The sequence below is a fragment of the Myxococcus llanfairpwllgwyngyllgogerychwyrndrobwllllantysiliogogogochensis genome, assembly GCF_006636215.1.
Classification (GTDB): Bacteria; Myxococcota; Myxococcia; order Myxococcales; family Myxococcaceae; genus Myxococcus; species Myxococcus llanfairpwllgwyngyllgogerychwyrndrobwllllantysiliogogogochensis.
In genome coordinates this window covers 1-56626 of sequence record NZ_VIFM01000023.1, presented here as the reverse complement: position 1 = coordinate 56626, position 56626 = coordinate 1, and the positions used below count along the sequence as shown (strand labels likewise).

Annotated in this window: 48 protein-coding genes; 20 read left to right on the top strand and 28 right to left on the bottom strand. The window is 69.5% G+C overall.

Going from position 1 to position 56626, the window contains the following annotated elements; genetic code table 11:
* Window positions 1-401 precede the first annotated feature (401 nt).
* The 3 genes from FJV41_RS08310 to FJV41_RS08300 all read left to right on the top strand — a co-directional run bounded on the left by FJV41_RS08310 (window position 402) and on the right by FJV41_RS08300 (window position 3405).
* Entirely contained in the window at window positions 402-1754 is a 1353-nt protein-coding gene (locus FJV41_RS08310) for an RtcB family protein (RefSeq protein ID WP_141641885.1), read from the top strand.
* 69 nt (window positions 1755-1823) lie between these two features.
* Window positions 1824-2765 carry a TIGR02266 family protein gene (locus FJV41_RS08305; RefSeq protein ID WP_141641884.1) on the top strand — a complete coding sequence of 314 codons (942 nt, stop codon included), beginning with the start codon at window positions 1824-1826 and terminating at the stop codon, window positions 2763-2765.
* Between the two features lie 265 nt (window positions 2766-3030).
* The gene (locus FJV41_RS08300) at window positions 3031-3405 is read left to right on the top strand and encodes a cupin domain-containing protein (protein WP_246137086.1); all 375 of its coding nucleotides are present in this window, start codon (window positions 3031-3033) and stop codon (window positions 3403-3405) included.
* A gap of 1 nt (window position 3406) precedes the next feature.
* On the opposite strand, the gene FJV41_RS08295 is transcribed toward FJV41_RS08300, so the two are convergent.
* Window positions 3407-5695 (bottom strand): sensor histidine kinase, encoded by a 2289-nt coding sequence (locus FJV41_RS08295; RefSeq protein ID WP_141641882.1) that lies wholly within the window; start codon window positions 5693-5695, stop codon window positions 3407-3409.
* Window positions 5696-5856: 161 nt separating this feature from the next.
* Window positions 5857-6402, bottom strand: a complete 546-nt coding sequence (locus FJV41_RS08290; RefSeq protein ID WP_246137085.1) for a hypothetical protein — start codon at window positions 6400-6402, stop codon at window positions 5857-5859.
* Window positions 6403-6583: 181 nt separating this feature from the next.
* Here FJV41_RS08290 and ppk1 point away from each other — a divergent pair, with 181 nt between their 5' ends.
* The gene (gene ppk1, locus FJV41_RS08285; RefSeq protein WP_141641881.1) at window positions 6584-8746 is read left to right on the top strand and encodes a polyphosphate kinase 1; all 2163 of its coding nucleotides are present in this window, start codon (window positions 6584-6586) and stop codon (window positions 8744-8746) included.
* 365 nt (window positions 8747-9111) lie between these two features.
* On the opposite strand, the gene FJV41_RS08280 is transcribed toward ppk1, so the two are convergent.
* Window positions 9112-10245, bottom strand: a complete 1134-nt coding sequence (locus FJV41_RS08280; RefSeq protein WP_141641880.1) for an App1 family protein phosphatidate phosphatase — start codon at window positions 10243-10245, stop codon at window positions 9112-9114.
* A gap of 148 nt (window positions 10246-10393) precedes the next feature.
* On the opposite strand from FJV41_RS08280, the gene FJV41_RS08275 reads away from it, so the two are divergent.
* The gene (locus FJV41_RS08275; protein ID WP_141641879.1) at window positions 10394-10828 is read left to right on the top strand and encodes a DUF6209 family protein; all 435 of its coding nucleotides are present in this window, start codon (window positions 10394-10396) and stop codon (window positions 10826-10828) included.
* Between the two features lie 46 nt (window positions 10829-10874).
* Here the strand turns inward: FJV41_RS08275 and FJV41_RS08270 are convergent, their stop codons facing one another.
* The 4 genes from FJV41_RS08270 to FJV41_RS08255 all read right to left on the bottom strand — a co-directional run bounded on the left by FJV41_RS08270 (window position 10875) and on the right by FJV41_RS08255 (window position 15711).
* A complete protein-coding gene (locus FJV41_RS08270) occupies window positions 10875-11393 on the bottom strand; it encodes a hypothetical protein (protein ID WP_141641878.1) in 519 nt (172 codons plus the stop codon).
* An 81-nt stretch (window positions 11394-11474) separates the two neighbouring features.
* On the bottom strand, window positions 11475-12662 hold the full coding sequence (locus FJV41_RS08265) for an L-dopachrome tautomerase-related protein (RefSeq protein WP_141641877.1): 1188 nt from the start codon (window positions 12660-12662) through the stop codon (window positions 11475-11477).
* 90 nt (window positions 12663-12752) lie between these two features.
* Window positions 12753-14609, bottom strand: coding sequence for a glycoside hydrolase family 15 protein (locus FJV41_RS08260; RefSeq protein WP_141641876.1), 1857 nt, complete (start codon window positions 14607-14609; stop codon window positions 12753-12755).
* Window positions 14610-14622: 13 nt separating this feature from the next.
* Window positions 14623-15711: a glucose 1-dehydrogenase gene (locus FJV41_RS08255; RefSeq protein WP_141641875.1), complete on the bottom strand. Its 1089-nt coding sequence runs from the start codon at window positions 15709-15711 to the stop codon at window positions 14623-14625.
* A 179-nt stretch (window positions 15712-15890) separates the two neighbouring features.
* Here FJV41_RS08255 and FJV41_RS08250 point away from each other — a divergent pair, with 179 nt between their 5' ends.
* On the top strand, window positions 15891-16466 hold the full coding sequence (locus tag FJV41_RS08250) for a hypothetical protein (protein ID WP_141641874.1): 576 nt from the start codon (window positions 15891-15893) through the stop codon (window positions 16464-16466).
* A gap of 110 nt (window positions 16467-16576) precedes the next feature.
* Window positions 16577-17281 carry a tetratricopeptide repeat protein gene (locus FJV41_RS08245; protein ID WP_141641873.1) on the top strand — a complete coding sequence of 235 codons (705 nt, stop codon included), beginning with the start codon at window positions 16577-16579 and terminating at the stop codon, window positions 17279-17281.
* A gap of 41 nt (window positions 17282-17322) precedes the next feature.
* On the opposite strand, the gene FJV41_RS08240 is transcribed toward FJV41_RS08245, so the two are convergent.
* Entirely contained in the window at window positions 17323-19011 is a 1689-nt protein-coding gene (locus tag FJV41_RS08240; protein WP_141641872.1) for a serine/threonine protein kinase, read from the bottom strand.
* Window positions 19012-19266: 255 nt separating this feature from the next.
* On the opposite strand from FJV41_RS08240, the gene FJV41_RS08235 reads away from it, so the two are divergent.
* From FJV41_RS08235 to FJV41_RS08225, 3 genes are all read left to right on the top strand, one after another.
* Window positions 19267-20178 (top strand): ABC transporter ATP-binding protein, encoded by a 912-nt coding sequence (locus FJV41_RS08235; protein WP_246137084.1) that lies wholly within the window; start codon window positions 19267-19269, stop codon window positions 20176-20178.
* Between the two features lie 3 nt (window positions 20179-20181).
* Window positions 20182-20961 (top strand): ABC transporter permease, encoded by a 780-nt coding sequence (locus FJV41_RS08230; protein ID WP_438616733.1) that lies wholly within the window; start codon window positions 20182-20184, stop codon window positions 20959-20961.
* A gap of 80 nt (window positions 20962-21041) precedes the next feature.
* Window positions 21042-22058: an ABC transporter substrate-binding protein gene (locus FJV41_RS08225; protein WP_141641871.1), complete on the top strand. Its 1017-nt coding sequence runs from the start codon at window positions 21042-21044 to the stop codon at window positions 22056-22058.
* Between the two features lie 40 nt (window positions 22059-22098).
* Here FJV41_RS08225 and FJV41_RS08220 read toward each other — a convergent pair whose 3' ends face one another.
* Complete coding sequence (locus FJV41_RS08220; protein ID WP_141641870.1) at window positions 22099-22566, bottom strand: macro domain-containing protein; 468 nt, start codon at window positions 22564-22566, stop codon at window positions 22099-22101.
* Entirely contained in the window at window positions 22559-23689 is a 1131-nt protein-coding gene (locus tag FJV41_RS08215; protein ID WP_141641869.1) for a hypothetical protein, read from the bottom strand. Before FJV41_RS08215 ends, FJV41_RS08220 begins: the two co-directional genes overlap by 8 nt.
* A gap of 418 nt (window positions 23690-24107) precedes the next feature.
* Between FJV41_RS08215 and FJV41_RS08210 the strand changes: the two genes are divergently transcribed.
* Window positions 24108-24539, top strand: coding sequence for a hypothetical protein (locus FJV41_RS08210; protein ID WP_141641868.1), 432 nt, complete (start codon window positions 24108-24110; stop codon window positions 24537-24539).
* A gap of 6 nt (window positions 24540-24545) precedes the next feature.
* Here FJV41_RS08210 and FJV41_RS08205 read toward each other — a convergent pair whose 3' ends face one another.
* The 6 genes from FJV41_RS08205 to FJV41_RS52125 all read right to left on the bottom strand — a co-directional run bounded on the left by FJV41_RS08205 (window position 24546) and on the right by FJV41_RS52125 (window position 31546).
* Complete coding sequence (locus FJV41_RS08205) at window positions 24546-25790, bottom strand: beta-barrel domain-containing protein (RefSeq protein ID WP_181790480.1); 1245 nt, start codon at window positions 25788-25790, stop codon at window positions 24546-24548.
* Window positions 25791-25946: 156 nt separating this feature from the next.
* The gene (locus FJV41_RS54555; protein WP_141641866.1) at window positions 25947-29051 is read right to left on the bottom strand and encodes an ABC transporter transmembrane domain-containing protein; all 3105 of its coding nucleotides are present in this window, start codon (window positions 29049-29051) and stop codon (window positions 25947-25949) included.
* An 11-nt stretch (window positions 29052-29062) separates the two neighbouring features.
* The gene (locus FJV41_RS08195) at window positions 29063-30124 is read right to left on the bottom strand and encodes a hypothetical protein (RefSeq protein WP_141641865.1); all 1062 of its coding nucleotides are present in this window, start codon (window positions 30122-30124) and stop codon (window positions 29063-29065) included.
* Window positions 30117-30434: a hypothetical protein gene (locus FJV41_RS08190; protein WP_141641864.1), complete on the bottom strand. Its 318-nt coding sequence runs from the start codon at window positions 30432-30434 to the stop codon at window positions 30117-30119. The genes FJV41_RS08195 and FJV41_RS08190 overlap by 8 nt, the downstream gene beginning before the upstream one ends.
* Before the next feature lie 5 nt (window positions 30435-30439).
* Window positions 30440-31261: a hypothetical protein gene (locus FJV41_RS08185; RefSeq protein ID WP_141641863.1), complete on the bottom strand. Its 822-nt coding sequence runs from the start codon at window positions 31259-31261 to the stop codon at window positions 30440-30442.
* Window positions 31262-31375: 114 nt separating this feature from the next.
* Window positions 31376-31546, bottom strand: a complete 171-nt coding sequence (locus FJV41_RS52125; protein WP_174456057.1) for a hypothetical protein — start codon at window positions 31544-31546, stop codon at window positions 31376-31378.
* 153 nt (window positions 31547-31699) lie between these two features.
* Here FJV41_RS52125 and FJV41_RS08180 point away from each other — a divergent pair, with 153 nt between their 5' ends.
* The gene (locus tag FJV41_RS08180; RefSeq protein WP_141641862.1) at window positions 31700-32452 is read left to right on the top strand and encodes a pyridoxine 5'-phosphate synthase; all 753 of its coding nucleotides are present in this window, start codon (window positions 31700-31702) and stop codon (window positions 32450-32452) included.
* A 20-nt stretch (window positions 32453-32472) separates the two neighbouring features.
* Here the strand turns inward: FJV41_RS08180 and FJV41_RS08175 are convergent, their stop codons facing one another.
* From FJV41_RS08175 to FJV41_RS08150, 6 genes are read right to left on the bottom strand one after another with little or no spacing between them, the layout of a single operon-like run.
* Window positions 32473-33525, bottom strand: a complete 1053-nt coding sequence (locus tag FJV41_RS08175) for a phosphotransferase (RefSeq protein ID WP_141641861.1) — start codon at window positions 33523-33525, stop codon at window positions 32473-32475.
* Window positions 33522-34397 (bottom strand): SDR family oxidoreductase, encoded by an 876-nt coding sequence (locus FJV41_RS08170; protein WP_141641860.1) that lies wholly within the window; start codon window positions 34395-34397, stop codon window positions 33522-33524. Before FJV41_RS08170 ends, FJV41_RS08175 begins: the two co-directional genes overlap by 4 nt.
* A gap of 27 nt (window positions 34398-34424) precedes the next feature.
* The gene (locus FJV41_RS08165; protein ID WP_141641859.1) at window positions 34425-35363 is read right to left on the bottom strand and encodes a carbohydrate kinase family protein; all 939 of its coding nucleotides are present in this window, start codon (window positions 35361-35363) and stop codon (window positions 34425-34427) included.
* Between the two features lie 45 nt (window positions 35364-35408).
* Window positions 35409-36053 (bottom strand): hypothetical protein, encoded by a 645-nt coding sequence (locus FJV41_RS08160; protein ID WP_141641858.1) that lies wholly within the window; start codon window positions 36051-36053, stop codon window positions 35409-35411.
* An 18-nt stretch (window positions 36054-36071) separates the two neighbouring features.
* Complete coding sequence (locus FJV41_RS08155; protein ID WP_141641857.1) at window positions 36072-37109, bottom strand: zinc-dependent alcohol dehydrogenase; 1038 nt, start codon at window positions 37107-37109, stop codon at window positions 36072-36074.
* A 22-nt stretch (window positions 37110-37131) separates the two neighbouring features.
* Window positions 37132-38445: an aspartate aminotransferase family protein gene (locus FJV41_RS08150; protein ID WP_220137840.1), complete on the bottom strand. Its 1314-nt coding sequence runs from the start codon at window positions 38443-38445 to the stop codon at window positions 37132-37134.
* A 144-nt stretch (window positions 38446-38589) separates the two neighbouring features.
* Here FJV41_RS08150 and FJV41_RS08145 point away from each other — a divergent pair, with 144 nt between their 5' ends.
* Both FJV41_RS08145 and fba read left to right on the top strand, forming a co-directional pair.
* Window positions 38590-39366 carry an HAD family hydrolase gene (locus tag FJV41_RS08145; protein ID WP_141641856.1) on the top strand — a complete coding sequence of 259 codons (777 nt, stop codon included), beginning with the start codon at window positions 38590-38592 and terminating at the stop codon, window positions 39364-39366.
* Between the two features lie 114 nt (window positions 39367-39480).
* Entirely contained in the window at window positions 39481-40575 is a 1095-nt protein-coding gene (fba, locus tag FJV41_RS08140; RefSeq protein ID WP_141641855.1) for a class II fructose-bisphosphate aldolase, read from the top strand.
* Window positions 40576-40653: 78 nt separating this feature from the next.
* On the opposite strand, the gene FJV41_RS08135 is transcribed toward fba, so the two are convergent.
* Window positions 40654-41139, bottom strand: coding sequence for a hypothetical protein (locus tag FJV41_RS08135; protein WP_141641854.1), 486 nt, complete (start codon window positions 41137-41139; stop codon window positions 40654-40656).
* Between the two features lie 289 nt (window positions 41140-41428).
* Between FJV41_RS08135 and FJV41_RS08130 the strand changes: the two genes are divergently transcribed.
* The 3 genes from FJV41_RS08130 to FJV41_RS08120 all read left to right on the top strand — a co-directional run bounded on the left by FJV41_RS08130 (window position 41429) and on the right by FJV41_RS08120 (window position 46071).
* Window positions 41429-42412, top strand: a complete 984-nt coding sequence (locus FJV41_RS08130; protein ID WP_141641853.1) for an NYN domain-containing protein — start codon at window positions 41429-41431, stop codon at window positions 42410-42412.
* A 118-nt stretch (window positions 42413-42530) separates the two neighbouring features.
* A complete protein-coding gene (locus tag FJV41_RS08125; RefSeq protein WP_141641852.1) occupies window positions 42531-42941 on the top strand; it encodes a hypothetical protein in 411 nt (136 codons plus the stop codon).
* A gap of 166 nt (window positions 42942-43107) precedes the next feature.
* The gene (locus FJV41_RS08120; RefSeq protein WP_246137083.1) at window positions 43108-46071 is read left to right on the top strand and encodes a M36 family metallopeptidase; all 2964 of its coding nucleotides are present in this window, start codon (window positions 43108-43110) and stop codon (window positions 46069-46071) included.
* Window positions 46072-46182: 111 nt separating this feature from the next.
* Here the strand turns inward: FJV41_RS08120 and FJV41_RS08115 are convergent, their stop codons facing one another.
* Window positions 46183-48225 (bottom strand): PilZ domain-containing protein, encoded by a 2043-nt coding sequence (locus tag FJV41_RS08115; protein WP_141641851.1) that lies wholly within the window; start codon window positions 48223-48225, stop codon window positions 46183-46185.
* A gap of 183 nt (window positions 48226-48408) precedes the next feature.
* The gene (locus tag FJV41_RS08110) at window positions 48409-49974 is read right to left on the bottom strand and encodes a Kelch repeat-containing protein (RefSeq protein ID WP_141641850.1); all 1566 of its coding nucleotides are present in this window, start codon (window positions 49972-49974) and stop codon (window positions 48409-48411) included.
* 355 nt (window positions 49975-50329) lie between these two features.
* Between FJV41_RS08110 and FJV41_RS08105 the strand changes: the two genes are divergently transcribed.
* Together FJV41_RS08105 and FJV41_RS08100 are read left to right on the top strand one after the other, a co-directional pair.
* Complete coding sequence (locus FJV41_RS08105) at window positions 50330-50824, top strand: YkgJ family cysteine cluster protein (protein ID WP_141641849.1); 495 nt, start codon at window positions 50330-50332, stop codon at window positions 50822-50824.
* A gap of 115 nt (window positions 50825-50939) precedes the next feature.
* Window positions 50940-51674 carry a hypothetical protein gene (locus tag FJV41_RS08100; protein WP_141641848.1) on the top strand — a complete coding sequence of 245 codons (735 nt, stop codon included), beginning with the start codon at window positions 50940-50942 and terminating at the stop codon, window positions 51672-51674.
* A 6-nt stretch (window positions 51675-51680) separates the two neighbouring features.
* Here the strand turns inward: FJV41_RS08100 and FJV41_RS54550 are convergent, their stop codons facing one another.
* The 3 genes from FJV41_RS54550 to FJV41_RS08085 form a co-directional block, all read right to left on the bottom strand.
* Window positions 51681-53609: a tetratricopeptide repeat protein gene (locus FJV41_RS54550; RefSeq protein WP_141641847.1), complete on the bottom strand. Its 1929-nt coding sequence runs from the start codon at window positions 53607-53609 to the stop codon at window positions 51681-51683.
* 85 nt (window positions 53610-53694) lie between these two features.
* Window positions 53695-55593, bottom strand: a complete 1899-nt coding sequence (locus FJV41_RS08090; RefSeq protein ID WP_141641846.1) for a ribonuclease R family protein — start codon at window positions 55591-55593, stop codon at window positions 53695-53697.
* 184 nt (window positions 55594-55777) lie between these two features.
* On the bottom strand, window positions 55778-56188 hold the full coding sequence (locus FJV41_RS08085) for a hypothetical protein (protein ID WP_141641845.1): 411 nt from the start codon (window positions 56186-56188) through the stop codon (window positions 55778-55780).
* Between the two features lie 195 nt (window positions 56189-56383).
* Between FJV41_RS08085 and FJV41_RS08080 the strand changes: the two genes are divergently transcribed.
* On the top strand, window positions 56384-56626 hold a 243-nt coding region (locus FJV41_RS08080), incomplete at its 3' end, for a helix-turn-helix transcriptional regulator (protein ID WP_141641844.1).

The window sequence follows — 56626 nt, the reverse complement described above, 5'->3', positions numbered from 1 at the left end:
ATGGATGATGGATGGGCCTGGGGCCGGAATGCGGCAAGTCCTCCGCCGATCCAATTCCCGCGCTTCGCACGCGAGCCGACTTTCGGTCGACTGTCCGCGTGTGCGATGCGGGCCTCGGGGCCACCACGAGGATGCGTTGCCGACGTCGAGACGGCAACAGCACCCGCCCTTCTTCATCGTCCCAAGGTCCGGGGCAGCCGCCACCCACGCACCGCGTCGAGCCCTGGCGCCCTCCCCCGTTCTCCGAGGGAAAACCCCGGAAATTCGCTCGCTTTCCCGCCCGCTCTCCCAGCATCCTCGGAGGCTCGGACAAACCCGGGCGCCCGGGTCAGCTTCTTTCGGACGCTCCCGTCCCTCGCGCGTGTTCACCCCTGTCCAGGGGCGTCAGGGGAGTCAAAGCCATGAGTTGGAAGCAGCGTTTGGAAAAGGCCGCCGAAGGCCATTACGTCCTGCCGAAGACCAAGACCATGAAGGTCGACGCGGACCTGTTCCTCTCCGACAAGCTCCTGTGGGGAGAAGGCCCCGACTTTCCCGGCATGGAGGACGCCGTCTTCGACCAGGTGGTCAACGCCGCGTCCTTCCCCGGCGTCACCCGCGTCGCCGTCACCCCTGACTGTCACGTGGGCTACGGCGTCCCCATCGGCACCGTGGTGGAGACCGACGGCATCCTCCTGCCCACCGCCGCCGGCTACGACATCGGCTGCGGCATGGTGCAGCTCCAGACCTCCCTCAACGCGGAGGACGTCGCGGACCCGGCGAAGCGCCGCCAGTGGATTGAGCAGGTCACCCGCCGCATCGCCGTGGGCGTGGGCGCCAGTCGCGTGCAAGCGCAGCGCAAGGTGTCCGACCGAGCCTTCGCGGAAGTCGTCCGCCACGGCGCCAAGGCCCTGGGCCGAGGCTCCGCCATCACCGAGCGCGACTTCATCCCCGTGGAAGACGACCGGGTGGACATCCCCGACCGGGCCTACGAGAAGCGCGGCCAGTTGGGCAGCCTGGGCGGTGGCAACCACTTCACCGAGATGCAGGTGGATGAAGAGGGCCGCGTCTGGGTGATGCTCCATACCGGCAGCCGGGGCTTCGGGTGGAACATCGCCAAGACGTTCTTCGTCAAGGGCGCCGCCCAGTTGGGCCTGAAGAGCCGCAGCGAGGACTTCGTCTGGCTCGACGCCGACAGCCCGATGGGCCGCGAGTATTGGAACCTGCACAACATGGCGGCCAACTTCGCCGTGGCCAACCGGCTCATCATCGGCGAGGCCGTGTGCGCCGCGCTGGAGGATGTCTTCGGCGGCACCGCGAGCGTCTATTACGAAATCTCCCACAACCTCATCCAGAAGGAGGCCGGGAAGTTCGTCGCCCGCAAGGGCGCCACGCGCGCGTTCCCCGCGGGCCACCCCGCGCTCAAGCGCACCACGTGGGAGGACACCGGCCACCCCATCCTGATTCCAGGCTCCATGGAGACCGGCAGCGCCATCCTCTTCGCCGAAGAGGGCGCGTCCAAGTCCATCTACTCGGTGAACCACGGCTCCGGCCGGCGCCTGTCCCGAGGCGAGGCCCGGCGCGTGCTGGACCAGGGCGCCACCGACGCGCGCATGGCGGAGTCCGGCATCATCCTCAACACCCGCCAGACGCCGCTCGACGAGTCCGGCCCCTGCTACAAGAACCTGGACGACGTGCTGGAGACGGTGGAGATGGCGGGGCTCGCCCGAGTCGCCCGGCGCCTCAAGCCCGTCGCCTGCATCAAGGGCGCGGATTGACCCACACGCGAGGGGCGCGTGGACTTCCCAGGGAGCCTGCTACAGTGCCGGCCCTCTGGAGTCCCAAGAATGACCTCGCCGTCCCCTGCCGCCCGCGTCCCCCCGTCGGGCCCCCGTGAGGCCGAGCTGGCTCGCGCCGAGAGCGAGCTGTCCGCCCAGGAGTCCCGCCTCGCGGAGCAGGTGACGCGCGCCCTCGCCGACGCCGCCGCCCTCACCTCCCGACTCGACGGCGTGCGCGCCGCGCTGGCCCGTGCCCACCAGGAACCCGACGCCGACCCGCAGGTGGGCGAGCAGGCGGCCAGGCTCCAGGCCGCTCGCGTGCCGTCCCTGGACGTGGAGGCCGCGCGCGCGAAGGCGCTGGAGGCGCGCGCGAAGGCGCTGGAGGCGCGCAAGCGGATGGGGACGGAGGTGCAGGCCGCGCTGCGCATCCAGCAGGAGCAGACCGCGCAGGTGTCACGCGCCGTGGCGGACGCGGAGGCCGCGCTGAAGCAGCAGGTGGAGGCCAGCGCCGCGCGGACCCGGGCCCGACAGGAGGCCGCCACGCGCGCGCAGCAGGAGGCCGCTCGCGTGCGTCAGGCGGAGCTGGCGCAGGCCGCCGCCACGGTGAAGTCCCAGGGACTGGCGCTGCCCTCCCCTCCGGCGCGGGGAGCGGCGAGCGCGGACGGACAGGAGGCCCGACGCAACGGGCGCGTGCGGATGCACACGTCCATCGACATGCGCAGCGACTCCAACTTCTTCACCGGCTTCTCGATGGACATCAGCGAGGGCGGCGTCTTCATCGCCACGGTGGACGCGGTGCCTCGCGGCACGCAGGTGGAGCTGGACTTCACGCTGCCGGGTGGCCGGCCCATGAAGGTGACGGGCGTGGTGCGCTGGGTGCGCGAGTCCAATCCCCGCATGCCGGAGCTGATGCCCGGGGTGGGCGTGCAGTTCACCGGACTGCCGCACGAGGTGGCCTCCGTCATCTCCTCGTTCGTCATCACGCGGGACCCGATGTTCTATCCAGACTGAGTCAGGCCTCACCCTTCGTCGGGTAGTCGACCCAACCTCGCGCGAGGTGTCCATGAGCGGCGGTGTCTGGATGGAAAGACAGACATCCGTCGCGGGCCTCGTGCATGGTGGCTTCAAGACTCCGCGTCCTGATAGGAGAGACCCCGGAATGAGCGCACCCCCCCGAAGCCCCAGCTCCAGTTGCGCGCGCCCGCCCCGCTGGGACTCCCGCCGCCGCGTCGAGACCGACACCGCGGAGGCGGAAACGAATGAAGTGAGCACACACATGGCATCGCCGAGCGTGGACAAGGTCAATCTTGCCCAGAAGCTGACCCTGTTCTCCGAGCACTGGTCCCCCAAAGTGGTGGGTGAGCTGAACGGACAACACGTCCGGCTGGCGAAGCTGATGGGCCCCTTCACCTGGCACCACCACGAGCACGAGGACGAGCTGTTCCTGGTCATCCACGGCCGGCTGCGCATGGAGCTGCGCGAGCGCACCGTGGAGGTGGAGCCCGGCGAGTTCATCATCATCCCCCGGGGCGTGGAGCACCGGCCCGTCGCGGAGGAGGAGGTCCATGTCCTCCTCTTCGAGCCGGCCACCACCCTCAACACCGGCAACGTCCGCGAGGAGCGCACCGCGGACACGATGGAGAAGCTCTAGCCTAGGTCGCCCCGGGCGGCGCCGGCTCCAGGGCGTCTTCCTCCAGCTCCGCGCCCAGCTCCATCAATGGCAGCTCCACCGTGAAGGTGGAGCCCTCGCCCGGCGTGCTGTCCACGTGGACGGAGCCCGCGTGCGCGTCCACCAGTTGCCGGACGATGTAGAGCCCCAGTCCGAAGCCCGCGTGGCGGCCCGCGGAGGGCACCCGCTCGAAGCGGTCGAAGATGCGCCGCTGCGACTCCAGGGCGATGCCCTCGCCGAAGTCGCGCACCACCAGTCGCGCCCGCGCCAGCCCCGCGCGCTCCACCCGCACCACCACCGGATGTCCCGCGCCGAACTTCAGCGCGTTGGACACCAGGTTCGTCACCACGCGGTCCAATCGCAGCCGGTCCCACTGGCCCACCAGCCCCAGCTCCGCGTCGAAGACAAACTTGCTGCCCACCTCCGCGGCGTGCGCGGCGAAGCGCTCCACCACCTCGTGCGCCAGGTCCGCCAGGTCCACCGGCGCCACGTCCAGCACCAGCCGCCCCGAGGACAGCCGCGACAAGTCCAGCAGGTTGAGCAGCAATTGCCCCAGCCGCTGCGTCTGCTTCAGCGCCGTGCCCAGGCCGTCACGCACCTTCTCCCGCTCCACCGACTGGTCCGTGCGCAGCAGCCTGCGCAAGAGCAACTGGAGCGTATTGAGTGGATTGCCCAGGTCATGCGCCGCCACGCCGATGAGCTCCACCGCCTCGCGCGCCTCGCGCAAGAGCCGCGCGTTGTCCAGCGCCAGCGCCGCGCGCCCGGCCAGCTCCTCCATGAAGACCTGGTCCGACAGCGTCAGCCGCCGCTCCGGCAGGGACATCAGCAGCACCAGCACCCCCTGCGTCCGCTCTCCGGCGCGCAGCGGCACCGCCAGGTACGAGCGCACGCCCACCTGCTCCATCAGCCTCAAGTGCTCCGCGTCCTGCGCTCCCTGCGTCAGCATCTCCGGCGACACGTCCGGCACCCACTGGGAGCGCCCCGTGCGCACCACCTGCCAGAGGCCCTGGGGGACATCCGGCGGAGGTTGGTAGCGCCGCACCGCCTCCCACAGCGAGGGCTCCTTCTGCGCCACCACGTGCTTCACCGCCCGGGGCCGCAGCTGGCCGGACGGGGTCAGCATGTACAGCAGACAGACATCCGCCACCTCCGGCACCATCATCCGCGCCAGCTCCGCCACCATCAGGTCCGGGTCCAGGTACTGCTGGAAGACGCGGCCGGCCTCCGCGAACAGCCGCTGCGTGCGCTCGGCGCGCTGCCGCTCGGTGATGTCGCGCGTCACCGCCGCGTAGCCCCGCACCTCGCCGTCGTCGTCGAGCAGCGTGTTGATGAGGGCCTCCGCGAAGAAGTGCGTGCCGTCCTTGCGCGTGCGCCACCCCTCCGTGCGCAACCGCCCGTCCCTCCGCGCGCGCGCCAAATCTTTCTCCGGCAGCCCCAGCGCCACCTCGTCCGGGGGGTAGAAGCGGTCCACCGACTCGCCCACGACCTCCGCCGCCTGATAGCCGGTGATGCGCGTGGCGCCCGGGTTCCAGCTCGCCACCCTGCCCCGCTCGTCCAAGAGCAGCAGCGCGTAGTCCTGCACCCCCTCGACGAGCAGTTGGAAGCGCTTCGTGCTGGCCTCGGCCTCCGCCCGCAAGGGACGCAGCCGCCGCAACAACACCCACGCCAGCACCCCGGCCAGGGCCAGGCCCAGGCTCGCCGCCACCAGGGTGAGCACCAGCACCCGCTCGTCCACCTCCACCGCCGCCTGGATGCCCAGCGCGAGCCGCTCCTCCACGCTCGCGGAGAGCTGCTGGAGCGATTCATAGGCGCGCAGGCGCGTATCCCCCACCCGCTCCTCGAAGAGGGCCTCCAGCCGAGCGCGGGGCACCTGGCTGGCATGCGCCACCACCAGCTCCCGCACGGCCTGCTCATGCTCCTGCTCCGCGCGCATCGCGGACTCCAGGAGCGACGCCGAGGGCTCCGTGCCCAGCCGGGGCTTCAGCCGCTCATAGGTGGCGATGAAGCGCTCGCGCGACGCCACCATCTCCTCGGCGAAGAGCGCGTCACCCGACAGCGCATAGCCCCGCTCGCTGGACACCTTGTCGCTGAAGGCCCGGCGCAGGCGCTCCACCTCGAGCAGGTCCATGGACAACTCGAGCAGGCTCGCCTTGTGACTGGAGCGCACCGACAGCAGCGTCACCGCCGACGTCACCGCCAGCGCCAGCGCCACGAGCAGGGACGCGATGAAGCCAGCGCCGACGCGCTGTGAGAACGTCCACGGCCGCCCCACGCCGCCCCCCTCCGGACATCAGCCTCCAGCCCGAACCTCACCCAGCCCACAAGGTGGCGCTGCCGGCCATGAGCCCACACCCCCGCCCATGGGACGGCTTGGCGTCGGGTGGCGGGCAGTCGGGCCCGCCGCGAGTCAGGGGAGTGCCTGGAGCGGAGGGACTACCGCGAGCCCGCGGTGGACGACGGGGCCGCCGCTTCCGGGGCGCCAGTGGGCGCGGGCTCCACGTCGCCGGACGGGGCCTTGAAGCTGCCCGTCTCCGGCTCCACGGACCACGCGGAGAACTTCTGCTGCTTCACGTCCCTCAGCTTCCCGTCCTCGTAACAGACCGAATAGACGAGGAAGAACTCCTTCTCCACCGACGGCGCGCCGTGGCGATAGCAGTCCGCGCCCGTCGCGTCGCGCTCGCGCGTCATGGGGCGGCCCAAAAGCGCCATCACCTGGTCCGTCGTCATGCCGCCGTGCATGGACTTGAAGCCATGGGGCGTGACGACCTGGAACGTGGGGCGCTGCTCGCGCACCATCGTCCAGAACACCACCGCGAGCACCACCGGCACCAGGGCGGCCAGGAGCGCCAGCGCCCAGCGGCCTCGGGACGCCTTGCGGTCCTCCTTGTCATAGGCCGTGAAGAGGTTGCCAGCGTCCGTCGGCGCGGAGGCCAGGGAGGCATTCAAGGGGTTCTCTGTCGGGCTCACGTCGACTGACATGCCGTTCCAACAGCGCGGATGCAAGAAACTCCACGCGGGGCTTCCGGTAACGCCCGCCCGGCAACTTCCCGGGCGTGTACCGTGCGCTGGAGGGCTTCCTTTCGTGACATCGAAGTTCACAATCGGTGGAAGGCCGGCCTGCTACATCCCCCGCCGAGGTAGGAACCAGGAGTCGTGAAAGATGGCGAAGCGAGGCGCCGCCGGACGCAGCGTCACCCCCCAGAAGCCCTTGGAGCGGGATGCCCTGCCAGCGGGGGCGGAGATGGATGAGGGGCTCTTCTTCAATCGCGAGCTGTCCTGGCTGGCCTTCAACGACAGGGTGCTCCAGCTGGCGGAGTCGGCGGACGAGCCGCTGCTGGAGCGGCTCAAGTTCGTGGCCATCTACGCGCGCAACCTGGACGAATTCTTCATGATTCGCGTCGCGCGCCTGCACGAACAGGTGCGCGCCAACGTGGCGCGGCTGGTGCCGGACGGCGCGGCCCCGGGCAACACGCTCGACAAGCTGCACGAGGGCATCTTCGAGCAGAGCAAGCGCCACAGCGCCATCTTCGAGAAGCTCCTGCGGCCCGCGCTCGCGGAGAAGGGCCTGCGCATCCTCAACGCGAAGGAGCTGGACGCCGACCAGCGCGCCCAGGTGGATCAGCGCTTCCGCGAGCAAATCTTCCCCGTGCTCACCCCGCTGGCCATCGGCCTGGGCCGGCACTTCCCCTACATCTCCAACCTGTCGCTCAGCCTGGCGGTGCTGCTGAGAGACCCGGAGGCCGGCGAGGAGAGCGTGGCCCGGGTGAAGGTGCCCAAGGAGCTGCTCCCCCGCTTCCTGCCCCTGAAGAACAACGTCTTCGTGCCGCTGGAGGAGGTCATCGCCCAGCACCTGGGAGACCTGTTCCCCGGCATGGAGGTGCTCAGCTGGAGCCTGTTCCGAGTCACCCGCGACGCGGACTTCACCGTGTCCGAGGACGCGGAGGACCTGCTCAAGGCGGTGGAGACGGAGCTGCGGCAGCGGCGGTTCGGCGACGTCATCCGCCTGGAGGTGCAGGCGGGCATGAGCCCCAAGCTGCTGGAGCCGCTGGTGGAGGCGCTGGGGCTGGAGTCGCGGCAGGTGTACGAGGAGCAGGGCCTCTTGGGCCTGGGGGACGTGCAGGCCATCGCCTTCGCGCCCGGCTTCCCGGAGCTGAAGGACCCGCCGTGGGTGCCCGTCACCCAGCCCCGGCTGCGTCCGGACACGGACTCGCCCGAGGGCGTCACGGTGATGGCGGCGATGCGGCGGGGAGACCTGCTCGTCCACCACCCCTACGACTCGTTCGCCTCGTCGGTGGAGCGCTTCGTCACGGAGGCGGTGGCGGACCCGGATGTCCTGGCCATCAAGCAGACCGTCTACCGCACGTCCGACAGCTCACCGCTGGTGCCCGCGCTGATTACCGCCACGGAGAACGGCAAGCAGGCGGTGTGCATGGTGGAGCTGAAGGCCCGCTTCGACGAGCGCACCAACATCAAGTGGGCCAACGCGCTGGAAGAGGCGGGCGTGCACGTCGTGTACGGCATCCCCTCGCTGAAGACCCACGCGAAGGCCATCCTCATCGTCCGGCGCGAGGGCGAGCGGGTGCGGCACTACGTGCACATCGGCACCGGCAACTACAATCCGAAGACGGCGCGCCTCTACACGGACATGGGCCTGTTCACCACGGACCCGGACATCGGCGCGGACGTGGCGGACCTGTTCAACTACCTCACCGGCTTCGGACGCCCCAAGAGCTTCCGCAAGCTGCTGGTGGCGCCCCTCACCATGCGCGAGGGCCTGCTGGAGCACATCAAACGCACCGTCGTCGCCCACACGCTGGAGCGCCCCTCGCGCATCCAGATGAAGATGAACGCGCTGGTGGACCCGGGCATCATCCGCGCCCTCTACGACGCGTCGCGCGCTGGAGTGAAGGTCGAGCTCAACGTGCGAGGCATCTGCTGCCTGCGCCCCGGCGTCCCCGGCATGTCGGAGAACATCCGCGTGGTTTCCACGCTGGGCCGCTTCCTGGAGCACGCGCGCGTCTACATCTTCGAGCGCGGCACGGAGCTGCGCTGCTACATCGGCTCCGCGGACCTGATGCCTCGCAACCTGGACCACCGCGTGGAAATCCTCGCGCCGGTGGAGGACACCACGCTGGCCGCGCAGGTGCGTGACTCGCTGGAGCGCAGCCTCGCGGACAACACCCACGCGTGGGAGCTGCAGGCCGACGGCGCCTGGCGCCGGCTGACGCCTCCCGCGGGCGCGGACAAGCACTGGGCCCAGGGAGAAGTCATGGAGCGCGCCACCCGCCTGGCCCAGTTCCAGGGCGGCCGTCCCCTGCCTTGAACCACGGGGCCCCGACGTCCGGAGCCCCACCGACAGCCCGCTTCAGCGCGCCGACGAGGGCCGCCGCGTCGTCCACCACGAGCACTTCGCCTTGCGGCGCGGGGTGCGCAGGGGCGGACGCTGACGCGCCCTCGGCGCACACACCTGCTTGGGCGTCCTCGAACACCGCCAGACCCCACGCGCCTGGGACCAGCGCGGTGAGTGACCAGCAAAACGGATGCACCAGGTGGCCACGCGAGAACTCGCTTCCCTCAGGGATGTGGAAACAACGGACAGACCGGATAATCAGGTGCGCCTGTGCCACAACTGAAGGTTGGAATTCAAGCATTACTCACAAAATGATGCCGACGCTGTAATTTCGTAAGTCAGCCTCCGAGGTCCCTGGAGACCTCCTCACGACGATGGGCCTCCACCTCGAGGACCTCCTTCCACTGAATCCACCCGGAGCGGGCCGCGTGGCGGGCGGCCGTCGTGGTGTCGTCCACGACGAGCAGCTGGCTGCCGGCGTCGCGGATGTCTGCGGCGATGCGCTCCAGCTCGCGTGCGCGGTCGGGGTGGCCGGGCACGTTGCGGATGTAGACGCAGAGGACGCGGCCGGGGAACTCGCGGACGATGGTGCGGTAGTGCTCCGCGTCCTCCTGGCCGCTGTCGCCGATGAGGATGAAGGGCAGGTGCTCCAAGTCGCCCAGCAGGCCGCGCATCTTGTCCAGCTTGTGGCCGTGGCCGCCGCCGGGCGCGAAGCCCTGGCTGGACAGGCCCCAGTCGCGCAGCAGCAGCGGGCCGGTGGGGATGTGGTGCAGCGCGAGGAACTCGTCCAGGTGCTCGTACAGATTCCACGGGCTGCTGGAGACGTAGAAGATGGGGTTGTCGCCTGTCCCCTCCGCACCCGCCTGGAGCGCGGCATAGAAGGCGTCCACGCCCGGGAAGGGCAGGCGCACGCGGTGCTCGGTGAGGAACAGGGCCCAGGCGCGCTTGAGCGGGTCCGTCACGCCGGTGACGATGACGGTGTCGTCGATGTCGCTGATGACGCCGTAGCTCGCGCTCGCGCCGGCCACTCGCACGGGGGCCGCCACGCGGGGCACTCCCTCCGGCTCCGGCGACAACAGCTCCAGCTCCACCATGTGCCAGCCGGAGCGCACGCCCTCCGGAGGGGTCACCCACAGCTCCAGGAAGCCCTCCTCGTCGGTGGTGCCCTCCCAGCGCTTGTCGCCCCAGCGCACCGCCACGTGGGCACCCGCGATTTCGCGCGTCATGTAGCGCTTGTAGGAGGCCACCGCGCTGCTCCACAGCGTGTGGCGCTGCTTCTGCGGGCGGATGTGGCGGTCCTCCAGGACGCGGGCCTTGATGACGGCGCGCTCGGAGGTGCCATGGCCCCGGTAGGGGAGGATGCGCAGCGGCGGGGCGATGCCCAGCGAGCGGCGCAAGCTCCGGCTCATCGCGTCATAGTGGGCGTCGACGCGGACGGCGAGTCGGTAGAAGGCGAGTCTTGGGTCGGCCATGGCGCGGAGCGTAAGGAGTGGGGGAGCCCGACTGTAGAAGACTCCGGGGCGGCTCGCGGGGCAAAGCCGCGAGGAAGTCGCCGTGGCCGGTGGAGCCGTCGGCCCGCGTATCCCTGGTGCCGTGCCTCTTTCGACAAGGAGTCCTGCCTTGCTGCGTCGTCACTTCCGGTGGTTGCTGGCCGCTGTCTCGCTGCTCGTCGCCTCGGTGGCCGTGTCTCAAACGGCGCCGAGCATCACCTTCCAGTCCCCGTCCCAGGGCTGGAATGTCTTCGCCTCCTCCAACCCGCTGCCCTTCGGCGGCGCCGCGAGCATCATCTACGACGCCTCGCGATTGACGCAGTGCCGGGGCAACATCAACGCCAACACGCCGGGGTGGACGATTACCGGCCACTACCAGTTCAACAACGGCCCGGTGCAGAGCTTCTGGGTTGCGGGCTTCTCCTCCACGCCCAACCCGCCCGCGCCGTCGATTCCACTCAACACGCGCGGCGACCTGGCCATCTGGTTCGAGAACACCAGCCGCTGGGGCTGCCAGGCGTGGGACTCCAACTTCGGCAACAACTACCACTTCAACGTGCAGTGACGTGACTCGAGCGCGCGAGGCTTCACGGGCCTCGCGCGCTCCAAAGTCATGAGGGCCGGGTGACGAGCTCCGCGCGGCCGATGGGGCTCTCTCCCTTGGCGAGCAGCGCGCGGGCGGCGAGCACGGACACGCAATCCTCCGTGCTGTGGATGTCGCCGTAGAAGGTGAGCAGCGTGGCCGGGTCCACCACGCGCACGCCGCGCGCCTCCACCGAGGGGACGCTCCGGACGAAGACGTCGAGGATGACCTTGCCGCCCGCGTCATGCCGCGCGTAGCGGTAGAAGTGCGTGCTCGTCGCGTCGAAGCGCGTCCAGATGCGGTGGTAGCCCCGGGCGGTGAGCACCGGGACGACCTCCGGGAAGCGCGAGGGCTCCACGAAGAGGTCCACGTCCTTGTGGTCGTGGAAGAGCTTCAGCTCCTCATGCGGGGGCGCCATGAAGTGCCACGCCCAACCGCCGGACACCGTCACCCACGGCGCCAGCGCGAGCACTTCCTCCTCGCTGACGCGCAGTCGCTCGGGGTTCCAGGGCTCGTTCGCCCGCTTCGGATTGCGTGGGTCTCCCATGGCCGTGTCCTTTCGTGCGCCGGCCGGACGCGGGCGGACAAGCGCTGCTGACACGGGTGGAGACGCGCCGGGCGCCGGGCCTCACATGCCGGCGATGCCGCCGATGCCGGGCTTGAAGCGCCAGATGAAGTAGGGGCCGTTCGCCGCGATGTGCGCCTTGGACTGGAGCATGTGGTGGGGAATGGCGCTGTCGGCCACGTAGAGCCAGCCGTCCGGCCCGTGGTTGAGCGCGTCCGCCCAGCGGATGCGCGGGGACTTCACCAGCGTCTCCAGCCGTCCCTCCGGGCTCATGCGCAGCACGGCCCCGTGCTCCACGTCCGTCATCAGCACGTTGCCTTGCGCGTCCGCGCTGAGCCCGTCGTTGAGCGGCTTGCGGCCCACGGCCTGGAGCCGCTGGGCGAGCGCCTCGTCATCCAGGCTGGCGTCGCGCAGGTCCTGGGTGCGCACGCGGTACATGGTGTCGTGGTTCATCGCGGCGAACCACAGCCACTCGTCGCTCGGGTCCAGGGCGATGCCGTCCACGCCGCACTTCAGCGCGGCGAGCCCGCCGAAGAACACCATCTCCTTGATGGGATTGCGGATGACGAAGTCGCGCGGGAAGACGGACTCGTGTTTCTCCAACACGCGGCGCGCCTGCTTCGCGGCCACGTCGTAGACGATGAGCGCGGGCGAGCGGCGCCAGAAGCCCACGTCCGCGATGAACACCGTCCCGCCCTGGGCATCGACCCGCAGGTCCTGGAGGAAGGAGCCCGGCGGCGCGACTTGCGGCGGGAAGTCGAACTCGTGCGCGAGGTGCCCGTTGGCCAGGTCGAAGGCGAGCAGTCTCGGTACGCCGAGGCCGTGGTTGCCATGGTCGATGGTCCACAGCCAGTCGCGCCGGTCGATGGTGATGCCGAGCACCGTGTCGAAGAGCCGCTTCTGGAGCGCCTCCGCGGGGAACGGCACGGCCTTGCCGTCCACCCACTCCCACAGCTTCGCGCCCTCCGGGCGGCTCTCCGGGTGGAGCGTGTAGAACAGGCGCCCCGTCGAGGACACCGCCACGTTGCCGATGGGCTCCGCGCTGCGCACCACCTCTTCGAGCGCGCTGTCCGGCAACAGGGGCATGCCCGTCACGTCCGGGTACGGTTCGCCTCCCCCGTAGCGAAGGCGCACGCCGAGGGTCGCGAGCACCAGCAACCCCACGACGGCGACGACGCCCTTGAGGACGCGGAGGACACGAGCGCCGGGTGCGGGGGAGGACACGGGGACGGACGGAAGCGGAGCGGCCATGAAGGGAACCGGAGAGGTGAGCCCACCAGACGCGGTGGAGCCTCACTCTCCCTCAATACGGAGGCCGACGACGAGTGGTTCTGCGCCCCGTCAGTCCTTGCGCCCCAACGTCCGGTCCAGGTTGTACGCGGCGCTGATGAGCGACAGGTGGGTGAGCGCCTGCGGGAAGTTGCCAAGCGACTCGCCCGACATGCCCGTCTGCTCCGCGTACAGCCCCACGTGGTTGGCGTAGCCCAGCATCCGCTCGAAGGTGAGCCGCGCCTCCTCCAGCAAATCCGGCCGCACCGGGTTCGCTCGCGTCATCGCCTCCACCAACCAGAAGCTGCACAGGTTGAAGGTGCCCTCGCTGCCGGCGATGCCGTCCAGCGTGGCCTCCACGTCGTAGCGGAACACCAGCCCGTCCGACGTCAGCCCGCCCTTCGATGGCGGCTGGCGCATGTGGTCCAGCGTGGAGATCATCCGCGGGTCCACCGGCGACAGGAAGAACACCAGCGGCATCAGCAGATTCGCCGCGTCCAGCGTGTCCTTCCCATACGCCTGGATGAAGGAGCCGCGCTCCTCGCTCCACCCCCGCGCCATGATGTCCTCGAAAATGGCGTCGCGCGTCGCGAGCCACCGGGGTCGGTCCGCCGGGAAGCTGCGCTTGTCCGCCAGCCGGATGGCCCGGTCCACCGCCACCCAGCACATCAGCTTCGAGTACACGAAGTGCCGCCGCCCCCCGCGCACCTCCCAGATGCCCTCGTCCGGCTGGTTCCAGTGCTCGCAGACCCAATCCACCAGCCTCCGCAGGTGCCGCCAGAAGTCGTAGGAGATGGGCGCCGCGTACTTGTTGAACAGGTACACCGAGTCCATCAGCTCGCCATAGATGTCGAGCTGGAGCTGGTCCGCGGCCCCGTTGCCGATGCGCACCGGCTTCGCGCCGCCATAGCCCGCCAGGTGCGGCAGCTCCACCTCGTCCGGCACCCGGCTGCCATCCAACGAGAACATCAGCGGCAGCGGCCCATCCCCCTGCTCCGCGCACCGCGCCTCCACCCACCGCATGAAGGCCGCCGCCTCCTTCTTGAAGCCGATGCGCAGGAACGCATAGACGGTGAAGGCCGCGTCCCGCAGCCAGCAGTAACGGTAGTCCCAGTTGCGGGTGCCACCGGGTGACTCGGGCAGGCTGCACGTGGGCGCCGCGACAATCGCGCCCGTCGGGGCGAACGTCATCAGCTTCAGCGCCAGCGCCGAGCGCTGCACCGTCTCCCTCCAGCGCCCCGTGTACTGACAGCCCGACAGCCAGTGGCGCCAGTACTCCACCGTGGCGCGAAAGACCTTCTCCGCCGAGTCGTGGCTGTGCACCAGCTCCTCGCACGACACCCGCATCCCCTCGCGCAGCGTGAAGACGGCGGACTCGTTCTCCCGCAGCACGAAGCTCGCCGTGACACCCCGCCCCGCGCGCCGCATGGGCACGGAGGACGCCAGGGTGAGCTGGAGCTTCTCCGACTCGAAGGCGGCCCCTCCCGCGATGAGGTGCGTCGTGTGCGTGTCCCGGGCGTAGTTGAAGGCCGGGAAGCACTCCATCTCGAACGCCATCTCTCCGCGCACCACGCGCACGCGCCGGAGCACCTCGCGCACGTCCTTCTCGTCATCCCGCCCCATGGGCATGAAGTCGATGAGCTCCCCCACGCCGTCCGGCGTGTAGAAGCGCGTCACCAGCACGTTGGTGTCCGGCCAGTAGAACTGCTTGCACATCACTCCGTCCGGCTGGGGATGGAGGCGCCAGTGGCCACCCTTCTCCGGGTCCAGCAGCGCGGCGAAGACACTGGGGCTGTCGAAGTGCGGGTAGCACATCCAGTCGATGGTGCCCTCGTTGCCTATCAGCGCCACCGTGCGCAGGTCGCCAATGACGCCGTGGTCCTCGATGGGCACCGAGCCCCCCGCCACCGAATGTCTGCCTCCCTGCATACGCACCTCGCCCTCAGCTGAAGGTGATGACCTGCTTGATTCCCCTGCCCGCCTTGCCCGTCACCACGTCGAGGAAGGCCTCCGGCGGATGGCGCGAGCTGATGAGCCGCTCCAGTCCCCCCGGCCAGCGCGCACGGAAGCGAGCCAGGTCCTCCAGCGCCGCGTCGAAGTCCGTGGCCGCCGCGTTCACCGTGCCCAGCAGCACCTGGTTGCGCAGCACCACCTGCTTGAGGAACTCCGCGCCCTCGAGCGTCAGCGGCTGTTTGTCCGACGGCACCCCCGTGAAGATGAGGACGCCGTTGTTCGCCAGCGCCTCGAGCGCGTCGAACGCCGGCTTCACCACGCCGGTGGCCTCGTAGATGATGTCCGCGGGACCCACGCGGCGGACCAGCTCAGCCGGGGACACATCCTGGGTGGAGAGGTAGGGCGCGCCCACCGCCTCCGCCGCGTCCGCCTTCGGGTTCGGCTTGCGGCTGTGCGAGTACACCGTGGTGGCGAAGCCCCGCCGCAGCAGCGTCAGCACCGCGAGCTGTCCCACCGGCCCCGCGCCCAGCACCACCGCGCGCCCCGGCGCGGGCCGCCACGGCAGGCGCTCCTGGATGTGCTCCCACTGGCGCAGGCTCTTCTCGGCGATGGTCAGCGGCTCGGTGAGCACGGCGACCTCGCGCAGCTCCGTGGGCACGCGGTGCACATACGCCACGTCCTCCACGAAGTGCTCCGAGCAGAAGCCATGGGCCTCCTTGATGCCGCGCTCGGTGAAGTCCCCGGTGATGCAGAAGTCGGGATGACCGCCGCGACACGCGGGACAGGTGGCGTGAGGACACGGCCTGCGCACGCGCGGGACGACGAGGTCCCCGACTTGAAGCCCCTTCACCGCCGAGCCCACCTCCACCACCTCGCCCAGACACTCGTGGCCGAGGATGAGGAAGTCCGAGCCCGGAGGCGGCGAGCCGTAGGTGAAAGAGACAATGTCCTTGTCCGTGCCGCACACGCCCACCTCGCGGGTGCGCACCTTCACCTGCGTGGGAGACTGGAGCTGGGGCTCTGGCGCGTCGATGACGCGCACCTCTTTCTTCCCGGGAAAGACGGCGACGGCCTTCATGCGCGGCTCCTGCCCATTCGAGTGCCGAATCCTGGTTGAGGTGTTCACCGCGCGGCTGGGACACCAGGGTCAAGGGTTGGGGGGTACACAGCGCCCGGTCGCCCGCTGACCGGGGGCGGCTGTCGACGAGTGCACGAAACCGCTGCCAGCCGGAGGCGCCCGGTCTATGAGTGGTGACCGTGAGCGAGCCCCTTCCCGCTGCCCCCACCGACGACACGCCCCTCGCCAGCCGCTCCACGGCCATTGGCACCGCGGCCTTCCTCCTCCTCGCCCTGCCCTTCCTGGTGTTCGGCCTGTGGCTCCTGGACGGAAAGTCGCGGATGGACCTCCGCTGTGAGCCGGGTGGGCCCTGCACCCTCACTCGCTCCGGGTGGCTCACGCGCGAGCCTTTGGCCACGCTGCCGCTGGACGCGATTCAGGCCGTCAAGGTGGAGCGCAGCCGCAGCGCCCGCCGCGCGTCCGTGCCCATCTTCCGACCCCAGTTGGAGACGACGCAGGGCAAGCTGCCCCTCTTCGCGCAGTGGGCCACCGAGGAGGGCGAGGCCACCGCCGTGAAGGAGCAGGTGGAGCGCTACCTCGCCGCGCCGGGCGCGGGACCGCTGGAGGTGACCCGGGATGACCGGCGCGCGTCCCTGCGCGTGGGCGGCGCCTTCACCGGCGTGGGCGTGGCGCTGTTCATCTTCAGCCTGTGGCTGGCGTGGCGCACGCGGACCCACCGCCGCGCCGAGCGGTCCGCTCAGACTTCAGCGGCCTGACACGGTCACTCCGCACCTGGTCAACCCCAGACATCCAGCGCGTGTCCCGTGGGCTTGCCGCCCCAGGGGGTGGATTCCTGTCCACGGCCTCCGTGCTAGCTTTGCCAGACATGGAAGCTTCGACGAACCCGAGAAGCTGGGGGGCCTGGGTGGTGGTGCTGTGCGCCTGGCTCGCGCCGGGACTGGCCACCGCGAATCCCCCTGAGGCCGAAGACCCTTCGGGGCTCTTCCGCCACCGCATCGAGCGCGCGGGGACGCTGTACGAGTCGCTGGAGTACGAGAAGGCCCTCAACTGGCTGACGCAGGCGAAGCAGGTCGCGTCCACCACCGACGAGCAGGTGGAGGTGGCGCTCTATCGCGGGCTGGTGCTCGCGGACCTGGGCCGCAGGAAGCAGGCGCTGGAGGAGTTCCGCACCGGCCTCACACTGCGGCCCCTGGCAAAGCTGCCTGTCGCGGCGGCGCCCAAGGTGGAGCGGGACTTCGAGTCGGTGCGCAAGCAGGTGCAGCTCAAGCAGGGCACCGAGTCCGCGAAGGCCGCACCCGTGGAGGCACCACCTCCCGTCGTCGAGGAGCCGAAAGCCGTCGCGCCAGTGGAGAAGCAGGCGGACGCCACGCCCGAGCCGAAGCCGCTGCCCATCCACGAGTCGAAGCCAGGCTTGCGTTCGCGCCTGGGCGCCGCGGGCTCCTCGCTGGGAAAGAATGTCGGCTCGGCGCTGGGCTCCGCGCTGGACACGGTGATGGGCCCGAAAGACAAGCCCGCGACTCCGCCACCCGAGCAGCCCGAGCCCACCGCCGCCGCGAAAGATGAGCCGTAAGCGCTCCGTCCCGCCGCCCGCCACGCGGGATGAATCTCGGCTCAGTCCTCCTGCAACAGATTGAGCTTGAAGACATTGGCCACGCCCGCCTTCACCTCGAAGCTGCGCGTCACCTTCTTCCCCAATCGCGGGTTGACGGCCGTCACGGTATGGACGCCCGCTGGGACGTCGATGACGGCGAGCGGTGTTTCGCCCAGCAGCCTTTTGTCGAGATACACGACGGCATAGGGGCGGATGCGAAACTCCACCGAGCCCAGCGCGCGCTTCACCGCTGGTGACGCGGGCTCCTTGCTCTCCACATGCTTGTCACTCGCGGGAGGCACCACGGGCGAGAGCAGGTCGAAGTCGTCTGTGTCGGGGGTCCCTTCGTCCTGCTCCCGCTTCACCGCGAGTTGGGCCTCCAGCTCGGCCTCGTCCGGCTTCTCCTCCACGCCCTTCGTGCCCTTCGTGTCCACGGGGACCGTGGGCGGCGCGGCGGCCACGAGCGCGGGAGCCCCTGGTGCCTGCGTCGCCGCTCCCGGCTGAGCCTGGGGCACAGGGGGCGGAGTTCCTCCGAGCAGCGCGTAACCACCCCCCGCGACGAGCAGCGCCGCACCCACGAGCGCCACCGGCACGAGCCTCTTCTTCCTCGCGGCGCCCGCCTCCGACCGAGGACGCTGCTCCGTCTCCTGCTCGAACACCGCCGGAGCGGGCACGTCCGGCGTCTCGGCGTGCTGCCTTCGCGAGGGACCGGAGGGCACCGTGCGCTCGGGCGTCTCCACCCGAGCGTCCCGAAGCTCGGGCCGAGACGACATCGGCGCGGGCGTCGGAACGAGGCGCTCCTCCACCACCTGCCCGACGGCCTGGGCAATCTGATACGCGCCCACCGGCTCGCCCAGGGACAACACGAAGCGCTCCAGGTCCGCATGAAGCGCGCGACAGTCCGCGTAGCGGTCCTCGCGGTCCTTGTGCAGCGCCCGGGTGATGATGGCTTGAAGGGCGCTGGGAACATCCTTGCGATGACGGCTCACGGGCACCGGTTCGCTCGAGACGATGGCCTGCATCATCGCCAGCTCCGAGGGCCCATCGAAGGGCAGACGTCCCGTGAGCAGCTCGTACAGCACCACGCCCAACGCATACACATCCACGCGCCGGTCCAGCGGGTCCGCACGCACCTGCTCGGGCGGCATGTACGCGACCTTGCCCTTCACGATGCCGGTCTGCGTGCGGTGCTTTTGTCCCGCCACCTTGGCGATGCCGAAGTCCACCACCTTCACCGCGCCCTGCCGGGACACCAGGATGTTGTCCGGGCTCACGTCGCGGTGAATCAACCCGAGCGGCTGGCCCGTCGTCGGGTCCGCGAACTCATGCGCGAAGGCGAGGCCCTCCGCCGCCTGCGCCACGACCTTGGCGCAGATGCCGGGGGCCAGCGGCTGCCCCCGCGTCGCGGCCTGTCGCTGCCAGCGCCGCAGGTTGGGCCCGTCGATGAGCTCCATCGTCAGGAAGTAGCTGCCCTCGGCTTCACCGAAGTCGAAAATCTGGACGACGTTCGGGTGGTTGAGCCCCGCGACGAGCCGCGCTTCGCCGAGGAACATCTCCACGAAGGACGGGTCCTCCGCCAGATGCGGGAGGATGCGCTTGAGCACCAGCGTCTTCTCGAAGCCCCCGGGCCCGGCCGCCTTCGCCAGGAACACCTCCGCCATGCCTCCGGTCGCCAGCTTGCGGACGAGTTCGTATTTCCCCAGGTGCATTGGCGGGAGATTCCCCCAGGTCTCTCTCCAAGGGAACCCCCACACCTGCCCTCCGGTCCGGGACAGCCGGGCGGGCACCGGAAGCAAGCGCCTCCGGAGTCCCTACGTTTCAGAAGCCGAGGTCACGAAGTGCTTGTACCCACGTCCAAGCACCGGGCCTCCCTGGTTGCTGGACGAGGAAGCAGGATGGCGAGCGCTCTCGAAGCGGCTCGCCACCCCCTTCCGCCCTGCCCACATGTGCCTAGTTTGTGGCCGATGCTGCGTGCCCTCCTTGGCCGATGGCGAAGCTCGCTGCGCCTGCTCCGGCCAGCGCACGTGGAGGCCGACCACGCGAAAATCTCCGTCACCCAGCTGGGCCACCGCTACGCCAACAAGGTCGTGGCGCTCCAGGACGTGGACCTGAACGTCCGCTCGGGGGAGCTCGTCTGCCTTCTGGGGCCTTCGGGCTGCGGCAAGTCCACGCTGCTCTACGCGCTGGCGGGTCATGTGCAGCCCACCGGCGGCACGGTGTCCATTGATGGACAACGCATCCGAGGCCCGGGGCCGGACAGGCTCCTGATGTTCCAGGAGGCGGCCCTCTTCCCGTGGCTCACGGTGCGCGGAAACATCACCTTCGCCCTGGCCGCGCGAGGCGTGCCGCGCTCCCAACGCAAGGAGCGCGCGGACCAATACATCCGCCGCGTGCAGCTCCAGGGCTTCGAGGAGACGCTGCCGCACCAGCTCTCCGGCGGCATGAAGATGCGCGCCAGCCTGGCCCGAGCGCTCGCGGTGGACCCGACGGTGCTGCTCATGGACGAGCCCTTCGGCTCGCTGGACGCGCAGACGCGCATCCACATGCAGGAGATGCTTCAGTCCATCTGGATGCGCACCCACAAGACGATTGTGTTCGTCACGCACGACGTGCACGAGGCGCTGATGCTGGGCACCCGCGTCGTCCTGATGGCGCCGCGGCCGGGGCGCATCGTGAGGGACTTGGAGGTCCACCTGCCCATGCCGCGACACCCGGAGGACGCGGCGCTCACGGAGATGGTCCGCCATGTCCAGGGCCTCTTGCGCGAGGTGGAACGAAACACCCTGCCGGAAGCGACACCGCCGCGGGCAACCGCGTCCACGACGGCGTCGACCCACACGCTGCCCGCGTCGGGACTGACTCGGCCCGTGAGGTGAGCCATGAAGCGCGATGCCCCCTTGAAGAACTACGGGCAGAAGCTGGGCTTGATGCTGTTGCTGCTGGGCGCCTGGGAGGGCCTGTCCCGGCTGGGGGTCTGGTCTCCGTACCTCTTCCCCGGGCCGGTGACGGTGGCCAAGAGCCTGTGGAGCATGGCGGTCGACGGGCGGCTGTTGGATGCCACGCTGCGCTCCCTGGGGCGACTGGGCCGTGCCTATCTGATGTCGGTGGCCATCGGCGTTCCCCTGGGCCTGTTGATGGCGCGGCTGGCCTTCTTCCGCAACGCGGTGAAGCCGGTGGTGATGGGGCTGCAGGCGCTGCCGTCCATCTGCTGGCTGCCGCTGGCGCTCCTGTGGTTCGGGCTGACGGACACGTCCATCCTCTTCGTCGTGGTGATGGGCAGTGTGCTGGGCATCGCCATCGCCACGGAGGACAGCGTGCAGGGCGTGGACCCGCAGCTGTTGCGAGTGGCCAGCACGCTGGGCGTTCGCGGCCTGCGCTTCCAGTTCGGCGTGTTGTTGCCGGCGGCGCTGCCGGGCATCGTCACGGGGCTCAAGCTGGGGTGGAGCTTCGCGTGGCGCGCGCTGCTGGCCGGCGAGCTGTTGTTCGTCTCGGGGGGCCTGGGACAGCTGCTCACGGTGGGTCGCGAGCTGATGGACGTTCCTCAAGTGATGGCGGTGATGGTGGCCATCATCCTCATCGGCATCACCGTGGACCGTGTCTTCTTCCAGACGGTGGAGGGGCGGTTGCGGCGTCGGTGGGGGCTGGAAGGCACGCTGTGAGGCGTGGGACGTGAAGCGCCCGACGCTTGTGTTTCGACACCCGTTGCCAACCCGTCCCGCCGTCCCACTCTTGGGTGCCTATGCGCGCCTTTCGTTCCCTGGCTGTCCTTGTTCTCGCTGGCCTCGCGGGGCTGGGGGTCGGTTGCAAGCGTGACGCGTCTGGCGGTGCCGACGCGCCCTTGCGCATGGGGTTCTTCCCCAACATCACGCATGCGCAGGCGCTGGTGGGCAACGCGGAGGGCGCCTTCGCGGCGGAGCCTGGCGTGGGGAAGCTGGAGGTGAAGCAGTTCAACGCGGGGCCCGCGGCCATGGAGGCGCTGGTGGGCGGCTCGCTGGACGTGTCGTATGTGGGCACGGGGCCCGCCATCAACACGTACCTCAAGGCAGGCAAGGACCTGCGCATCATCGCGGGCGCGGTGAATGGCGGGGCGGTGCTGGTGACGCGCACGGCGAAGTCGGCGGCGGAGCTGAAGGGGAAGAAAATCGCGACGCCCCAGCTTGGCAACACGCAGGACATCGCGCTGCGCCACTGGCTGAAGCAACAGGGCTTGAGCACGAACCTGGATGGACAGGGTGACGTGCAGATTGTGCCGCTGACGAACTCGGACATCCTGGTGCAGTACCTGCGGGGAGGAATCGAGGGCGCGTGGGTGCCGGAGCCCTGGGGCACGCGGATGCTGCTGGAGCCGGAGGGCGGCGGGCAGATTCTCGTGGATGAGAAGACGCTGTGGCCGGAGGGGCGCTTTCCCACCACGGTGATAGTGACGACGCGCAAGGTGTTGGAGACGCAGCGTCCGCGCATCGTGGCGCTGCTGCGCGCGCACGTGAAGCTGACCGAGCGGTGGCAGCAGAACCCGAAGGGCTTCACGGCGGAGGTGAACCAGGCGTTCGGGAAGCTGACGCAGAAGCCATTGCAGCCGGCGATTCTGCAGGGTGCGTTCTCACGACTGGAGCCGAGTCTGGACCCGGTGCCCACTGCGCTGAGCACCGCCGCGAAGCATGCGCAGGAGCTGGGCTTCATCCCCACCTCGGACATCAACGGGCTGGTGGATTTGAGCGCGCTGAATGAGGCGCGGGGGAGCGGGGCGAAGAACTGAGGGGCTGGCTCTGGTCCGACACGAAGGGCCGCGCGGGGCCTCAGGGGACGGGTGCGTCAGCCGGGGGATAGACGAGCACCCGAACGGAGGGGATTCGCGCGAAGGACTCCTGGATGAGGGGGAAGACCTCCGTCCACGCCAGGCCTCCGTTTCCGCAGCCCAGGGCGGGGACGGCCAGTGATTGAATCCCCCGGCGTTGGACCTCCTCGACGAGGGACTCGAGGCCCGTGCGAATCCACTCCAGGCGTGAAGGCTGGCGCCAGCTCCGCTTCGTCGGGAAGTTGATGATCCACCGAGGGCCCTTCAGCGCTCCCAGGTCGAAGACATGGACGCGGCCCGTCTCGAGGCGACCTGCCTTCGCCTCGCGTTCGTACTCCTTGAACATCGCGGGGAAGGCCCGCTTGAACTGGAGTGCGATGCCCTTACCCATCACTCCTTCCGTGTTGACGGCGTTGATGAGCGCCTGGACGTCCGCTTGAAGGAGATTGCCTTCGGCGAGTTCAATCATGGGTGTTCCTCTTGATGGGTTTTCGCGGCGGGAGCGACACCTTCCTGTCGGGCGCACCACCTGGAGGGCCCCTTGTGGAGAACGGTGGATAGCCTTCCTGCTGGTACATCAGGCGCGTGTCATCGTTGGTGAGCCGGTCGGGATTGAAGAGCACTTGAATGTACGTGTGGTGCTCGTCCACGCCGCAGACCTTCAGGTTCACCCACACAGGGACCTTCCCATCTACCCAGAGATAACGGGCGGCCTGCTTCTCCTCTACTCCCATCAGCGCCTCTGGCCGCAGGAGCCGGCCTCCCAGGAACTTCACGCGGCCATCCTTCTCGGGCGGCCACTCCGCGGCCTTGAAGTCGAAGCGCAGGGAGGGAGGGAGCGTCTCCGTCACCAGCATCTCCCCAAGCTGACGGCACGCTTCCGCGGCACGGTGCAATCGGTCCCAGAAGTCCTTGAAGTTGATGGGGCGGAACTCCTGCGCGACTGGAGTGTCCTTCTTCACGCCCGCGAATGACCCTCCTGTTCCCTGGAAGGTCACCACACCCTCCTCCAGGACAGGCTCTCCCGGTGGAGCGGTGAAGACTTCGTGCGGCGGCTTCCTGCCTCGGAACAAGACCCGGTGCCACATCCCCACGGCTTCACACAGCACGGCCTGGGCGGAACCGCGCCATTCGCGGGTGGTTCCCGGAGGAAACTTCACTCCCACCAACACTCCGCTGCGTCCCTGTGACGGGGCTTCACAGAAGAAGGTCGTCGTCCGCCGTGGCTCCGGTGTGGACACGGTCATCGACCAGAAGGGTTCCACCGTGACGGCATGCTCGTCCACGACAACTCCGGGCCACTGTTTCTCCGCGCAGAGTCGAATCGCGGTCTTCAACCACACGGGCTCCGCGGGGACCTCCACCGCGTATCGATTCGCAACCAGATGACCCCGGTCCCGAAGCATGCGCAGCTGTTTCAGTCGATACCCAGAGACAATCGCGGCACAGAGGCACCCGAGGACGAACTCCGTGAAGGCATCAGGGACAGGTTCGGCGGTGATGAGATCGATGTCGACGCCACCATCGACGAGTGGAAGCAAGTAGATGCCGACGGCGCACTCACCGTTCTCGTCGAGAACAGCGCCTTCCACACTTGCCCACTTCTGCATCTCCAGGTCTTTGGAGACCAGGATGTACCGAGGGAAAGGGTTCGGGATCCGTCCCTCTTCGAAAAGGATTCTCCAAGCCTTGCTACACACGAGCTTGGGCCACCTTCGTCTCAGTCCGCGGACGAATCGCTGAGCCACCGACTGCGCGACTTCACCACTGATGGAGAAGTCATTGTCCACGCCGCTCTCAGCCATGCACACTCCCCCACCAGGACTCCACCCCGAGCAGTAGTGCCACGCGTGCGGAGTCTCTGTCCATGCCTCCAGCCGACGCCTTCGGCTCGCTCACGGAATCAGGAGAGGCGCGGCACTCGCATGCCGCTGCGCGCCAGCGATGATAGAAGTACAACTCCTGCCATCGCAGAGGGAGCGCTGCCGAAGCTCCTTCAACGGAACGTTCATGAGGGTTCGACCCGGATGGGCCGCGACGTTCGGCGTATTCCTCCTGCCCGCCTGCGCTCTCTTCCAACGCCCTCCTCGCCCTGTTCACGCGTCCCAGGCAGAGGCAGCAAAGGTCGAGATCCCGCTCGCGTTTCCTGAAGAGGGGCGTCAGATCATCCCCGGAACAACGCTGAGGGCCATCCAGCTCGCGATGGAGGACTACCTGCCCTGGGACTACAAACTCCCCGGAACGGCGACTCCTCTTCAGCAGTGCCTCGCTCGCCGCGAGGCCTACGATGTCGTGGCCGCGCCGGGTCCTCACGGTGTCGTGTTCGTCAGCATCGTTCCCAACCCGGAGGTCTGCGACGTCGGCGGGCCTCCGCTGCTGGATATCGGCGCCACCTACGCCATCGATGTCACGGGCTGGAGGATCCTCTCCGTACAGCAGTAGCGACTCTCAGTGCCCCAGGCTGTCCACGCCGCGCAGCGGACGCATCAGCGCGGAGATGAGCCGCTCGCGTCGCACCACGAACTCGGCGGTGCCCGTCATTCCTGGACGCAGCCGCACCGACACTCCCGCCGTGGAGCGAGGCTCACCGGGGACTTTCACGTCGACGCGATAGGGCGAGGCTCCCAGCGTGTCCTCCTGCCGCCGTGTCGTGTCCCCCGCGATTCGCGACAACTCACCCAACAGCACGCCGAAGTCCTGGAAGGGATACGCGTCCAGCTTGATGCGCACCGACTGCCCGTCTCGAAGGAAGGCGATGCCCTCCGACGCCACCACCGTGCGCAGCACGAGCCCATCCTCCGATGGCACCACCAGCGCGAGCACAGTCCCCGCCTGCACCACGTCCCCTCGGTCGAACACCGTCAACCCCTGCACCGTGCCCGCTCGCGGCGCCACCACCTCCAGTCGCGCGGCCTCCAATCGCGTTTCCTCCAGTTCCCCCGTGTAGCGCTCCAACTCCACCTTCGCCGCCGACAAGGCAGCTCCATCCGAGAGCGAGGCCACGCGGGAGTCACCCTCCAGCCCACGCTGCTCCAACTCCAATCGCCCCAGGCTCGCTTCCAGCTCGCGCACGGAGGCCTGCGCCGCCACCACCTGCGAGCGCGCCACCTCCGCTTGCACGGACGCATTCTCCGCTTCCACCAAGGCGACGAACTCCTTCTCCCGCAGGTGTTCAGCGTTCCGAGCATCCCTTGAGCGCGCCTCCGCCTCACGCTCCTTCGCGTGGATGAGTGCTCGCGCTGCTTCCAGCCGAGCCGCTGTCTCCAACGCCGTCGCCTTGCGCACGCGAACCTGCATCCCGAACGACTCCGTCCGCGACGCCACCAGCGCCTCCAACATCACCACCCGCGAGCGCGCTTCCACCACCTGCTGCTCCAGCAACCTCACCCGCGAGCGCACCTGCGCGTCATCCAGGCGCAACAGGACAGCGCCCTGATCCACCTGCTGTCCCTCGCGCACCGCGATGTCCAACACCACACCGGAGCGCGGCGCCTGCACTCGCGCCGTCTCCCCCACGGGCGCCACCACGGCCTGGCCCCGGACCACCACATCCATCTCGACGAAGAACAGCGCACCGAAACCCAGCAGCGCCAGCCCCGCGCATACCGCATACAGCCCACGCAGCACGCGGCGCGTCCGAGGAAAGTCGAGGACCGGCAGCAACTCCCGATAGGTGTCCTCAATCACCGCCATGAGCATCCTCCGCGCCATGGAGCTTCCCCGCGCCGCTTAACCGCCACGTTCTCAGTCAGCACCATGAGCACCCTCCGCTCCATGGCGCTTCCCCGCACTGCGTCCTCAGTCAGCACCATGAGCATCTCCGCTCCATGGCGCGTCCCCGCCCCATTCTCAGTCACCGCCATGAGCACCCTCCGCGCCATGGCGCTTCCAGTTCGGTGTCGCCTGCGCGAGCGCGCTGTACAACTTGCCCTGCGCGGACATGAGCGACTCGTGCGTCCCCATCTGGGAGATATGTCCCTCGTTCATCACCACGATTCGGTCCGCGTGCTGCAACGTCTGGAGCCGGTGGCTGATGATGAGCGTGGTGCGCCCCCGGACGATGTCGCGCAGTCGGTCATGAATCGCCTGCTCCGCCAGCGGGTCCAGCGCCGCCGTCGCCTCGTCGAAGATGAGGATGCGTGGGTCCGTCACCAACGCTCGAGCGATGATGACCCGCTGACGCTGTCCCCCCGACAACGTCAACCCACGCTCCCCCACCAGCGTCTGGAACCCATACGGCAGCTCCGTGACGAAGTCATACGCCCCCGCGAGCCTCGCCGCCCGCACCACCGCTTCCTCCGTCACCGGACGCCCACAGGCGATGTTGTCGAACACCGTCCCGGAGAACAGCTGCGTCTCCTGCGTCACCATCCCTATCTGCCCGCGCACCGACTCCGGCGTCACGTCCCGCAGGTTGTACCCATCAATCGAGACCGTCCCCTCGCTCGGGTCATGCAACCTCAGCAGCAGCCGCACCAGCGTGCTCTTTCCACACCCCGACGGCCCCACCAGCGCCACCACCTCCCCAGGCGCGAACTCCAGGTCCAGCCGCTCCAACGTGTTGGACTCGCGGCCAAGCCCATAGCGGAAGCTCACCCCCCGGAAGCGGACGTGCCCCTTCACCTGCGGCAGCTCCAGCACCGCCGACGCACGCTTGTCCCCCTCCCCCGCCACGTCCTGCACCGCACCCACTCGCTCCAGATGCGCCTGCACCCGCTGGTAGTCCCGCCACTGCGTCGCCAGTCGCACCACCGGCCCACTCATCTGCCTTGCGAACAAGGTCGCCGCGATGAGCGCTCCCACCGTCAGCTCCCCCCGCAACACCGCGCGCGAGCCCACCCACAACACCAACGCACTGCCCACCAGGTCCAACGTCTGCGACACACTCGCGCCAATCGCCCCGTGCATCGAGGCCTTGAAGCCATGCTGCAGCGACGGCGCCAGCAAGCGCTGCATCGTGCGCAGGAACGGCAACTCCAGCGCATGCGCCTTGAGCGACTCGAAGCCCTTGAACGAGTCCATCAGGTGCGTCTGGTACAGGTCATGCTGTGACAGGTACGCCACCGTGTGGTTCCGCACCCAGCGGCCCACCACGGCCGACACCAAGAGGTGCAGCGGCATCAACCCCAGCGCGAGCACCGCCAGCGTGGGCGAGTACATCATCAACACCCCCGCCGTACTCAACACCAGCGCCACATCGATGGTGATGGCGATGGCGTTGTCCACGATGAAGCCTCGAATCAGCCCCACCTCCATGAACCGGTTCAGGATGTCGCTCGTCGTGAAGCGCTGGAACAACCCCGACGCCCCATCCAGCACCCGTCGATAGAGCGTCTCCACCACGTCGCGTTCGATTCGCGTGGACACCTCCAGCACCAGATAGCTCCGCGCGAAGGCCAGCACTCCCGACAACAGCGCCGTGCCCACCAACCCCGCCAACAACACATCGAGCAGCTGCGCATCCGCCCGCATCAACACCCGGTCGATGACCACCTGACTTCCCAGCGGAAACGCCAGCGCCAGCACCTGCAACAACAACGACAGACCCACCAGCTCCGCGATGACCCCTCGGTACGGACGCAGCAACACGGAGAAGCGCGCCAGGGCGGACTTCTCCTGCTGCTTCGGCGGAAGCGCCGCCACCGCCGTCGCCATCCGGTCCGACGGCTTTAGCAACAACAGCACCCCACGCCAGGAGCGCAGGAACTCCTCCCTCGGAATGAAGCGCGTGGAGAACGACGGGTCTCCGACGACGACACCCTTGCGATTGACTCGCCACACCACGACGAAGTGGTGCCGGTCCTGGAGGTGCGCGATGGCCGGTAGGTCCACCGAGCGCAACAGCTCCCAGTCCGCCTGGATGCCCGTGGTGATGAACCCGAGCTGCTCACCCGTGCGCGACAAGTCCAACAGGCTGGTGCCATACCGGCTCACACCCGCGAGCTTCATCAGCGACGGGTAATCCAACTCGTGCCCGTAGTACCGCGCCACCATCCGCAGGCACGCGGCACCACAGTCCATGTGCTCCTGCTGCCGATAGAACGGGACCGGCTTCCATGGCGACGCGGCCGTGGGGCGCTCCGGCAGCTCCATCGAGGACTCCTCTTCGGGAGGTGCCTCGGGTGGAGCATTCACGTCCGTGAGGACCACGTGCGGCCAGCGATTGAACTGCGCGCTGCTCCTCGCCACACGTCGACCCAGCGCGCGTCGCACGCCTGGGAAGCGCAGCAACACCTCCGCCGCGGCGCCTCTCGGAGCGGACAGCAGGGTGCTGGTCTCCAGCGCTGTCGCCGCCGCGAAGACGGGTGCGTCCAGCAGCAGCGCATCCAACGCGAAGTCCTCGCCCGGCCCCAGCGCCCGCTCGCCATAGCGCACCGAGCCCTGCCTCAACACCCACCACTCCGCCGCCGTCGCTCCCGCCGGCATCAACACCGTGCCCTCCGGCACCGTGCCCTCCCGAAAGCACGCCGCGAGCCGCAACACCCCCTCCGGCTCCACATCGTCCCCGAACAAGTCGAGCAGCGCCCGGCGCAACGCGGGACACAGCAGCGCCGTCAGCCCACCCGTCTCGTCCAGCGCCAACGCCTCCCGGAAGTCCGCGCCGGACACCTCCAGCACGCGCGTCCCTCCACCCGTCACGACGTCGAAGCCGTGCGTCGCTCCGTCTTCACGCGCGTGCGCGCCATACAGCTCGCCCGCCGCCACATGCGTCACCCGGAGGAAGGCCCCGTGATTGGCACCCAGGTGCCCCATCACCAACATGCCCTCAAGGACGAGGCGCACCGTGTCGCAAGGCTGACCCCGATTCGCGACGAGTTCCTGCGACACGTACTCACGCACGCGTCCCGTCTTCACCAGGTGTCGACGCACCTCCTCCGGCAGAATGCGCAGCACGCCGGACACGCGGCGCGCGTCCAGCGGGGAGACCTCAACGGAGTCCGCGAGCACACTCATCTCGGGTGGACTCAGTCCTCCACGGTGAAGACCGTCGGCCCTTCCTCCGGGCCGTAGAAGTCGAGCAGCTCGCGGTGATAGGCCATCGTCAGCCGGCAGAAGGTGATGAGCCGTCGCCGGATGCGCGCCTGGTCCGCCGCGGTGAGAGGGCCCGCGTCCGCGAAGGGCTCGCGACCGAACTGGTCATGGTCGTCGCTGCAATCCCCCACGTCGTGGTCCCTGAACGGCCCGAACGCCTCCACCGGCAACACCGCGTGCTCCGTGAAGCGCTCCCAGAACTTCCCCACCGTGGCCAGCGCCGTCGGGTCTCCCTCTCCCACGCCGATGCAGGCCGAATACGACAGCGGGTCCGCCATCCCCAGCCAGCGCAGGTGGTTGATGAGCGCCTGCATCGCGATGAGCGGCGACGCGCGCTCCAGGTCCGCCTCCGTCAACCCCGCCGCGAGCAACCCGCGCTTCAACCACGCGTGGTGCCAGTACTCGAACGACAGGTGCTCGCTCAGGATGGTCTTCAGCCGCTCCGTCGGCTGCGACGCCACCGCCGCGCTCTGATGCGACGAGGCCGCCGCCGCGAAGTGGTAGTTCTCCAGCAGGTAGCCCACCGCCAGACGCCGCGACACCGGCCCCGTCCAGAACCGACGCAGCATCGACGACGGACCCCAGCGCTGCTGCGCGATGCCCGCCAGCGAGCGCAGGTGCTCGTAGTACGTCAGCGCATCCACCTCCAGCCCGCTCGTCTGCACCAGCACCGCGCGGTGATACAGGTCCTGCGCCACCGACGACACCAGCTCCAGCCCCAGCCGCGTCTCCTTCGCGATGTCCGCCAGGGTCCGCTTGCCATCCAACAACTGAATCACGCGCCACGCCTGGTCGGCGCTCTCGCTGTCGATGGTCATCACCTCCCAGGGCTCGCCCTCCGCCGCGCCGAGCACCAGCTCACGTCGCGCCAGTCCCTCCGGGCGCACCCAGTTCGCCAGGGCAAGGCGAGTCGCCGGCAAGAGCGGCCCCGGCTCACGGGTGGAGGGATGCCAGGCACGTCCGATGATGGGAAGGTGGCCGTTGTTGTCACTCATGGGTTTCACCGCCTGCGGATGGGTTGCTTGTGGAAGGGTGGGCGACGAGCGAGACGAGTTCCTGCTCGGCGAAGGCACTCAGCGTGTCGCGGGTGATGGACCGGGCCAGCTCCAGCGCCCAGCCCCGCTCGCTGTGCAGCACCTCCGCCACCTGGGCCACCGTCCTCACGCCGTCGCAGGCGCGCCAGACGGCGTCGGTGCCTTCGTCCAAATCGAAGTAGTAGTTGTCGAGGATGAGGTGCACCTGCCCCTCGGCTCGACGGCGCCGCACACGCAGGTGTGTGACGGGAACGAGCGTGTCCAAATCCATGGCGCTCATTCCTCGATGACATCCGTGAGCTGGTTGCAAAGCCGGATGCACGTCTCCAGATAGGCCTTCAAATCCTCCGGACGCTGACGCAGCCGCGCGCCGTCCGGGAACTGGAGTTCCCAGAAGCGCTGCTCGAACTTGCGCGCCTCCTCGTCCCCACTCGCGACGAGCTGACCCAGGATGCGCGTGCGCCATTTGCGCCGGATGTTCGTGCTGCCCCGGTAGTGACAGAAGGCGTCGCAGGTGGAGTTGAGCAACTCCCGCGCGCGCATCAGCGCCACGTCCGGCTGCTCCATCATCCCGTAGAGGTCCTCGAGCGCGTCGTCGACCTCGCGAATCTTCACCTCCAGCAGCCACCGCGACAGGCGACGGAAGTCGAAGCGCGAGCGCAGCCTGTCCAGCCGGCCGTCATGCATCAGCGCCACCCCCGTGCGCACGCGGTGCAGGAAGACGATTTCGTCCTCCGTCATCCGCCGCTCCATCATCACGTTGTCCCGCCCGCCTTCTTTCAGGTCCAACGCGGCGAGCTTCGCGGCGAGCACCTCCACCGACGCCTCGCTCCAGTACTCGAAGTCCACGCGGCGCTTGCCGAGCATGTGCACGGAGAAGAGCGCGTCCCCGGCCTTGTGCAGGCTGGTGCCCGTCGGTTCGCCTCCGCCGACGACGAACACGTCGATGTCGGAGAAGGCATTGCCCATGCCCTCCACCAGGGAGCCGGACAGGAACACGGCGGCCTCGATTGCGGGCGTCAGCGACTCCAGCGCCAGCAGGTGGCCAAGGTCCACGCCAAGCAGGTTCATCAGTTCGTCACGCGAGGGCTGAGTCATGAGGGCGGCGACACCAGAAGCGAGAAGAGGAAGGAAGGCGCGGGCCGGGTTCAGTGGCCCGCGCCTCCCCTGCATGAGCCTCAACGGCTCACGCGGTCAGCCTTCACCCGGCAATCACAGCACCGGGAAGACGCGGCCCGGCCCGATGACGATGGGACCGGGCAGCGTGACGATGGGGCCGGGCAGCGTGACGACGGGACCCGGGATGGTGGAGATGGAACCACCGACGACGCACTTCATGGTGTCGGCGGACAGCTTGATGGCAACGCTACGGGGCTTGTTCATGGTGTTGCTCCTTGAGGTGTCTGCGTTTCACTGCGTGCTGCGTGCTGCACCTGGCGCGGCCAGGACTCGGGCCGCTTGAATCGGAAGAGACGTGGGAGACACACGACACGGCGGCCATGCGAGGATGGGTCCCTGGAACCCGGAGGTCCGTCGATGCGTGCCCCTGTGCCGACACCCCTGCTGCGCGTGGGTCTCAACAAGGTCGCCCTGCTGCGCTCGTCGCGCGGCGGCGCCGTGCCTGATTTGATGGAGGCCGCGCGCACGCTCATCGAAGGCGGCTGCCGCGCGCTGATGGTCCACCAGTGGTCCGACCACCGGCACGTGAAGCCCCACGACATCACCGCGCTCGCCGCCCTGGACGCCGTGCGCGAGGGCCACGCCACGCTGCATGTCGGCGGAGACCTGCGCGAGGACCTCGGCGCGCTGCTGGAGCGCACCCCCGGCGTCGGCTGCTGGGTGGTGACACCCTTCGAGGCCCAGCACCTCACCACCCAGCGCGGGTGGCGCCCCGAGGACGACCAGCCCCGGCTGGCGCACTGGGCCCAGACGCTGCGAGGCCGCACGCGCATCTCCGTGTTCGTGGACCCGGAGCCAGAGGCCGTGGACCTGGTCGCGCGTGCCGGCGTCGCCGCCGTGGAACTGAACTGTCGCGACTATGTGGAGGGCTTCGGCACGCCCACGCAGGAGCGCGCGCTGGAGGCCCTGTCGCGCGCCGCGGACCGCGCACGCGAGCACGGCCTTGACGTCAATGCCGCGCATGACCTGGACCGCCGCCACCTGTCTCCGCTGATTCGCGCCGTGCGCCCCACGCTCGTCTCCGTGGGGCACGCCTTCGTGGCCGCCGCCGTCATCGCGGGCCTGCGGGCGGTGCTGCCCGGCTTCCTCCACGCGGCCTCGCAGGACTGAGCACTTCTTCGCGACGCGCGTCATCGCGACACCTCCGCGCCCCGGGTGCCGTGACGCTCCAGCGCCTCCGCGAGCAGCCGCACGCCCGTGGCATGCAGCACCAGCGCGATGTCCTCGGTGCGCGGATTCACCGGCGCCAGTTGGAACGGCGCGTTGGCCAAAAGCAGCAGCGGCGTGACGAAGTCCCACCGCGCGCGCCAATCCGTGTCCCCTCGCGCCAGCGCCCGCGCGGGCAGCTCTTCACCCAGCCACACATCCAGCGCGGCGAAGCGCTCCAGGGCGGGACGCGCCCACAAGGCCCACTCCCACGACAGGCGCCCTTCCTCCTCGGACACCCGGGCCGCTCCGGCGCGCGCCAAATCGTAGAGGCCGCTCGTGCACGTGCGCAGCTTGGCCAGGTCCTCCAGGTAGTCGCTGTCGGAGTCCCCCGTGGCGGTCGAGCCCCTTGGGTCCAACAGCAGGAAGCGACCCGTGGCCGGCTCCAGCAGGACGTTGTCGAACTTGAAGTCGCCGTGGAACCGTCCCACCCGGGGAGGATGCAGTCGTGCGAGCAGCGCCGTGTCTCGCTCCAGCTCACGCACCAGCTCGGCCGCGCTCCGGTGAAGTCGGCCGTTGAGGTCCAGGCTCCCCGCGGCGCACAGCCGGTCGAAGCGGGCGGACAGCCCCCGGCCCCCGCTCGCGCGCCGCCAGTACTTGTCCACATAGCTGGCGTGAAAGAAGCCCTCGGGCGCGGGACGGTGGTGGTCCGTGTAGAGCGTGTCGAAGGCGAAGGACACGATGCTCCGCGTGCCGCTCACGGCCTCGCCCACCGTCAGCGTGCCGTCCACCAGCACGCGCGACAGCTCCGGCCACGGACAGAAGTCCATGTCGTATTCGGCCCAGTCCGCGCCGGTGCGCACCTCCAGCACTCGAGGGAAGCGCTCCGCCGCGCGCGGAGGCAACTCGCGCAGCCACGCCACCTCACGCAGGAGCTTGTCGCGCCCATGCGTGGCGCGCTTGGTGACGCGACTGCCCGACACGCGCACGTCGCGCACCACTCCGCGCCAGTCGCCCTCGGCTCGCGCGCCGCTCACAGGCCCGCCTCCCGCTGGTGCCGGAGGACATCCAGTCCCTCGGAGAGAGAGAACGGCGTCTTCAGTCCCAGCGCCGTCAGTCGCGTGGACACCAGGCGGTTGTCCCGAGGCCGCACCGCGAGCGACGACTCCTTGCGCGCGCGCACCAGCGACACATCCAGGTTGAAGGCATGGGCCAGCCGCCGCGCCCACGCGTACTTGGTGGTGGCCTCGGCGCCACTGAAGTGCAGCACGCCGCGCACGCCGCCCCCCGCGAGCCGCGCCAGCAGTCCCGCCACCTCGTCCACCAGCACCGGGTAGCGCACCTGCTCGCCGTCCACGTACACGGGCAGGCCCGTGGACAGCTGCTCCAGCGTGGACGTGACGAAGGTGGACTTCTCGTCCGGGCCGGTGAGGCCGTAGAGCAACGGCACGCGCAGCACCAGCGCGTCCTCCAGCGTCAGCGCCAGCAACTCCCCCTCGCGCTTGGTGACGCCGTAGTGCTGGAGCGGCCGGGGTGCGTCCGTCTCCACATACGTGCGGGCGGGGGCACCATCGAAGACATGGTCGGTGGACACGTAGAGCAGCCGCGTGCGCGTGCGTCGGCACGCCTCCACCACGTGGCCCGTGCCTCCCACGTTGATGCTCGTCGCGGCGGACCGGTGACGCTCGCAGTCGTCCAGGTTGCAGCGCGCCGCCGCGTGGATGCACACGTCGAAGCCGCCCTCCACGAAGGCCGCGTCCACGGCGCGTGCGTCGGTGATGTCCAGCCGCATGAGCCCCTGGCGCGGCGTCGTGCTCCAGGTCCCCTGGGCCTGGACGCCCTCCATCAACAGCGCGCGCATCACCCTGCGCCCCAGAAATCCGCTCGCCCCCGTGACGATGACCTTCATGGCCAGCCCCCCGTGTCCCCGCCGCCGCTAGAGCAGCGACAGAGACGCGCCCCCGCTCGTGCCCAGTCCCACGCCCAGCAGCGCCAGCCGGTCCACTCCCGCGCGCGGCCCCGGGACTCCGCACTTCACCGCCGCCACCTTCGTCGCGAAGCGCAGCGCCTCACCAAAGCCATGCCCCGCCTGCACCGCCGCGATGTAGCCCGCGTGGAACGCGTCCCCCGCCCCCGTCGTGTCCACCACCTCGCAGCGCTCCGCCGCGACGCGGTGGTGCTCACCCTGCGCCGTCCACCCCTCGCAGCCCTCCGCGCCCAGCGTGCCCACCACCACGCGCAGTCCCCCGGCGAGCAACACGCGCGCGGCGGCGGACAGCTCGCGCTCCCCCGTCAGCTCGCGCAGCACCTTGCCCGGAGCCACCAGGCTCGTGAGGTACGGCAAGAGCGGCCGTGCCTCCTCCGCGACCTCCGCGTCCGCCAGCACCGGCAGCCCCTGGGCCCGCGCGCGCCTCGCCAGCGCCCGCGAGAAGGCGGGCTCGTGCCCGTCCAGGTACACCAGCCCGCATTGCTCCAGCGGCGCGGCGTCCGCGGGGATGCCGTCCATGCGCAGCCGCGCGTCCTTGTGCATCACCAGCGAGCGCGTGCCGTGCGTGGTGTCCACGATGATGGCCGCCGAGTGCTGCGGACAGTCCGCCACCGTGAGGCTGCCCTCCACCACCACGCCGGACTCCACCAGCGAGCCACGCGCCAGCCGCCCGAAGTCCCCGCCCCCGAAGACGCCGAAGTAGCGCGTGCGCACGCCCAGCGCGCCCAGCATCGCCGCGACGTTGGCGCCCTGCCCGCCGCCGAAGAAGCGCAGCCCGTCCGCCTGCACCTTGCCGTCCGTCACCAGCGCGTCGCGCGTGGAGAAGACGATGTCCACCGTGTTGTTGCCGATGACGAGCACTTCCATGGTGCCTTCCCGTGCCTGCATTGCCTGCCCTTTCCTGGCGCTGCGCCGCTCCCCCGCCCTGGCCACCTAGCGAGCCACCACCGGCCGCACCTGCGCCGGGGCCTCCGCATGCAGTCGGCGCAGCACGTCCGTCGCGATGCGCTCCGCCACCTGCTCCGGCCGCAGCTCGCTGGTGTCCACCACCGTCCAGCGCTCCTCCGCGGGCAGCAGCGACACGAGGTACTCGTCGTAGGCCTGGTGCCGCTCCGGGTTGTCGCGCAGGTGCGTGTCACGCACCGACTTGGAGGGACGCAGCAGCGCCCGCTCCCGCTTCGCCTTCGGCGTGGACGTCAGGTAGTAATTGAACGCGAACGGCAGGTGCTCATCCCAGATGAGCTGGCTGGGCAGCCCTGACACATCCGGATGGAAGAAGCGGTTGCGCCCCACCTGGCTGAGCCAGTGTCTGTCCTGGACGAGGAAGCCTGACGGCAACCCTCGGTGACAGCGCGCCAGGTCGAGCAGGATGTTCGCCGAGTAGAACCAGTCAATCTCAAGCAGGTCCGGCGTGCGCTTCGCCTCGGCCAGGAAGTGGTCGAGGATGGGCATGTCGAACACGTAGCAATGCCCCAGCCGCGCCGGCAGTCCCGCCGCCGACAGGCGCGCGCCCAACAGCTTGCACACCGTCGTCTTGCCCGCGTAGTCCGTGCCTTCAATCAGCAGTCCGTGAATCATGTGCGCCTCGCTCGGGCTTCAGGGTTGGAGGACGACCTTCAGCGCGCCGGCGGGAGGGCCCTGACGCCGGGCGCCCACGTCACAGCCCACCAGCGCCAGTCCCTCGCGGAACGACGCCAGCGGCAGGCGGTGCGACACCAGCCGACGCGCGGGCACCACGCCCGAGGCGATGAGGTGCAGCGCGGTGGCGAAGCTGCCATCCAGCGAATCGATGGAGCCCTGCACGGACAGGCTGCGGTCCGCGATTCCACCCACGTCCAGCGCCACCTCGTGTCGCTTGAGGCCCACCAGCAACAGCTGCCCGCCGCGCGACAACTTCGTCAGCGCCTCACCGGCCAGTCGCCCCGTGGTGTCCACCACCACGTCCAGCGGCGTCGCATCCGAGGCGTGGCGCGCGCAGACCTCATCCAGTGACTCCGCCACCGTCCAGCGCCGGTCCACCACTTCGCGGCACAGCTCCCGCCGCGCGGCCGAGCGCTCCACCAACGTGCCCGTCAACCCCAGGCCCGCCAGCACCCACGCGTACAACACGCCCATGGGTCCACCGCCGAGCACCACCGTGCGCAGCGACGGACGCAGGCGCAGTTGGTTGGCGCCCGTGACGGCGCAGCTCAGCGGCTCGGTGAGGCTGGCCTCCTCGAAGCCCACGTGCGCGGGCAGCGTGTAGAGGAAGCGCTCCGTCGTCTTGTGCAGCGGCGCCATGGTGCCGTCGGCGCTGACGCCCGTCTCCGTCTCACCCTTGCGCTGGCAGTGGTTCTGCCGTCCGGTGCGGCACAGCCGGCACTGGCCGCAGTGGAAGGTCGGGTCGATGACGACGCGGTCCCCCACCTGGACATGGCGCACGGAGGGGCCCACGGCGACGACTTCGCCCGCGGACTCGTGGCCCAGCACCACGCCGGGCTTCGCCGCGTACTCGCCGCCGATGATGCCCAGGTCCGTGCCGCAGATGCCGGTGGCGCGAACGCGCACCATCACCTCGTCATGCACGGGCGCGGACGGCTCGGCACGCTCGCGCAGCTCCAGCTCCCAGGCTGTCGTGTACACCACTGCCCTCATGTGCTCCCCCTCGAATCCCGACTCAGCCCACGTCCGCGAGCGCGCGTGACAGCCGCGCGACGATTTCTTCCAGGTCGTCCTGCGTCGCGATGAGCGGAGGCCGCACCTTCACCACGTTGCCGAAGCTGTAGCGGGAGCCCCGCAGCACCAGTTGGTGTCGCTCACCCGCCACGCGGATGAGCGCCAGCGTCTTCTCCACGTCCGGCGAGCCATCCGCGCGCACGATTTCCAGGCCCCACATGTACCCGAGGCCCCGCACGTCGCCGATGCACGGGTAGCGCGTGGCGAGCTGCCCCAGCAGCTCTCCCAACACGATTCCGTTGCGCCGCACGTTGGCCAGCAGGTGGCCGGACGTCATCGCCTTCAACGTCGCGGACGCCGCGGTGAGCGCCAGCGGATTGCACCCCGAGGTGAAGGAGTGCTCGTGGCTCTCCATCACATCCAGCGCGCCCTCGAAGAGCACCGCCGCCACGGGGATGCCGATGCCGCCCAGGCCCTTGGCCAGCGTGACGATGTTCGGCTTGAAGCCGAGCGCCTCCGAGGCGAACAGGTGCCCGGTGCGCCCCATCCCCGTCTGCACCTCGTCCGCGATGAGGAGGATGCCCTTCTCTTCACAGAGCTTGTTGAGCGCCTGGAAGTAGCCGGGGGGAGGCACCACGTTGCCGCCGTTGCCCAGCACGGGCTCCACCAGCATGCACGCCACCGAGCCGCTGCTCGCGTACTCGACGAAGTCGCTGATGCGCTCCACGCACAGCATCCCGCAGCCGGGGTACTTCGCCTTGTAGAAGCAGCGATAACAGTACGGCGCCGGCACCTTCACCGAGTGCGGTGACACCGACTCCGGGAAGCCCTTGCGACGAAACGCGTTGCCCGAAATCGCCGTGGTGAACTGCGTCTGTCCATGATGGGAGAGGAAGAGGCTGAGGATGTCCGTCTTCCCCGTGGCCTTCTGCGCCACCTGCACCGCGCACTCGTTGGCGGTGGAGCCGGTGATGTCTCGCATCCACCCGGCCGTCAGGTGCGCGGGCGCATGCGCGAGCAGCTCCGAGAGCACCTGCTTCGCCTGCCCCGCCATCAACGAGGAGCTGGCGTGCGCCATGCGCCGCAGTTGCTCCATGACGGCGTTCGTCACCTCCGGATGGTCGTACCCCAGAGGCACGTTGAAGGTGCCGGAGGCCGCGTCGAGGAAGGCCGTGCCATCCTCGCGGATCAACCGGATGCCCCGCCCCCGGACGAACTCCTCCGACGAGCGAGCCCCTCCTGACGCGACTTCGGACGCACCCTCTCGTACATCCGGCCCTTCCCCAGAAAGGACCTTCAGGTTGAGATTGGACAAGCGTGTTCCCCCAACGGCGTGAAACGTCCCCCCTTGGACGTTTCAATTCCCCGCGCTGCTGGAGAGTGAACGGAGCCTCGAAAAATCCTTCGGTGAATCAACGGGGGTTGGCCACGCGAAGGCGTCCGGCCAGGATGTCACGCCATGAAGATGGAGCACGTGGAGCAGACGCTGGAGCGCATCGCTCGCGAGGCGCGGGCCACGCCGGGGGGCCTCCTGGCGTTCGACGGAGACGGCACGCTGTGGAGCGGTGACGTCGGCGATGACTTGTTCATGGCCGTGACGGGACGCGACGCCGTGCGCGACGCGGCCCGCCCCCGGATGGAGCAGGTGGCCGCCGCGCACGGCCTGGAGTTGGAGGGCAGCCACAGCACGCTGGCCCGCAGGCTGTTCACCGCCTTCCAGGCCGGCCGCATCGCCGAGCACGACATCTGCGAGATGGCGACGTGGCTGTTCGCCGGCTGGGAGGTGGAGGAGCTGCGCGCCTTCGCTCGCGGCGTGGTGGAGTCACACGGCGTGGCCGAGCGCGTCCACCCGGAGGTGCGCCGCGTGGTGGACTGGGCCCGTGAGAACGACATCCCCTGTTACGTGGTGAGCGCCTCGCCGTTCGCCGTCGTGGAGGCCGCCGCGCGCGTGGTGGGCATCCCCTCCGAGCACGTCATCGCCAGCACCCCCCAGTCCTCGGGCGGCACGGTGCTGCCGGACGTCATCGCCCCCATCCCCTACGGCCCCGGGAAGGTGACGTGTCTGAGGGCGCGCACCGAGCGGCCCCTGTATGCCGCCTTCGGGGACAACGTGTTCGATTTGGAGCTGCTCACCGAGTCCCGGGTGCCTGTCGCGGTGCGTCCCAAGCCCCGCCTGCTGGAGCGCGCGGACCGCCTGCCCCCGCTGGTCCAATTGCACCCGGTGACCGCCCGCTGACAGCGTCGGCTGGGGAACGCGTCCGGCGAGCTTTTGGCGGCGCCCTCGGGCGCGTCCGTGCTAACTGGAGGCGCCTTCACTTACTCGAAACAACCGCCACGGAGAGACACAGTCATGCCGCTCATCGCCCTGCGTCCCCTGCTCGACTACGCCGCCGCCAACAACTTCGGGGTCGCCGCGCTCAACGTCAACAACATGGAGCAGATCCAGGCCATCATGGAGGCCGCTCGCGCCACCCAGAGCCCGGCCATCATCCAGGCGTCGCGCGGGGCGCGGAAGTACACCAACGACTTGTTCCTGCGCAACCTGATGCAGGCCGCGGTGGAGCTCTACCCGGAGATTCCGGTGGTCATGCACCAGGACCACGGCAACTCGCCGGAGACCTGCATCAGCGCCATCCGCATGGGCTTCACCAGCGTGATGATGGACGGCTCGCTGGAAGATGACGGCAAGACGCCCTCCAGCTACGAGTACAACGTCGCCGTCACGCGTGAAGTCGTGAACGTGGCGCACCGCTTCGGCGTGTCGGTGGAAGGTGAGCTGGGCGTGCTGGGCTCGCTGGAGCACGGCATGGGCGAGAAGGAAGATGGCCACGGCGCCGAGGGCAAGCTCACGCTGGACCAGCTCCTCACGGACCCGGACCAGGCGGTGGACTTCGTCAACCGCACGGGCATCGACGCGCTCGCCGTCGCCATGGGCACCAGCCACGGCGCCTACAAGTTCTCCCGCAAGCCCAGCGGCGACGTGCTCGCCATGAGCCGCATCGAGGAGATCCACAAGAAGATCCCCAACTGCCACCTGGTGATGCACGGCTCCAGCTCCGTGCCCAAGGAGCTGTGCGACATCATCAACGCCAACGGCGGTCGCATCAAGGAGACCTACGGCGTGCCGGTGGAGGAGATTCAGCGCGGCATCCGCGCGGGCGTGCGCAAAATCAACGTCGACACCGACAACCGGCTCGCCATCACCGGCGCCATCCGCAAGGCCTTCTTCGCCAAGCCGGAGGAGTTCGACCCGCGCTACTACCTGACCCCCGCGCGCGCGGCGATGCAGGCCATCTGCGAGGAGCGGATGAAGCAGTTCGGCCAGGCCGGCCACGCGAAGAAGGTGCCGCACGTCACGCTGGAGCAGATGGCGCGCGACTACACGGCCGGCAAGTTCGGCGAGAACGCGCGGCCCGACACCGTCGTCGGCGCCCAGAAGAAGTAGTTCAACGCGTCGGGAGCTTCGGGGGAGGACCGCCTGCCGTGGCGGCTCCCCCGAGCTGCTTCATGAGGCGACCGTGGCTCACTTCTTCTCGCCCGCGAGCGCCGTCGCCATGTTCTGCGTCTCGTTCTCCACCTGGTAGTCGGCAATCACACGCCGGCCCTCCTTGGGAGTCTGCTTCAGCCTGAGTGCCTCCAGGCTCAGGGGCACCACCGCGCCCTCGTCGGGTTGGACGTAGAGGACGCTGCCCTCCAGCGCCACGACGTCGCCCTCAATCTGACGGGTGCGCTTGGGGTCTGGCGTCAGGTCTACGTCGGGCCCCTGGACGATGCGGGTCATGCCCTGGGTGGGCGTGACGTCGGCGCCAATCATGCCGCCCACGTTGAGCGGGGGGACGTTGCCGGCGAGGTTGCCCGTGCGGTCCAAATCTATCTCCAACCGCTCCTGTTCCGCCGTGTTCTGCTGGGGGTCCCTCGCCAGACCCGCGGTGGGCGCCGCCAGCGCCGCCAACACCGGGGCGGCCAGGGCGATGCGCTTCCACCGACTGGACATCGTTCTTCGCGTCATGACTCGTACTCCGGCTGGGGGTCCTTGGACCCGTCTCCCCCGAAGGTAGGCCACGACGTGACGCTCACGCCTGGACCGTGCCCCGGCCACCTCCCAGCGAGGCGGGCCACCGCTCCCGCCGAGTGTTCAGCCGTCGAACGCCACCGCCCCAGGGGGCCGGGAACAGGCTAGGGTGCACCCGCAGGGCCCGGCGGGCGCCCTCCTGACGGAGGAAGCGCCGGGGCTCCATCCGCGCCGCACACCGGCGCCCTATCGCGCCGTACACCGGCGCCTATCGCAGAGGCCGCACGTGAACGGTCGCACCAACGAGCACCGCATCGCCCTTTTTCTCGACTTCGAGAACCTCGTCACCAACACCGGTATCAGCGCTTCCAACTTCGACCTCCAGCCCTCGCTCGACCGGCTGCTGGAGAAGGGGAAGGTGGTCTTCCGTCGCGCCTACTGCGACTGGTCCCGCTTCAACGAAGCGAAGATGGGCCTGCACCGGTTCGGCGTGGAGCTCATCGACGTGCCCCCCTCCACCCGCGCGGGGAAGAACGGCGCGGACATGCGCCTGGTCATCGACGCGCTGGAGCTGTGCTACGCGCGAGAGAGCATCGACACGTTCGTCATCGCCTCCGGCGACAGCGACTTCTGCCCGCTCGCCTACAAGCTGCGTGAGAACGGGCGCACCGTCATCGGGTTGGCGGTGAAGGAGTCCACCTCCCCCCTCTTCGTCAACGCGTGCGACGAGTTCATCTACCTGCGCACCACGCGCCAGCGCTCGGAGAAGGGCGACAAGGGCCGTCATGGCGCGGCGGCCGAGGAAGCGGGGCATGGCAAGCGGGGCCGCCATGGCCGCGATGCGACGGGCAAGGCCGGCAAGGCCGAGGTGGAGAAGGCCGCGCCCTCGGGTGGCAAGGGCCACTCCAAGACGGAGGTCCCGGAGATTGCCCGCGAGGTGGTGCAGAACCTGATTGCCCGCGCCACCGGCCCGGTCAATCCCTCGCTCATCAAGGAGACCATCGTCCGCAAGGAGCCGGACTTCGACGAGCGCGAGCACGGCTTCCCCACGTTCGCCAAGCTGCTCGCCGCGCTGGAGACGGAAGGCGTGCTGCGCCGCATCCAGCAGGGCCGCCAGTGGTACGTCGTCGGTCCGGACGCGGACCTCGCGGGTGGCAGCGAAGCCAAGAGCGAAGGCAAGGGCAAGAAGCAGGGCCGGGGCCGCAACACCGAAGAGTCTGAAGACGAGCTCGAGTCGTACCCGGACCCCGAAGAGGACGACGGGCTCTAGTCGTCGTTGCTTCGTCGCTCCCGCTCCGCCTCCCCTGAGTAGAACCTCGGGGAGGTGTGAGCCCAGGGCGAAGGTCGCCGGAAAATGGCGACCGCACGAGTGGGGGGACGAACCGTTGATGCCCATGCGCCACGCGGGACTCTTCAAGGAACTCACGCCCGAGTTGCTGGACGCCCCCTCCCTCGCGGAAGCGAAGGAGGGCCTGCCGGTGGAAGACCGGGCCCGCGCCGCCGCCTACCTGAGACAGGCCTCCGTGCTGTCCGCCAGCAGCGGCTGCGATGATGACTGGTTCACCGGCGAGAAGAACGTCGCCCTGAGGTACTCACGGACCGACGGCGCCTGGATATGGACGGACGTCCTGGCCCACTACGTGGAGAAACACGGCGTGGCGCTACCCCAGGACCTGCTGGAGCACATGCGGGCCCAGGACTGGCACTGTCCCGTGCTCACCCAGCAGCAGTTGATTGAGGTCTCCGAGGAGCTCTTCAAGGAGCTGAAGAAATCCAAGAAGTTACGGCGACGTTCCTGACGTCGTCTGTAACACGCGACGCTACAAGCGCCCCGCCGTTGTAACGGCGGGCGCTACAGCGCTTCCGACTCTTGCTCGGAAGACTTCATTGGCACGTCCACTGCTCTGTGCGGGGTAGCCGGTTCTCTGTCCCCCCGCCGGCTTCATCCCCAGAGCAGGAGTACACATGTCACAGGGTTATTTCCGCCGCCGCCTCACCCAGGCGTTGGTGCTGATGGGAGCGCTGAGCGCTCCCTCCGCCTTCGCCGTCGTGCAGGACTCTCACGGCGCTCGCAACCACGACGCCCGCATCGCCCACAACGTCGGCGTGAAGAAGGCCGTGAGCGCGCTGCAGAAGGACCGGGAAGCCTCGCTGCGCCGCAACGTGCCCGAGCTGCGAGTGGAGCATGACGCCTCCACGGGCCTGGTCCGCTCGCTCGTCAACCCGGTGGGTGCGCTGTCCGGCCGCAGCAGCGGCGACGCGCTCGCCATCGGCCTCTCCTTCGTCCAGTCGCAGCGGGAGCTCCTGGGCCTGGAGCTGACGGACCTGGCGAACCTGGAGGTCACCGACCGCGTCTACTCGCGGCAGAGCGGTGTCACCCACCTGTACCTGCGCCAGACGCACCAGGGCCTGCCGCTCTACAACGGCCAGTTGCAAATCAACGTGGACGGCGAAGGCCGCGTGGTCAGCGTGCACAGCGACTTCCTGCCCTCGCTGGCCCGCGCCGTGCCGAGCACCCAGCCCCGCCTGGACGCCGCCGCCGCCGTCTCCGGGGCCGCGCGTCACCTGGGTCTGAAGCCGCTGACGGCGCCTCGCGCGCTGGAGAAGGACACAGGCCCGCGCCAGCGCACCCGCGTGGAGCAGTCCGGTGTGTCCACCGAGCCCATCGAAGCGCAGTTGGCGCTGCTGCCCGTCAACCAGGGCGACGCCCGGCTGGTGTGGAACTTCCAGGTACACACGCCCGACCGGCGGCACGTCTACGACCTCACGGTGGACGCCACCACGGGCGAGGTGTGGACGCGCTTCGACTGGATTGCCTCGGACGCCTACTCCGTCTATCCGCGCCCCGTGGAGAGCCCCATCCACACCACGCCGCTGCCGCCCATGGACGCGCGGCTCAGCCTCCTCAATCCCGCCAACACCACGGCGTCGCCGTTCGGCTGGCATGACACCGACGGCGTCGTCGGCGCCGAGTACACCCTCCACCGCGGCAACAACGTCCATGCCTACGACGACATCGACGACAACAACCTGCCGCCCGCCGTGGAGCCCGACTGCGGGACGGCGCTCACCTGCAGCTTCCTGTTGGACTTGAGCCTCGGCCCGAGCGCGTACACGTCGGCGGCCGTCACCAACCTGTTCTACTGGAACAACATCATCCACGACATCCAGTACCAGTACGGCTTCGACGAGGCGGGCGGCAACTTCCAGGTCAACAACTACGGCAACCCCGGCCTGGGCAACGACTACGTGCGCGCCGAGGCGCAGGACGGCGAGGACGTCAACAACGCCAACTTCTACACCCCGCCGGATGGTCAGCGTCCGCGCATGCAGATGTACACGTGGACCACCACCGTCCCGGGTCGGGATGGTGATTTGGACAGCGGCATCATCGTCCACGAGGCCGGCCACGGCATCTCCAACCGCCTGGTCGGCGGCCCCAGCAACGTGTCCTGCCTCAACAACAACCAGGCGCCGGGCGAGGGCATCAGCGACTTCCTCGCGCTCGTCTACACCGCGCGCCCCACGCACACCGGCCCGCAGGGGCGCGGCATGGGCACCTACGCGCTGGGCCAGCCCACCACCGGCCTGGGCATCCGCGCGAAGCGCTACAGCACGAACCAGACGGTGAACAACTGGACGTACGCGAGCATCAGCGGCATGGCCGTTCCGCACGGCGTGGGCTCCGTCTTCGCCCAGGCGGCGTGGGAGGCGTACTGGGCCCTGGTGGACCGCTGGGGCTTCAACAGCAACCTCTACAACGCGACGGGCAGCGCCGGTAACCAGCGCATGATGCTGTACCTGACCGAGGGCCTGAAGAACACGCCCTGCAGCCCCACCTTCACCCAGGTGCGCGACGGCATCATCGCCGCGGCGACGACGCTGCACGGCGGCGAGGACGTGTGCCGGCTGTGGACGGCGTTCGCCGGCTTCGGACTCGGCTCGAACGCGGTGTCGGGCACCGCCAACAGCACCTCGCCCACCAACGGCTTCGCCGTGCCCGCTGCCTGCGAGACGGACGTGTGGGGCAAGGACAAGCCGTGGGACACGGGCAACGAGCCGGACGCCGCCACCGCGTCCAACGGCATGTGGGAGAGCGAGGACATCTGGGTCCGCAACTCAACCACCAACGGTCCGCACGAGAACCCGGAGTTCGGTCAGACGAACTACGTCCACGTGAAGGTGCGCAACCGCAGCACGGTGGCCGCGCACAACGTGGTGGTGAAGGTGTACGGCACCAACGCGGCCACCAGCACCTCGTGGCCGGCCGGTTGGACGGAGCTGGGCCAGGCGACGGTGGTGTACCTGCCGGGCGGCGCGGATGACGAAGTCGTCGTCGAGTGGAACCCGGCCGTCCAGGGCCACTACTGCCTGCTGGCGCGGCTGGTGACGCCGGCCGACCCGATGACGACGTTGGAGATTGGCAACCCGGACTACAACACCCGCCAGAACAACAACATCATCTGGCGCAACACCAACGTGGTGAACATGGTGCCGTTCGGCTTCTCCAACGCCACGTTCATCCTGCGCAACACGCTGCGCGAGGCGCGCCAGTTCAACGTGCGCTTCCGTGAGCTGAACGTGGACGTGAAGCGGCCGTTCATCGGGCGCGGCACCATCGTCGTGGACCTGGGCCAGGAGCTGACGGCGCTGTGGGAGAAGAACGGCGGCAAGGCCGAGGGTATCGAGCGCGTGGGTGAGACGCAGTTCCGCGTCGCCGACCCGACCCGCGCGGTGTTCCAGATTCCCCTGCAGCCGCTGCAGGAGTTCAACGTCGGCCTGGAGTTCAAGGACAACGAGTTCACCGGCAAGCAGACGGAGGACTTCGAGCAGTTCGACTTCGCGGCGGTGCTGGAAGACCCGGCGGCCGAGGGGAAGACCCGCGATATCGGCGGCGTGACGTACTACCTGCGCGTGGCGAAGCAGTAGGCGCCTCGCCAGCCGCTTGAAATGAATGAGGCCGGGTGGAGCCGTTCGGGCCACCCGGCCTCTTCATGTCCGCGGCTCGCTCTCAGCGGGCCCGTCGACTCGGAGACTCGCTCAGGACGCGGCGCGGGGCGTGGTCGCCTCGCACAGGTGCTCCAGGAACTCGGGCAGCAGGGCGGAGGAGATGATCCACAGCTTGCCCTCGCCCAGGTCGGCCAGGGCGGCGCGCTCGACGTACTCCACGCACGTGGACTCCACGTAGTGGACGAACACGCGGCGACCGCGCGGCCGGTACCACTCCGCCGCGTGCGCCAGCAGCGCCAGCATGGCCCGCTGCGCCTCCGGCAGCGCGTCATCCACCAGCGGGAACAGGCGCACGCCGTCCAGCACGTTGAAGAGGTTGAGGCCCGGCTGCGCCGACTCCAGCACCGCCAGCGCCACCGCGCGGCCGTCGACGCGGGCCACGCGCAGTTCGCGCTCGCGGCCCAGGCCGGCCTCGCCCCACTTCGTCCGCGCGCGCGACAGGTCGAAGCGCTCCTCCACCAAATCGAGCGCCTCGCGGTAGGCCACCGGACGGGTGCGCTCCACTTCCTGGAAGAAGCGCGCGCGCTCGGCGTCGGTGGGCACTCCGACGTCGACGTCCGCGGGCACCTCCCACTGGCGCTCCACCTCCGCCTCCATCAGCCGGAAGGGCGTGAGGGACGCCTGGCCGGTGTGCTCGTACCAGTGGGCGAAGTCGAACTTGGTGAAGCGCACCCAGCGCACGTTCGCCTCGCAGAAGGCGATGAACCACTTCACGTCCGGGTCCACCTGCGTGGGCTCGTAGCCGCGCAGGTAGATGTCGCGCAGCGCCTCGCGCGCCGAGGAGCGCTGACCGGGCACGGCCTGGCGCGCGAGCTGATGCGCCATCCACGTCCCCTCGTACGGCTTCACCACCGACAGCGTGGCCTCCAGCGAGTCACCCGACGGGCGCACCACCCGGTAGCCCAGCTTGGTGCGGCCTTCGAGCCGTTCCTGCGTGGCGTCGAACCAGGGACGCTCCTCCACGAAGTCCTCGGGCGACTTGCCCGGCAGGCCGAAGTAGCCGGAGCCCTGGAAGAGCTTCCACGTCGCATCGCCCCAGTCGCCCTCCACGCGGGTGGACGGGTGCATCTGCGCCTCCACCAGCGCGCGCCACGCCCGAGCGCCCTCCGCGTCCAGCGGCCGCACGGACATGCCGCACCGACGTCCCGCCGCGGTGCCGGAGATGTTGCGCACCTCCGCGCGCAGCCGCACCGGCGCCAGGCCCTCCATGGCCACCTCGAGCACCGGCTGACGCAGGCCCGGGTACAGCAGGTCCTCGCCCGGCTCCGTCATGAAGGCCAGGCCCTCGTAGGACAAGTCCAGCACGGGCCGCTTCACATGCACTTGCGGCCACATGGGGTGGTTGAAGGACAGCGTGCACGGGCTGCTCGGCGGCGCGCGACGCAGCCAGCGGTGACGGTAGCGCACCAGCTCCGAGGGCACCGGCATCACCACCCAGCCGTCCTCCTCGCGCGCCTCGCTCACGTCCAGGTGCACCACGCTGCTGTAGCCGAACGCCTCCAGCACGAAGGGGCCCTGGAGCATGGGGCCATCGAAGCGCCAGCCCATGCGGTTGTTGAGCGCGTCGAAGAAGACCGCCGTGACGGAGACCTTCTGCCCGTCCGCGGTGCGCGCCATGCCGCGCGCCTGACGACCCGCGAGCGCCTCGCAGATGCGCGCGACGCGCTCCTTGCGGTCGATGCGCTCCTTCCACACCGGCCGCGTCTCCGGCGGCAACAAGAGGCCGTTGTCGCGCAGCGCCTCCAGCACCGTGACGATGCGACGGCCCGCGTCCAGCGGCGGCGACACGAAGCGAAGGCTGACCTCCGGCCTTGTTCCGCGCACCTCCATCACCTCCGCGTCCAGCGACGTCGCCCAGCGCTCACCCTGGCCCAGCACCACCGACGCGGCCTGCCCCGGACGCGGCAGCGCGTTCGAGTCCAGGTGCAGCGTCAGGTGCTCCAGCGAGAGCTGAATCAGCCGGCCCGGCGTGTCGCTGTTGCCGAACGAAGCCACCGCGGTCAGCTCCGTCCCCACCCGGTAGCCGAGCACCGACTCCCGGCCGCGCGTCCCGTCCCGTGTGTCCGCCTGCATGCCAGCTCCGTTGTGTGAATGGAGACGAGTGTACGACTTCGGGCGAAAGGAAGCAGTCCCCCGGTATGGGTACCACCAGGGTGAACCGGGGTTCATATAGCCTGACCATTCTCAACAGGCCGGAAACTTGTTCCTCGGTACAGGCGTGGCGGAACCACATTGGGTGCGGGCCACCCCTGGGATTCAAGGACAGCGCGGCTCGATGAACGAGGACAGACCGTCCGGACCGGCGTCGGGTCTGCTTCCACCCACGGCATAAACGCGTCCGTCGGCGCCTCCCACGAGGGTATGGCCCAGACGGGGCGTCGACATTGACGCAGCAGGAGTAAAGCGCTCCGACGCGGGGTCGAACCATGCGGCAGAAGCCCCTTCCCTGTCCTCGACGTACACCCAACCGTTGCCCGCGAGAACCGCGCGCGGCGCGGCGCGAGGTGCGTCCATGGAGGACAGCTCCCGCGCCCTCACCACCCCGGCATTCCGCTCCAGGAGGAATGCGCGCGAGGACGGGACGATGCCGCCTTCGCGTCCGCCGAGGATGAGCGCCCGTCCCGACTTCAGCTCCACCACCGCGGGCGACATCAGCGAGGTGGGCAGGAGCGGCCCGGCGCCGAGCAGTCCTGGGGGTGCCACGACATCCGTCCGCTCGGAGGGGGTGAGGCTGGTACAGCCTCCCGCGAGCACGAAGGCGTCTCCCAGCACCGCGCCTCCCGTGGGGCATTTCAGGGAGAGCCGGCCCAGACTCTCCCAGGCCCCCGCGTTCTCGCCGCGCAGCGTCATGCGGATCGCCGAGTCCGTCGTGGGCCTGCCGAGCCCCGCGGTGAGCTCTCCTCCGGCGATCACCCCTTCCGCTCCGAGCCGGCCCGCGAGCACGCGGCGAAAGCCCAGGGGTGGGGAGAAGGGGATGAGGGTGGTGCCGCCATCGGTGTCGAGCCACTCTGCGCTCGGCTCGAGCACGTCTCCCTCTCGCACGCCGCCGAGCACCACCACGGCGCCGTCATCCAGCACCAGCGCGGCGGCCTCCGCGCGGTCCACGGCGAGGTCGCTCGCGATGAAGCGGCCGGTTTCGGGGAAGAAGATCTCCACGGTGGAGACGGGTTTGCCCGCGCCATCGCGGCCTCCCAGCATCACCAGCGCTCCAGCATGGGGGCCTGTGGAGGGAGCGACGACCAGGGGGTCCGAGCGACGCGCGAAGCCCGGGCGTTCGGTGATGACGCCCGTGACGCCACCGGGACAGGCGCACACGCTGTTCGCGCAGACGAGTCCTCCGGGCTGACAGCTGGCGCCGACACAGTCGGGGTCCGCGCAGTCACCGAGCCCGTCACCGTCGTCGTCCACGCCGTTGTCGCAGGACTCCACGGGAGGACCGGCGTCTGGCGGCTCGGGGACGGCGGGCAGGGTGAGCGACAGCCTGGCGCCGGAGCCGGGAGTGAGCGCGGCTTCGCCAGAGGCGGTGGACTGGATGATGCCGGAGCGCTCGGCGGTGGCGCGCACGAAGACGCGGGTGCCTTCGGGCGTGGCGGGGCCGGACTCGAAGTTGAAGGTGGCGGGGAGGCGGAGTGCGGCGCCCTCCAGCGTGGCCACGGCGAGGGGCGTGCCATCTGGAAGGGAGGCGATGACAGACAGACGGTCGAAGTCCACGACAGGCGTCAGCGGACCGTCGACCACCACATGGACGCCACCGGGCGTCTTCTCGCACGCGAGCAGCGTCGACAGCAGAGCGAGCGTCAGGACTCGGAACGCGGCACGCATTTGCCCCACTGTAGTGCAGCCCGGCGCGCGAGCGAGGGCCCCCCTTGAGAGAGGGTCGTGCCTCTCGGGACAGCACAGGCTCTCTCACGAGTGTATCTGCCTCATCGGGCCGGTAGCTGGCCTCCGCGAGAGTGCCACCCTCGAACCCGGTGCGACTCCTCTCGACAAAGCATCTGCCTCCTCGAGCCAGGACCGGACCGGCCCCCACGAGAGTGCCGCCTTGCGGCCGGTACGACTCATCTGACGTGCGGGCGCCTCGCGGACGAGGGAGCGTGCGTGCCTTCCCCGCCTCGCCGCGATGGAACGTCGTCGCGCGACGGGTTAGTGGAGGGATTCCTTCCCGTTCCGAGGCCCCATGCCCCTGTCCACCCTCTGCCTGCGCTGCGGCATGTGCTGCGACGGAACCCTCTTCACCCACGTCTCGCTCCAACCAGAGGAAGCCCAGGCCCTGGAGCGGCGCGGAGTGCCCCTCGACCGGCGCGAGGACGGAGTTCCCGCGCTCGCGCAGCACTGCTCCGCGCTGGATGGGCGCACGTGCACCGTCTACGCGGACCGCCCGGGGAGCTGCCGCCGCTACCACTGCCAGCTCTTCGCCGCGCTGTCGGAGAAGGAAGTCACGCTCGACGAGGCGCTCGGCATCGTCGACCAGGCCCACGCATGGGTGGACGCCATCGCACGCGAGCTGCCTCCCGCCACCGAAGGCGAGCCTCGCTCGGTGATGCAGCGAGCCCGCCGCGCCGCCAAGGCCCACCCCGAGCAACCCCTGTCCTCCAAGGCCCAGGACGCCTACGCGAGCGCCGAGTACTACCTCGACAAGCACTTCCGCGGACGCTTCGGCCGTCGCGGCTGACGTCGGTGGGAATCCAGGTGCCTGGTGGGCCCGCGTGGATACGATGCGCTTCCGCGCCCGGGACTGTCACGCGCTCGCATGCATGCGGCACCCGCGCCCTCACGAGGTCCCTTTCATGAAGACGCAGCTTCCCGCCCTCGCCGTGACGACCTTCGCGCTGCTCGGCGCGCCGCTGGCCCAGGCCGGTGACGAACTCCCCACGCAGTCAGCGTCCGCCGACCTGAATGGCGACGGCAAGCCGGAGGCCATCGCCGTGAAGTGGAAGGAGGGCGACGAGGAGTTCGTCCTCACCGCCGGCACCGCCACGCTCCGCGGCAAGACGGACTCGGAGGTCCTCGGCCTCTCCATCATCGACGTGGACAGCGGAGACAAGCGCAAGGAAGTCGCCGTGCACACGGGCATGACGGACAACGACAGGCTCACCACCGTCTACGCCTTCGATGGCAAGAGCCTCAAGGCGCTGGGCAGCGTCCACGCCCTCACCGAGGTGAAGGGCAACGGCATCATCCTCTCCGACAGCTGGGAGCAGTTCTGGAACCGGCGCGACAAGTTCGCCCTGGATGCCAAGGCCGGCAAGCTCTCCCTGGTACCGCAGGAGCTGTACTACGTCGGCCAGGAAGCCACCGTGCGAGAGGGCTTCCCCATCACCCACTCACGCACCGACAAGAAGCCCGTGGCCACCCTCGCGGCGGCGTCGAAGATTCTCGTGCTCGCCGCCGCGCCCGTCCCCGTGCAGGGCGGACGCTCCACGTCGTTCGTCTACCTCGTGAAGTCCTCCACCGGGCTGCTCGGCTGGGTGAGCCACGACACGCTGCTGGCGAAGACCGAGGGACTGACGGTCGCCGGGTAGTCCCGCTCACCGTGACGCGTCGAGCGACGCGCGCGCGAGCAGGGCTTCTTCCAGCAAGGGCAGGCGCTCATCCTCGGGCCTTGCCTGACGCAGCCACTCCAGCGCGCGCTTCGCCCGGCCCAGGTCTCCCTCGAACACGAGGAAGCCCGTCGCCTGCAAGCGCTGCTCGGCCGTCGCATCCTTCGCGCCCAGCACCGCCTCCCAGCTCAGCGCCGCCTCATGGGGCGCACCCAGCTCCTGGAACAACTTCGCCCGTGTCTCCGCCACCGACGCGGCCTCCACCCCACCCGGCGTCCCGCGCGGGAGCCGGGCCAGGGTGTCACGCGAGCGCTCGAACAACGCGCGCAGCTCCGGGATGACGGTGTCACCCGGGGACATCGACTCCAGGCGCTGAAGCTGTGTGAGCGCGGAGTCGAAGCGCCCCGCGCGCGCGAAGGCCATGGCCAGATTGAGATGCCCTCTCCGGTAACCGGGCTGCTGTCGCACCATGTCTTCAAAAAGGGTGATGGCCTCCGCGTGCTGACCCAGCTTCGTCAGGCACAGCGCCAGGTTGTTGTAGCCCTTGATGCCGGTGAAGCGACTCTTCTGGCGCACCGACTGGCGCAGGTGTCCGAGCGCCTCCTCGTATCGGTGCGCTTCCATGTAGAGCCCGCCCAGTTGCTGCTGGACGAAGGCGTCATCGGGGCCAGACACCTGCTCCGCCACCCGCCACAGCCAAAGCTCGTCCATCCAGTCGCGGTTGCGCAGATGCGTCGCCCCGGCGAAGGCCGTGAGCGTCACGACGGCCACGGCCAGCCCCGCCCTCGGACGCAACCGGGCGGCTCGCTCGAGCGGTGCCGCCAGCGCCACCACGCCCATCGCCACGGGCACGTAGAGGAAGCGGTCCGAGGCCAACGTGTGCAGGCCCAGGGGAATGGCATGGAGCACCAGCGCCAGCGCGCACGCGGCCGTCGCCAACGCGGCCTTCTCCAGCGGCGTGAGCAGGCCTCCCCACTTCCACAGGGACAGCCCCAGCGCGGCGAGGACCCCCGCGCCCAAGAGGACCCAGGCGAGGGGATGCTCGCCCAGGACTCCCTGCTGGAGACGCGGGCGCAGCGCATCCACGAGCATCACCGCGTAGTGCCCCAGCGCGGCGAGCCCGGCCTCGGCGCGCTCGAGCAGCGACAACCCCGACGAGGCTCCCGCGTCCAGCTCCCGCACGTCCGAGCGCAGCGCGTTCAGCCGCAGGCCGCCATACAGCGCGAGCGCCACGCCCATGGGCAGCAGGTTTCGCACGGCCTGTCCGAAGCGGCGCTCCCTCGCGCGCACGGCGGTGAGCTCCAGCACGACGAGCCCCACCACGCCGGCCACCGCCACCTCCTTGCAGAGCAGGCCCGTCAGCACCAGCGCCGCCGCGCCCCAGCGCCGTGAGGCCGTGTCCGCGCGGTACACGAGCAGCGCCCCCAACGTGAAGACCGCCGCCAGCACATCCGTGCGTCCGGCAATCCACGCCACCGACTCCGTCAACCGGGGGAAGACACCAAACGCCGCGGCGCCCACCGCCGCGCCCCAGGGCGAGGCACCCGCTCGTCGGCACAGCAGGAACACCCACGCCACCACCACCAGGTGGAAGAGCAGGTTCATCAGGTGGAAGCCCTCGGGCGCGCCTCCAAAGAGCGCGTACTCCACCGCGTAGCCGAGCGTCACCAGCGGCCGGTAATAGCCGCGAGAGACGCCCATCGGGTCGCTCCAGAACATCCGCGTGAAGTAGTCCGGCAGCGGCGCCAGCTCGCGCACCACCTCCTGCTCCTCGATGAGCGAGTGGTCGTCCCAGACGAAGCCGCCTCGCACCGCGTTGCCGTACGCGAGCGCCACCAGCAGCAATGGCAGCAGCACGGCCCGGCGCCGCAAGCGGGCGCGCGCGTCCTCGACGACGGGAGGGGAGGGTTCGCTCATGAAGAGGGCGGGAGTCTATCGCCCCCCGCTCGAAGGGCGGCGACCTTCCCTTGGGGAGCGAGCGGGAAGCCCGCCGTGCGTCCGCCTACTCGACCAGGGACAGCTCCACGCGGCCAAGCTGCTCGTCGGTGGCGGCCACCTTCACCTTCACTGGCATGCCCACGGTGAAGGTCCGCTCCTTGCCCACGAGGGACAGCTCGCGCGCATCCGGACGGAAGGGTCCGCCGCCCGGCAGTCCTTCCGCCGGCAACATCCCCTCCACCAACATGCCGTCCAACTGCGCCACCAGCCCGAAGGGCCGCACCCGGACGATGCGCGCGGAGAACTCCCTGCCCACGTGCCCCGCCAGCCACCGCGCTTCCAGCACGTGGTGCCGGTCCGCCTCGGCGCGATTCGCGGCGCGGGCCCGCGCGTTGATGTGCACCGCCAGCGCCTCCATCGCCGGGTCCTCGTCCAGGTAGTCGCGGCGGCCGTGCAGGTAGCCCTTCAGTGTGCGGTGCACCGCGAGGTCCGCGTACCGACGGATGGGCGACGTGAAGTGCAGGTACAGCGGCGCCGCCAGTCCGAAGTGCGGCCCCGGCTTCACGGTGTAGCGAGACGGGCCCAGCGAGCGCCGCAACACCGAGCGCAGCGCGGGCTCCGCCGCCGCGCCCGCGATTTGCCGGTCGAACGCCGTCAGCGCCAGCGGCGTCAGCTCGCGTCCGAAGCCCGCCGCGAAGCCCGAGTGTTCCGCGAACGCATTCAGGTCCGCCACGCGCAGCGGGTCCGGCTGCTCATGCACGCGGAACACGCCCGGCAGGCCGCGCACCAGCATCCACATGGCGATGGCCTCGTTCGCCGCCACCATGAAGCGCTCAATCATCCCGTGCGCGGACGTGGGCTGCTCGTTCACCAGTCCGGAGAGTTCGCCCGTCGCCGCGTCGAAGGTGAACCGCGCTTCATCTCGCGCGAACTCCATGCCGCCGCGAGCGCCGCGCGCCACCGCCAGTCGCGCCGCCGCCAACCGGAACCACGGCATGACGTCCCGCACCGGCTCCATGGGCGCGGACACCTCGCCCCGGTCCAGGAAGGCCGCGACTTCTTCGTAGTTCAGCCGCGCCCAGGAGCGGATGACGCTCTCGTACACGTCCGCCGCCGTCACCCGGCCCTGTGGGTCGATGCGCAGCTCCACCGTGAGGCAGCGTCGCTCCTTGCCCGGCACCAGGCTCAGCCAGTCCGAGGACAGCGACTCCGGCAACATCGGCAGCACGCGCCCCGCCATGTACACACTGGTGGCCCGCTCGCGCGCCTGCGAATCCAGCGCGGTGCCTTCCTTCACGAGCTCGCTCACGTCCGCGATGGACACCAGCAGCCGCAGCGCTCCATCCGGCCCCGCGGGCAGCACGGAAATCGCGTCGTCGATGTCTCGCGTGGACGGCGCATCCACCGTCACCGTCGGCACGTCGCGCAAGTCACGTCGCGCGCCCACCTCGTGCGGCACCTCGCGGGCGACTCGCGCGTCCTCCAGCGACTCGGGGGAGAAGTCCTTGCTCAGCGCGTGCCGGGCGATGATGCGCTCCAGCGAGCGGTCCTCTCCGGGCTCGATGCGGTAGAGCAGAGAGAGCTTGCCGTCGGTGATGCTCGCCACCACCGCGTCGCCGTGCTGGACGCGCGTGGTGCCCGGGTCGAGCACCCAATCCGCGTTGCCCACCTCGCGGTCGATGCGCAGGTAGAACAGGCCCTTGCGGGCGACGACTTCGCCGTAGACGCGGGTGCGGGGCCGCTCCACCAGCGTCAGCCCGCTGGCCGTCCAGCGCCCGTCCGCGCCCGCCGTCACGGTGCCGGTGACGATGTCTCCGGCCAGCAGCGGGTTGAGGTCGGGGGGAGGAATGAAGGCGGACAGCACCTCTTGCGTGCCGGGCGCCTGCACGGTGAGGAAGCCGAAGCCCCGAGGGTGAACGTCGATACGGCCGGTGACAGCGCGGGGAGAAACAGAAGTATCCATGGAACCTTGGGAGCGCGTCTTAGCCCAGGTCCACCGAGGGACGGGCAGGAGGGACGCGCGGAGTGTGAAGTGAGAGGGGGGCAGCTCCGGGGCCGACTCTCGTAAGGAGCCTGTGCTCGCCGGGGCGCGGAAACCTGAGATGAACGCCGGCCAGGACGCGCGGCCACCGTCTCACCTGACGCCCCTACTCCTTGGGCTTGTCGAGCATCGCCTGTCGATTCTCGAGCGGGCCGAACAGCGTCTCCACCATCTGCTTCATGGAGACACCCCGAGGAAGGGGCGGGGCGGGCAGCCCCTCCTCCGTGTAGACCACGCGTCCCTCCTCGACGACCCGGAACCACGCGCCCCACCAGGCGTACAGGGTGACGTGGCCCTCGGGGTGACGCTTCACCTCGAGCTCTCCCCCTTCCGGTCCCTCGCAGATGACGTCGAGGCGGCCTCCTGGCGGGATGTTGAACGCCATCCCCGTGGGCTCGAACCGGACGTCGACCGACGTGTCCCGCGTGTTCTCGAAGTCGAACCGCACCGTCTTCACACCCATCGCCGAGCCCTCTTCCCGGGCCACTCCCTCCAGCGGCCGTCGGCCCGTTCTCACACAGGTGTTCCCCGAGGTGCCACCGAGGCCTCGGACCACGAGCCCCGGCCCTCGTCCACGGCGTCACGGGTACACCTCCGTCACACATGGCGCCACGACAGAGTCTTCACGGAGGGTGCGTCCCGCGAGGAGCGCGGAGTAGGGTGCCCCTTTGCGGTGGCGAGCGAGCCCCGCGTCCTTCCCGACGGGCGACGAATGAAGACCGAGCTTGGAGTCCACCTGGGCCTGTCCGCGCGGATGGCCCGAAGGAACCTGGGACTGACCCAGGCCGCCGTCGCCGAGCGCCTCGGTGTGGCCCGTGAGGTGTACGCCCGCCTGGAGCGCGGCCACATGCTCCCGAGCATCCACACCCTGCGCGGCCTGTGCACCGTGCTCCACGTCCCACCCCACGCGCTGCTCGCCCTGGACGCCACCATCGAAACGCCCCCCGGCCGCAAG

What these genes read in the sequence shown, in the direction of transcription:
- FJV41_RS08310 (WP_141641885.1), top strand. Translation starts at nt 402, where the DNA reads ATGAGTTGGAAGCAGCGTTTGGAAAAGGCCGCCGAAGGCCATTACGTC.
- FJV41_RS08305 (WP_141641884.1), top strand. Translation starts at nt 1,824, where the DNA reads ATGACCTCGCCGTCCCCTGCCGCCCGCGTCCCCCCGTCGGGCCCCCGT.
- FJV41_RS08300 (WP_246137086.1), top strand. Translation starts at nt 3,031, where the DNA reads ATGGCATCGCCGAGCGTGGACAAGGTCAATCTTGCCCAGAAGCTGACC.
- FJV41_RS08290 (WP_246137085.1), bottom strand. Translation starts at nt 6,402, where the DNA reads ATGTCAGTCGACGTGAGCCCGACAGAGAACCCCTTGAATGCCTCCCTG.
- ppk1 (WP_141641881.1), top strand. Translation starts at nt 6,584, where the DNA reads ATGGCGAAGCGAGGCGCCGCCGGACGCAGCGTCACCCCCCAGAAGCCC.
- FJV41_RS08280 (WP_141641880.1), bottom strand. Translation starts at nt 10,245, where the DNA reads ATGGCCGACCCAAGACTCGCCTTCTACCGACTCGCCGTCCGCGTCGAC.
- FJV41_RS08270 (WP_141641878.1), bottom strand. Translation starts at nt 11,393, where the DNA reads ATGGGAGACCCACGCAATCCGAAGCGGGCGAACGAGCCCTGGAACCCC.
- FJV41_RS08265 (WP_141641877.1), bottom strand. Translation starts at nt 12,662, where the DNA reads ATGGCCGCTCCGCTTCCGTCCGTCCCCGTGTCCTCCCCCGCACCCGGC.
- FJV41_RS08260 (WP_141641876.1), bottom strand. Translation starts at nt 14,609, where the DNA reads ATGCAGGGAGGCAGACATTCGGTGGCGGGGGGCTCGGTGCCCATCGAG.
- FJV41_RS08255 (WP_141641875.1), bottom strand. Translation starts at nt 15,711, where the DNA reads ATGAAGGCCGTCGCCGTCTTTCCCGGGAAGAAAGAGGTGCGCGTCATC.
- FJV41_RS08245 (WP_141641873.1), top strand. Translation starts at nt 16,577, where the DNA reads ATGGAAGCTTCGACGAACCCGAGAAGCTGGGGGGCCTGGGTGGTGGTG.
- FJV41_RS08240 (WP_141641872.1), bottom strand. Translation starts at nt 19,011, where the DNA reads ATGCACCTGGGGAAATACGAACTCGTCCGCAAGCTGGCGACCGGAGGC.
- FJV41_RS08235 (WP_246137084.1), top strand. Translation starts at nt 19,267, where the DNA reads ATGCTGCGTGCCCTCCTTGGCCGATGGCGAAGCTCGCTGCGCCTGCTC.
- FJV41_RS08230 (WP_438616733.1), top strand. Translation starts at nt 20,182, where the DNA reads ATGAAGCGCGATGCCCCCTTGAAGAACTACGGGCAGAAGCTGGGCTTG.
- FJV41_RS08225 (WP_141641871.1), top strand. Translation starts at nt 21,042, where the DNA reads ATGCGCGCCTTTCGTTCCCTGGCTGTCCTTGTTCTCGCTGGCCTCGCG.
- FJV41_RS08220 (WP_141641870.1), bottom strand. Translation starts at nt 22,566, where the DNA reads ATGATTGAACTCGCCGAAGGCAATCTCCTTCAAGCGGACGTCCAGGCG.
- FJV41_RS08210 (WP_141641868.1), top strand. Translation starts at nt 24,108, where the DNA reads ATGAGGGTTCGACCCGGATGGGCCGCGACGTTCGGCGTATTCCTCCTG.
- FJV41_RS08205 (WP_181790480.1), bottom strand. Translation starts at nt 25,790, where the DNA reads ATGGCGGTGATTGAGGACACCTATCGGGAGTTGCTGCCGGTCCTCGAC.
- FJV41_RS54555 (WP_141641866.1), bottom strand. Translation starts at nt 29,051, where the DNA reads ATGAGTGTGCTCGCGGACTCCGTTGAGGTCTCCCCGCTGGACGCGCGC.
- FJV41_RS08195 (WP_141641865.1), bottom strand. Translation starts at nt 30,124, where the DNA reads ATGAGTGACAACAACGGCCACCTTCCCATCATCGGACGTGCCTGGCAT.
- FJV41_RS08190 (WP_141641864.1), bottom strand. Translation starts at nt 30,434, where the DNA reads ATGGATTTGGACACGCTCGTTCCCGTCACACACCTGCGTGTGCGGCGC.
- FJV41_RS08185 (WP_141641863.1), bottom strand. Translation starts at nt 31,261, where the DNA reads ATGACTCAGCCCTCGCGTGACGAACTGATGAACCTGCTTGGCGTGGAC.
- FJV41_RS52125 (WP_174456057.1), bottom strand. Translation starts at nt 31,546, where the DNA reads ATGAACAAGCCCCGTAGCGTTGCCATCAAGCTGTCCGCCGACACCATG.
- FJV41_RS08180 (WP_141641862.1), top strand. Translation starts at nt 31,700, where the DNA reads ATGCGTGCCCCTGTGCCGACACCCCTGCTGCGCGTGGGTCTCAACAAG.
- FJV41_RS08170 (WP_141641860.1), bottom strand. Translation starts at nt 34,397, where the DNA reads ATGAAGGTCATCGTCACGGGGGCGAGCGGATTTCTGGGGCGCAGGGTG.
- FJV41_RS08165 (WP_141641859.1), bottom strand. Translation starts at nt 35,363, where the DNA reads ATGCAGGCACGGGAAGGCACCATGGAAGTGCTCGTCATCGGCAACAAC.
- FJV41_RS08160 (WP_141641858.1), bottom strand. Translation starts at nt 36,053, where the DNA reads ATGATTCACGGACTGCTGATTGAAGGCACGGACTACGCGGGCAAGACG.
- FJV41_RS08155 (WP_141641857.1), bottom strand. Translation starts at nt 37,109, where the DNA reads ATGAGGGCAGTGGTGTACACGACAGCCTGGGAGCTGGAGCTGCGCGAG.
- FJV41_RS08145 (WP_141641856.1), top strand. Translation starts at nt 38,590, where the DNA reads ATGAAGATGGAGCACGTGGAGCAGACGCTGGAGCGCATCGCTCGCGAG.
- fba (WP_141641855.1), top strand. Translation starts at nt 39,481, where the DNA reads ATGCCGCTCATCGCCCTGCGTCCCCTGCTCGACTACGCCGCCGCCAAC.
- FJV41_RS08135 (WP_141641854.1), bottom strand. Translation starts at nt 41,139, where the DNA reads ATGACGCGAAGAACGATGTCCAGTCGGTGGAAGCGCATCGCCCTGGCC.
- FJV41_RS08125 (WP_141641852.1), top strand. Translation starts at nt 42,531, where the DNA reads ATGCCCATGCGCCACGCGGGACTCTTCAAGGAACTCACGCCCGAGTTG.
- FJV41_RS08120 (WP_246137083.1), top strand. Translation starts at nt 43,108, where the DNA reads ATGTCACAGGGTTATTTCCGCCGCCGCCTCACCCAGGCGTTGGTGCTG.
- FJV41_RS08115 (WP_141641851.1), bottom strand. Translation starts at nt 48,225, where the DNA reads ATGCAGGCGGACACACGGGACGGGACGCGCGGCCGGGAGTCGGTGCTC.
- FJV41_RS08110 (WP_141641850.1), bottom strand. Translation starts at nt 49,974, where the DNA reads ATGCGTGCCGCGTTCCGAGTCCTGACGCTCGCTCTGCTGTCGACGCTG.
- FJV41_RS08105 (WP_141641849.1), top strand. Translation starts at nt 50,330, where the DNA reads ATGCCCCTGTCCACCCTCTGCCTGCGCTGCGGCATGTGCTGCGACGGA.
- FJV41_RS08100 (WP_141641848.1), top strand. Translation starts at nt 50,940, where the DNA reads ATGAAGACGCAGCTTCCCGCCCTCGCCGTGACGACCTTCGCGCTGCTC.
- FJV41_RS54550 (WP_141641847.1), bottom strand. Translation starts at nt 53,609, where the DNA reads ATGAGCGAACCCTCCCCTCCCGTCGTCGAGGACGCGCGCGCCCGCTTG.
- FJV41_RS08090 (WP_141641846.1), bottom strand. Translation starts at nt 55,593, where the DNA reads ATGGATACTTCTGTTTCTCCCCGCGCTGTCACCGGCCGTATCGACGTT.